At 44.0% G+C, this 57,671-nt stretch carries 43 protein-coding genes and 4 tRNA genes (1 of these 47 running past the window's edge); 19 read left to right on the forward strand and 28 right to left on the reverse strand.

All coding sequences use genetic code 11. The annotated features are described in order from the left end of the window. Window positions 1-333 precede the first annotated feature (333 nt). From D0T51_RS07610 to D0T51_RS07635, 6 genes are all read right to left on the reverse strand, one after another. Window positions 334-407: transfer RNA gene (locus D0T51_RS07610), tRNA-Asn, on the reverse strand. A gap of 133 nt (window positions 408-540) precedes the next feature. After that, window positions 541-1,884, reverse strand: a complete 1,344-nt coding sequence (locus D0T51_RS07615; protein WP_163727460.1) for a TolC family protein — start codon at window positions 1,882-1,884, stop codon at window positions 541-543. Window positions 1,885-1,900: 16 nt separating this feature from the next. Continuing rightward, window positions 1,901-3,007 (reverse strand): efflux RND transporter periplasmic adaptor subunit, encoded by a 1,107-nt coding sequence (locus D0T51_RS07620; protein ID WP_203583347.1) that lies wholly within the window; start codon window positions 3,005-3,007, stop codon window positions 1,901-1,903. 26 nt (window positions 3,008-3,033) lie between these two features. Next, a complete protein-coding gene (locus D0T51_RS07625; RefSeq protein WP_163727463.1) occupies window positions 3,034-4,296 on the reverse strand; it encodes an ABC transporter permease in 1,263 nt (420 codons plus the stop codon). Between the two features lie 21 nt (window positions 4,297-4,317). Beyond that, window positions 4,318-5,583 (reverse strand): ABC transporter permease, encoded by a 1,266-nt coding sequence (locus tag D0T51_RS07630; protein WP_163727466.1) that lies wholly within the window; start codon window positions 5,581-5,583, stop codon window positions 4,318-4,320. Beyond that, a complete protein-coding gene (locus D0T51_RS07635; RefSeq protein ID WP_163727469.1) occupies window positions 5,570-6,262 on the reverse strand; it encodes an ABC transporter ATP-binding protein in 693 nt (230 codons plus the stop codon). The genes D0T51_RS07630 and D0T51_RS07635 overlap by 14 nt, the downstream gene beginning before the upstream one ends. Window positions 6,263-6,701: 439 nt before the next feature. Between D0T51_RS07635 and D0T51_RS12405 the strand changes: the two genes are divergently transcribed. Beyond that, window positions 6,702-6,884 carry a type II toxin-antitoxin system HicA family toxin gene (locus tag D0T51_RS12405; RefSeq protein ID WP_163727472.1) on the forward strand — a complete coding sequence of 61 codons (183 nt, stop codon included), beginning with the start codon at window positions 6,702-6,704 and terminating at the stop codon, window positions 6,882-6,884. Between the two features lie 30 nt (window positions 6,885-6,914). Next, window positions 6,915-7,313: a type II toxin-antitoxin system HicB family antitoxin gene (locus D0T51_RS07645; protein WP_163727475.1), complete on the forward strand. Its 399-nt coding sequence runs from the start codon at window positions 6,915-6,917 to the stop codon at window positions 7,311-7,313. Between the two features lie 116 nt (window positions 7,314-7,429). Here the strand turns inward: D0T51_RS07645 and D0T51_RS07650 are convergent. Both D0T51_RS07650 and recO read right to left on the reverse strand, forming a co-directional pair. Beyond that, window positions 7,430-7,501 (reverse strand) — tRNA-Arg (locus tag D0T51_RS07650). 117 nt (window positions 7,502-7,618) lie between these two features. Further along, complete coding sequence (gene recO / locus D0T51_RS07655; protein WP_163727477.1) at window positions 7,619-8,344, reverse strand: DNA repair protein RecO; 726 nt, start codon at window positions 8,342-8,344, stop codon at window positions 7,619-7,621. Window positions 8,345-8,677: 333 nt separating this feature from the next. Between recO and D0T51_RS07660 the strand changes: the two genes are divergently transcribed. The 7 genes from D0T51_RS07660 to D0T51_RS07690 all read left to right on the forward strand — a co-directional run bounded on the left by D0T51_RS07660 (window position 8,678) and on the right by D0T51_RS07690 (window position 14,589). Then, a tRNA-Glu gene (locus D0T51_RS07660) sits at window positions 8,678-8,749 on the forward strand. Between the two features lie 34 nt (window positions 8,750-8,783). Beyond that, on the forward strand, window positions 8,784-9,041 hold the full coding sequence (gene rpsT / locus D0T51_RS07665) for a 30S ribosomal protein S20 (protein ID WP_163727480.1): 258 nt from the start codon (window positions 8,784-8,786) through the stop codon (window positions 9,039-9,041). A 63-nt stretch (window positions 9,042-9,104) separates the two neighbouring features. Further along, window positions 9,105-9,176, forward strand: a tRNA-Glu gene (locus tag D0T51_RS07670). A gap of 225 nt (window positions 9,177-9,401) precedes the next feature. Next, a complete protein-coding gene (gene gyrB / locus D0T51_RS07675; RefSeq protein ID WP_163727483.1) occupies window positions 9,402-11,360 on the forward strand; it encodes a DNA topoisomerase (ATP-hydrolyzing) subunit B in 1,959 nt (652 codons plus the stop codon). A 15-nt stretch (window positions 11,361-11,375) separates the two neighbouring features. Continuing rightward, entirely contained in the window at window positions 11,376-13,148 is a 1,773-nt protein-coding gene (locus tag D0T51_RS07680; protein WP_163727486.1) for a gamma-glutamyl-gamma-aminobutyrate hydrolase family protein, read from the forward strand. A gap of 17 nt (window positions 13,149-13,165) precedes the next feature. Next, on the forward strand, window positions 13,166-14,155 hold the full coding sequence (locus D0T51_RS07685) for a M28 family peptidase (RefSeq protein ID WP_163727489.1): 990 nt from the start codon (window positions 13,166-13,168) through the stop codon (window positions 14,153-14,155). Between the two features lie 11 nt (window positions 14,156-14,166). Then, the gene (locus D0T51_RS07690; protein ID WP_163727492.1) at window positions 14,167-14,589 is read left to right on the forward strand and encodes a SufE family protein; all 423 of its coding nucleotides are present in this window, start codon (window positions 14,167-14,169) and stop codon (window positions 14,587-14,589) included. On the opposite strand, the gene D0T51_RS07695 is transcribed toward D0T51_RS07690, so the two are convergent. Genes D0T51_RS07695 through D0T51_RS07705 form a run of 3 tightly spaced genes read right to left on the reverse strand, consistent with a single transcriptional unit; the run spans window position 14,590 to window position 16,833 of the window. Beyond that, window positions 14,590-15,189 (reverse strand): ribonuclease HII, encoded by a 600-nt coding sequence (locus D0T51_RS07695; RefSeq protein ID WP_163727494.1) that lies wholly within the window; start codon window positions 15,187-15,189, stop codon window positions 14,590-14,592. Between the two features lie 11 nt (window positions 15,190-15,200). Continuing rightward, the gene (locus D0T51_RS07700; RefSeq protein WP_163727498.1) at window positions 15,201-15,608 is read right to left on the reverse strand and encodes a VanZ family protein; all 408 of its coding nucleotides are present in this window, start codon (window positions 15,606-15,608) and stop codon (window positions 15,201-15,203) included. A 10-nt stretch (window positions 15,609-15,618) separates the two neighbouring features. Further along, window positions 15,619-16,833 carry an aminotransferase class V-fold PLP-dependent enzyme gene (locus tag D0T51_RS07705; RefSeq protein WP_163727503.1) on the reverse strand — a complete coding sequence of 405 codons (1,215 nt, stop codon included), beginning with the start codon at window positions 16,831-16,833 and terminating at the stop codon, window positions 15,619-15,621. Window positions 16,834-16,984: 151 nt separating this feature from the next. Here D0T51_RS07705 and D0T51_RS07710 point away from each other — a divergent pair, with 151 nt between their 5' ends. From D0T51_RS07710 to D0T51_RS07725, 4 genes are read left to right on the forward strand one after another with little or no spacing between them, the layout of a single operon-like run. Beyond that, complete coding sequence (locus D0T51_RS07710; protein ID WP_163727507.1) at window positions 16,985-17,698, forward strand: hypothetical protein; 714 nt, start codon at window positions 16,985-16,987, stop codon at window positions 17,696-17,698. Continuing rightward, complete coding sequence (locus D0T51_RS07715; RefSeq protein ID WP_163727508.1) at window positions 17,695-20,439, forward strand: TonB-dependent receptor domain-containing protein; 2,745 nt, start codon at window positions 17,695-17,697, stop codon at window positions 20,437-20,439. The genes D0T51_RS07710 and D0T51_RS07715 overlap by 4 nt, the downstream gene beginning before the upstream one ends. Before the next feature lie 13 nt (window positions 20,440-20,452). Beyond that, a complete protein-coding gene (locus D0T51_RS07720) occupies window positions 20,453-21,601 on the forward strand; it encodes a DUF4249 domain-containing protein (RefSeq protein WP_163727512.1) in 1,149 nt (382 codons plus the stop codon). Between the two features lie 12 nt (window positions 21,602-21,613). Further along, window positions 21,614-23,275: a hypothetical protein gene (locus D0T51_RS07725; RefSeq protein WP_163727515.1), complete on the forward strand. Its 1,662-nt coding sequence runs from the start codon at window positions 21,614-21,616 to the stop codon at window positions 23,273-23,275. A 45-nt stretch (window positions 23,276-23,320) separates the two neighbouring features. Here D0T51_RS07725 and D0T51_RS07730 read toward each other — a convergent pair whose 3' ends face one another. From D0T51_RS07730 to ilvD, 11 genes are all read right to left on the reverse strand, one after another. Then, window positions 23,321-24,742 (reverse strand): PD40 domain-containing protein, encoded by a 1,422-nt coding sequence (locus D0T51_RS07730; RefSeq protein ID WP_163727518.1) that lies wholly within the window; start codon window positions 24,740-24,742, stop codon window positions 23,321-23,323. A 4-nt stretch (window positions 24,743-24,746) separates the two neighbouring features. Next, the gene (locus tag D0T51_RS07735) at window positions 24,747-26,297 is read right to left on the reverse strand and encodes a DUF6057 family protein (protein ID WP_163727521.1); all 1,551 of its coding nucleotides are present in this window, start codon (window positions 26,295-26,297) and stop codon (window positions 24,747-24,749) included. Window positions 26,298-26,425: 128 nt separating this feature from the next. Then, entirely contained in the window at window positions 26,426-28,066 is a 1,641-nt protein-coding gene (locus D0T51_RS07740; RefSeq protein ID WP_163727525.1) for a RagB/SusD family nutrient uptake outer membrane protein, read from the reverse strand. A gap of 16 nt (window positions 28,067-28,082) precedes the next feature. Next, window positions 28,083-31,361: a TonB-dependent receptor gene (locus tag D0T51_RS07745; protein ID WP_373457010.1), complete on the reverse strand. Its 3,279-nt coding sequence runs from the start codon at window positions 31,359-31,361 to the stop codon at window positions 28,083-28,085. 164 nt (window positions 31,362-31,525) lie between these two features. Continuing rightward, window positions 31,526-32,626: a FecR domain-containing protein gene (locus D0T51_RS07750; protein WP_163727527.1), complete on the reverse strand. Its 1,101-nt coding sequence runs from the start codon at window positions 32,624-32,626 to the stop codon at window positions 31,526-31,528. A gap of 336 nt (window positions 32,627-32,962) precedes the next feature. After that, on the reverse strand, window positions 32,963-33,565 hold the full coding sequence (locus tag D0T51_RS07755) for an RNA polymerase sigma factor (RefSeq protein ID WP_163727530.1): 603 nt from the start codon (window positions 33,563-33,565) through the stop codon (window positions 32,963-32,965). A 202-nt stretch (window positions 33,566-33,767) separates the two neighbouring features. After that, the gene (ilvC, locus tag D0T51_RS07760; protein ID WP_163727533.1) at window positions 33,768-34,814 is read right to left on the reverse strand and encodes a ketol-acid reductoisomerase; all 1,047 of its coding nucleotides are present in this window, start codon (window positions 34,812-34,814) and stop codon (window positions 33,768-33,770) included. A 40-nt stretch (window positions 34,815-34,854) separates the two neighbouring features. Beyond that, window positions 34,855-35,583 carry an acyl-[acyl-carrier-protein] thioesterase gene (locus D0T51_RS07765; protein ID WP_163727536.1) on the reverse strand — a complete coding sequence of 243 codons (729 nt, stop codon included), beginning with the start codon at window positions 35,581-35,583 and terminating at the stop codon, window positions 34,855-34,857. A 12-nt stretch (window positions 35,584-35,595) separates the two neighbouring features. Beyond that, the gene (ilvN, locus tag D0T51_RS07770; RefSeq protein WP_163727802.1) at window positions 35,596-36,147 is read right to left on the reverse strand and encodes an acetolactate synthase small subunit; all 552 of its coding nucleotides are present in this window, start codon (window positions 36,145-36,147) and stop codon (window positions 35,596-35,598) included. A gap of 52 nt (window positions 36,148-36,199) precedes the next feature. Then, window positions 36,200-37,966 carry a biosynthetic-type acetolactate synthase large subunit gene (gene ilvB / locus D0T51_RS07775; protein WP_163727539.1) on the reverse strand — a complete coding sequence of 589 codons (1,767 nt, stop codon included), beginning with the start codon at window positions 37,964-37,966 and terminating at the stop codon, window positions 36,200-36,202. Between the two features lie 53 nt (window positions 37,967-38,019). Beyond that, on the reverse strand, window positions 38,020-39,852 hold the full coding sequence (gene ilvD / locus D0T51_RS07780; RefSeq protein ID WP_163727542.1) for a dihydroxy-acid dehydratase: 1,833 nt from the start codon (window positions 39,850-39,852) through the stop codon (window positions 38,020-38,022). A 360-nt stretch (window positions 39,853-40,212) separates the two neighbouring features. On the opposite strand from ilvD, the gene D0T51_RS07785 reads away from it, so the two are divergent. Continuing rightward, complete coding sequence (locus tag D0T51_RS07785) at window positions 40,213-42,288, forward strand: RNA degradosome polyphosphate kinase (protein WP_163727543.1); 2,076 nt, start codon at window positions 40,213-40,215, stop codon at window positions 42,286-42,288. Window positions 42,289-42,732: 444 nt separating this feature from the next. Here the strand turns inward: D0T51_RS07785 and D0T51_RS07790 are convergent, their stop codons facing one another. Next, window positions 42,733-43,020 carry a hypothetical protein gene (locus D0T51_RS07790; protein ID WP_163727546.1) on the reverse strand — a complete coding sequence of 96 codons (288 nt, stop codon included), beginning with the start codon at window positions 43,018-43,020 and terminating at the stop codon, window positions 42,733-42,735. A gap of 136 nt (window positions 43,021-43,156) precedes the next feature. On the opposite strand from D0T51_RS07790, the gene D0T51_RS07795 reads away from it, so the two are divergent. Then, entirely contained in the window at window positions 43,157-43,540 is a 384-nt protein-coding gene (locus tag D0T51_RS07795) for an endonuclease domain-containing protein (RefSeq protein WP_163727550.1), read from the forward strand. A 1,134-nt stretch (window positions 43,541-44,674) separates the two neighbouring features. Here D0T51_RS07795 and D0T51_RS07800 read toward each other — a convergent pair. Continuing rightward, a complete protein-coding gene (locus tag D0T51_RS07800) occupies window positions 44,675-45,544 on the reverse strand; it encodes a helix-turn-helix domain-containing protein (protein ID WP_163727552.1) in 870 nt (289 codons plus the stop codon). A 450-nt stretch (window positions 45,545-45,994) separates the two neighbouring features. Between D0T51_RS07800 and D0T51_RS07805 the strand changes: the two genes are divergently transcribed. The 4 genes from D0T51_RS07805 to D0T51_RS12410 all read left to right on the forward strand — a co-directional run bounded on the left by D0T51_RS07805 (window position 45,995) and on the right by D0T51_RS12410 (window position 54,980). After that, window positions 45,995-47,407: an SUMF1/EgtB/PvdO family nonheme iron enzyme gene (locus D0T51_RS07805; protein WP_163727569.1), complete on the forward strand. Its 1,413-nt coding sequence runs from the start codon at window positions 45,995-45,997 to the stop codon at window positions 47,405-47,407. Window positions 47,408-47,511: 104 nt separating this feature from the next. Continuing rightward, a complete protein-coding gene (locus D0T51_RS07810) occupies window positions 47,512-47,997 on the forward strand; it encodes an HRDC domain-containing protein (RefSeq protein WP_163727572.1) in 486 nt (161 codons plus the stop codon). Beyond that, on the forward strand, window positions 47,994-48,998 hold the full coding sequence (locus tag D0T51_RS07815; RefSeq protein WP_163727575.1) for an RNA-directed DNA polymerase: 1,005 nt from the start codon (window positions 47,994-47,996) through the stop codon (window positions 48,996-48,998). Before D0T51_RS07810 ends, D0T51_RS07815 begins: the two co-directional genes overlap by 4 nt. A 318-nt stretch (window positions 48,999-49,316) precedes the next feature. Continuing rightward, entirely contained in the window at window positions 49,317-54,980 is a 5,664-nt protein-coding gene (locus tag D0T51_RS12410; RefSeq protein ID WP_163727577.1) for a hypothetical protein, read from the forward strand. A 604-nt stretch (window positions 54,981-55,584) separates the two neighbouring features. Here D0T51_RS12410 and D0T51_RS07825 read toward each other — a convergent pair. The 4 genes from D0T51_RS07825 to mazG form a co-directional block, all read right to left on the reverse strand. Continuing rightward, window positions 55,585-56,088 carry a hypothetical protein gene (locus D0T51_RS07825; protein WP_163727579.1) on the reverse strand — a complete coding sequence of 168 codons (504 nt, stop codon included), beginning with the start codon at window positions 56,086-56,088 and terminating at the stop codon, window positions 55,585-55,587. 48 nt (window positions 56,089-56,136) lie between these two features. Next, entirely contained in the window at window positions 56,137-56,538 is a 402-nt protein-coding gene (locus D0T51_RS07830; RefSeq protein WP_163727582.1) for a hypothetical protein, read from the reverse strand. Between the two features lie 48 nt (window positions 56,539-56,586). Beyond that, on the reverse strand, window positions 56,587-57,138 hold the full coding sequence (locus D0T51_RS07835; RefSeq protein ID WP_163727585.1) for an RNA polymerase sigma factor: 552 nt from the start codon (window positions 57,136-57,138) through the stop codon (window positions 56,587-56,589). An 86-nt stretch (window positions 57,139-57,224) separates the two neighbouring features. Then, window positions 57,225-57,671 carry the 3' portion of a nucleoside triphosphate pyrophosphohydrolase gene (gene mazG / locus D0T51_RS07840; RefSeq protein WP_203583349.1) on the reverse strand. It continues 342 nt past the right edge of the window, so only the last 447 of its 789 coding nucleotides appear in the window; its start codon lies off the right edge, out of view — the gene reads right to left on this strand; it ends in the stop codon at window positions 57,225-57,227.

Below are 57,671 nucleotides of genomic sequence, written 5' to 3' on the forward strand. Positions count from 1 at the left end.
TTATCCAAGAAGAGGAGCCAGGATAGTGCTGGTTGGTGTAAGGGGATGTATTGCGGCCGTGGGATTGCATCCCACGGTTATTCATATAAAACCCTTTTAGGGTTTCCGTGATCTGTTTATAACTATACCAACTGGATTTTCAGCTTGACCCTTTATAACTATACCAAGCCGATTTAGTGAGGAGTGGTTAGTGATTAATGATAAGTGATTTGAAGAGCGTGAAGAGGAGCGTGAAATATTTTCAATTTTGCTTTACGCTTCGCTAAGCGATCTGCGATTCAATTCTCCATTTTTCAATTAAAAAAAGCTATCCCTTTAGGAGATAGCTTTTTGCTCTTCCTCTTGGACTTGAACCAAGGACCCTCTGATTAACAGTCAGATGCTCTAACCAACTGAGCTAAGGAAGAATTTGCTTTCCTGGTATTTCTCAATGCCTTTTGTGGAAAGCGTTGCAAAGGTAAATCTTATTTTTTATTCTGCAAATTTTTAGAGAAAAAAGTTACCTTCTTTTGATATAGGTTTTCAAGACGACTCTCTTACTTATAAAACAAGAGGTATGCCTCGGTAGAAATCCAATATCTTCGCCCGGAATATATAATTATATTTGGACTGGGTTTGTTCTGCCAGGCTTTGTGCGTATTTTGTTTTCGCCTCGCTGTATTCGAAGACGGTGCTTTTGCCTGCATTGTAACGTTCTTCGGCATAGGAGAAGGCTTCTTTACTGGCTATAACCGATTTGTCGGAAGAGCGGTATTTCTCCTGGGCAGCGGTGGCATTGTAATAAGCTTGTTGTATCTCTTTGTACAAAACCTTTTTGGCATTTTCCAACAATAGTTCGCGGTTCTTTATATTGATACGGGCAGAGCGTACACTGTTGCGCACCTGGAAACGATTGAAGATCGGTATACTCAGGCTGAGTCCAACAGTCTTTCTTTCGTTCTGTGTAAGCTGATCGCTGAAAGCGACATTGGATTCATTCATATTGTAATAATGATAGTATCCGTTGCTATAGCTGGCATTGAGATTTAACTTGGGGAAATAACCGGCCTGTGCTACTTTAAGCATTTTCTTCTGACTTTCCAATAGGTATTCCTGCTCTTTGACCTGCGGTTTGTAGGTGACAGCCTGTTCGTATATATTATCGGGCGGTATGATGCTTCCCATATACTGTGTAATGGCATTGTCGACCACTGGGGCTATCACATCAAAATCTTCTTTCTTTCGTTCGATCTCCAGGCTTTGTGCCAGGTCTAAAAGGGAGAGCTGTACATTATTTGTAGCCTCGGTCAATGAGACCTCGTCGCGGGCAAGCTGGGCTTTCATGTCGTAGAGTTGAGACAAGGGTACTTTGCCGGCTTGCACGAGTGCTTCGGTGCGTTCTATTTGCTCGCGGCTTTGGGAAACCTGCAACTGGGCAATGGCAAGGACCTCTTTGTTGTAGAGGACCTGCAGGAAGAAAGAAGCCACGTTGACGGCCAGATCCTCTTTGGCTTTGTTGAGATTTTCGGTGGCAGCAAGCAGATCGAGTTTGCGCGCAGCGATATCATTGGGTATCTTCAGACCATCAAAAACAGGCATACTCAGGTAAAGTCCGAAAGAGGTGTTGGCCGAGTTTCTGTCAACGATCATTCCGTCTTTGCTGGGTGAGCGTCCGAAGTCGAAGTTCTGTCCCAGGTTGGCATTGAGGTCGGGCAACCAGCTGTGTTTGCTGGTATGCAAGTCTATCTCTTTTCCTTCTTCGGCCTGTTGTCTTTGTTTGAGGTCAATGTTATTCTCCAATGCATATTGAATACATTCCTCGAGCGTCCATTTCTTTGAAGAGGTTTGTGCCTGCAGGCTCCAAGAAAAGAGCAGAAACAGGGAGATATATACGATTTGTTTCATGTTGATTCCTCCGTTTTTATTTTTTCTTCGGGTCGATTACGGCTCCACGCACTTTGTCGTTGACCGTTAAGCCTTCTTTGACTTCTATCTTGATACCATCAGAGAGTCCCACCTGTATGTTATGCCGTTCGAAAATCTGTTCCGGCTTTTCTTCTTTTACGAGTTGCACGAAGGCGGAGTCTCCGCTGAATTCCACTGTGCTTTCCGGAATGGTTAACACATTGTTGGCCTGTTTCAATACGATCTCCGCATTGGCGCTATAACCGGCACGGATGAAAGCGTCATCGGGTATTTGGATTGCCGCCTTTATCTCAAACATAACGGCTCCGTTTTCTTCTACACCTTTCGGAGATACATATTCCAATATAGCATCGAATGTGCGGCTTTCCATGGCACCGACAGTCAGTTTGATCGTCATCCCTTCATGGATACGTCCCACTTCTGTTTCATCGACCTTGCCACGGAAGATCATATTACCCATATCGGCCACAGAAGCAATGGTCGTCCCGTCGTTGAATGTATTGGACTGGATCACGGAGTTTCCGACTTTGATAGGCACATCAAGGATCATACCGGTGATGGTTGAGCGTACCTGTGTGGTACTGGCGGTTGTCGACCTGCGTGAGATACCTTCACGTATGATTTCCAATGCGTCTTCGGCATTCTCTACTTCTTCTTTGGCTTTTTTGAAGTTGGAAGAAGAAAGTTCATAATCCTCCTTGGCTACGACCCCTTGTTTGTATAGATCTTCGTCGCGTTTGAAAGAGGCTGTAATCTGTTCCAGGTTGATTTGGGCAACCCGCACACGTGATTCGGCACTGTTCAGCTGTACCATTTCGGGGATTACTTTGATCTTGGCAATGATTTCGCCTTCTTTGACCATCTGGCCGGCTTCTTTGAGTAATTCGGATATAATGCCGGACATTTGTGGCTTGATAAGCACTTCGTCGCGGGGTTCCACCTTTCCTGTGGCTACTGTTTTTGTTTGTACGGTATCTTCTTTCGGAGATACGAATTCGTACGTTGTAATGACAGGGCGTGATTTCTGCCATAAGAAATAGAATGTACCTATAACGGCCAATCCAACGAATGCAAGCAGTATAATTCTACCAATCTTTTTCATGTGATTCTGTATTGTATTTGTTATTATTATTCTTCACGTATCGCGTCTATTGCCTTGATTTGCATAGCTCGCCAAGCAGGTATCAGGCCAGCGAAAAGGCCGCTGAAAAGCAAGACTGTAGTAGCTATGACGGCTGTACCTATGTCTATCTGGGGAGCATCAAAGAATGTGCCGTCTGCCCCGGCGGCATTGTTCAACATAAGCCGGCTTACCATATCCAAGAGGAAAACCCCCAGGGTCAATCCCAGAAGCCCGGCCATGGTGGTCAACAGCAGACTTTCGCTCATCACCTGGGAGATGATATTGAACGGTTTGGCTCCCAGAGCACGGCGGACACCAATTTCATTCGTACGTTCCTTGACGGTCACCATCATGATATTACTCACCCCGATCACTCCGGCCAGTAAGGTGCCCATGCCGACAAGCCATACCAGGATATTTATTCCCAGGAAAAGCATATTGAATGTTTCGAATTGCTTGGCAATGGTAAAGCTGGCGACGGCCTGTTCGTCGTTGGGTGCAATCTCGTTTTGCGAACGCAGGACTTCTTTGATATCGTCTACCATTACATCACATACATGTCCGTCTTCGGCTGTTGCACAAAGGAACCAGAATTTATCACCCATATTGGCTGTCTGTTGCAGGGTCGTGAAAGGCACCATGATACTTTCTGAGGTACGCCCGCCAATCTGTACCCGCGCCTTGGGTTTGATCACCCCTACCACCTGATAGTAAATGCCGTTGGCACGAATGTATTGGCCGATGGGATCTTCGTTTTTGTCGAAGAGTACATCCCGGACAATGTCTCCGATGATACATACTTTCCGTGTTTCGTGTACATCTATTTCATTCAGAAGACGGCCCTCCAGTATATGCTGGGTTTCTATGTGGAAGTATTCGGAATACACCCCTCGTACGTTATAAGTGCCGGCTTTTTGTCCTTTCACTACATTGTTCGTTCCTCCCCACTGCATAACCATGGGAGAAATATATTTAACGCCTTTCACACGGGCGCGTATCGTTTCCAGGTCGCGGTTGCGCATTTGCCAATAACGTCCCTTTTTATATCCTTTGTAAGGTTCACCGGTACGTTCGGAAAAGAAGAAAGCCGAATTGGTAGAGAACCCCTCTACATTCTTCATGATGCCATTCTTGAAACCATTGCCGGATCCCAACAGGACAACCAGCATGAGGATGCCCCAGAATACCCCAAAGCAGGTCAGCATACTTCGCGTCTTGTTACGGGTTATCGTCACCCATATCTCTTGCCACCGATCTAAATCAAACATGCTTATCTCTTTTATTATTTTTTATTCGTGTCTCATGGCCTCAATAGCCGTTATCTTTACTGCTTTACGGGCTGGGAAATATCCGGCAAGTACGCCTGCTATCATTAATAATAGGGTCGAAGAAAGGGCTATACTCATGTTGACGGTCGGATTGCGGAAGATAGTCATATCGTCGCGCGAAACCGTTTGCCCGGCATTCATATTCTCCATCACTGCGTTGATGATTTCTGTGATGCCAATGCCGCACACCATGCCGATATACCCAAAGACAGCCGTTATGATAATAGACTCAACAATGATGAGTTTCAAAATGGAGAAAGGGGTCGCTCCGATTGCTTTACGTATACCGAATTCTTTGGTACGCTCCCGCACGGTGATCAACATGATATTGCTTACGCCCACCACCCCGGCAGTGAGGGTTCCTATACCGATGATCCAGATAAAAAGGGTGATGCCGTTCAGCATACCGTTTAACATCTGAAACTCTTCGATGGCACTCCACATACCAATGGCCCGGGTATCTTCCGGATCAAAGCGGTGGCGCTGGGCGAATTGTGCGCGTATACGTTTTTCAAAGGCTTCGCTTTCTTCTTTTGTATAGATGCCGTTGACTGTAAAATTTATCTCGTCCAAGCCATACCCTCGTTTATACAAGAGTTGTGCCGTACTGAAAGGTACGTAGGCAGGGGCGTCGTTGTTGTTATCCTCCGCTTTGTAAATGCCAATGACCTGGTAGGCCATTTGTCCGACTTTCAAGTGTTTACCCAGTGGATCTTCTCCTTTGAAAAGCACTTGCTTCATGCGGGGGCTGATAACGATAACCTTGCGTTTCTCCAAGATGTCTATATCATTGATAAAGCGTCCGTTGCCTACAGGCATTTCTATCTTATTGATATATTGCATATCGGGATGTATGCCCCGCAGGGAGTATACGTTGTATTCTTCGCCATAGGTGAGGGTGTCGCTTCGGTAGATGATGCCTGTTTTCAAATCGATCTCCGGATTTAAGCGGGCTAACTCTTCGAAGTCCTCCGATTTAAACCGGACACGGCGGTTGGTTTGCATGCCTTTATATGGCTTGGTAGCCGTACGTGGCCAGATAGCTACCTGGTTGGTAGCCATATTGTCGAAGTTGTAAATGATACCGTTTCGCATCCCGTTTCCTGCTCCCAACAGAACGATAAGCATAAATATACCCCATGCCACCGAGAAGCCTGTCAGGAAGGTGCGCAGTTTGTTCTTCTTGACCGTGCTCCATATCTCGCGGAAATTATCAAAATCGAACATGGCCGGCTCCTTTATCTATGGATTCAATTACTCCGTCTTTCAAGCGTATGATTTTGTCGGTCACATCTGCCACCGATTGTTCATGGGTAACAATGATCATGGTCATCCCTTCTTGGTTTACCTTTTTCAGCAATTCCATCACCTCTACCGTGGTCACACTGTCCAATGCACCGGTAGGCTCATCGGCCAGGATCATCTGTGGCTTGGCAATCAGGGCGCGGGCGATAGCGACCCGTTGTTTTTGTCCTCCCGACATTTCGTTCGGCATATGCTCCGCCCAGTCTTTCAACCCGACCATGTCGAGGTATTCCAAGGCTATCTGGTTGCGCTTTCTCCGGTTCATCCCCTGATAGTAGAGGGGAAGGGCCACGTTTTCCATGGCATTCTTGAAAGAGATGAGATTAAATGATTGGAAGATAAATCCGATCATTTGGTTGCGAAGTTCTGCTGCCCGGGTCTCACGCAGGTCTTTGATCAGATGCCCGTTTAAGGTGTACGAACCGGTATCGTACGTATCCAATATGCCCAGGATATTTAATAAGGTTGATTTGCCGGATCCGGAAGCCCCCATGATGGAAACCATTTCTCCTTTTTCTATATCCAGATTAATCCCTTTCAACACATGCAATGGCGCACCATTATAATATGTTTTATTGATATCTTTCAGTTGAATGATCATATAATTGTCGTTTGTTTCTTATTTTTTCGGAACAGGTGTCTTTTTGTAAAAGACGTTATACTTGTATACTTGTTACAAATGGTTTACTCTTTTTTGTTTGGCAAATGTATGTTATTGGAAGATACCTTGTATCGCAAGGTACTGAAAATTACAAAATATTAACAATCTATCTTTCCTTCGATGATTTTTTCGGGGGAATATTCTGTTGCCGATGGGCTTCGTCGATATTGCCGAAGCGCATCGACAATATTGCTGAAGCGCATCGTCAATATTGCTGATGGGCATCGGCAACAGAATATCCGCCCGAATTGCAAATAGAAATGAATGATTTCAGGCGGGTAGGGTAACTAATTGTATACTTTTAACAAATAAATCTCTCCGTTTATTTGCATATAAGTAACTATATGTATACCTTTATGTAGTCGAACTAAAACCAGTAATGAAGTATACAGAGTTTCACCGGAAGATTAAAAAAAATGGATGGTCATACCTCTATGCCGAGGGAAGTCATTACTTCTATGAAAAAGACGGGGTAAAGTCTCCCCCTGTTCCGTTTCACGGATCGAAAGAGATGTACGAACCATTACGTAGATCAATCGAAAGGCAGATGGGGCTTAAATAATCTCGCTTTTCCATTAAATAAATAGAAGACATGAGAAAGATTATTATTTCAATAGGGGCAAGCATGGACCATTTTGGAGCGTATGCCGAGAATTGTGAGGGTGTATATGGTGCTGGCAATACTGCTAAAGAAGCGGTTGATAACGCTAAAGAAGGGTTGCGGTTGTTGAAGGAGTCGCGCCCGGAAGATCAATGGCCGGATATATTAAAGGGTGAATATGAATTTGTGTACAGATACGATATACAGAGTATATTGAATTACTATCTCGGTATATTAAAAGCCCCGGCACTGGAACGACTGACGGGTGTAAACCAAAAACAACTGCATCATTATGCAAGCGGGCTAAAGATGCCTCGTGAGCAGCAAAAACAAAAAATCATCAAGGGTCTTCATGCGTTAGGCAGAGAATTGATGGCCGCGGAACTCTGATGTTTTTTGACGCTAAAATGTTTTGCGTTGTGTGGGCTGTCTGTTTAGGCAACCCTTTTTTTGTTGTATTTGCATAAACAAAAAAAGACCAATCTGGTAAGATTGATCTTCTTATGTACCCCCGAGCAGAATCGAACTGCTATCTAAAATTTAGGAAATTCTTGTTCTATCCGTTGAACTACAGGGGCATATTGGGTTTGATTCCTTGAAAAAACAGAAAGATCGCTATCTCCCTAAGGCCGTTTGGGGAAGGTGCGACAAAAGTATAATCTTTTCCGCAATTGCACAAATGATGAACGGGCAAACTAATCAAAGAGAGATTGCAGGACAGCGACGGAGCGTATCTCCGGGAATTCGGGCAAATGAAGGCGGTAATACTCCAGGATGCGGTGGATAATCCCCACCCGGTCCTGTCGGGAAAAAGAATAGAGAGACATATTTTCGTAACTGATACGGAATAGGCGGGCAAACACGAGGCTTTCGCCTTTTCCTAGATAATGTCCACCCAGCGGTTGTTTTTCTGTGAAGATACCGTTTTGCATGTCGAAGTAATACCCCTCCCGGTATGTTTCCGTATGTGGAAAGATCCCCAGGTAATGCAAGAGTCCCAATAGAAAAACAAGATGAAAGTTGGCAATGCCCTCTTCTGTATTTTCCAATAAATGAATCGATTTGTATAGATAATCAAACAGGCGAGGGTCTGATTCTGTTTCTTTGACGACCCGGTAAAGCACTTCGGATAAAAATAAAGCCAATACGTTTTTTACCGGATTGCAAAAAAGGTGGGTAAGCGGAAAGCAGTTTTTTGTCTCTTTGATCCGGTGCAGGTCGCGCTTGGTTTGGTGGTCTACCTCCATCTCCAAAACAGAAAGTGGCATAAACAAAGCCTTGGATACCGTACTCTTTCTTCCCCTGTTACGGGAGACCAGGTAAGAGACGCGTCCGAAAGCCTCCGTATACATATATATAATGGTGTATTTATCATTATAAGGAATGGTATGTAATACGATTCCCCGTGTTTTACTCAGCATTCTGTCTTTGTTTATGAAATACAAAGGTAGTGAAAGGTGAGCGTAATCCGAAAAGGAAAAAATATTTTCCATCGAGGATTGCCGGGTATTCTCTTATTTTGCGTTAAAGAAGCTCCCAGGAAATGTATGTATGTCGCTGAAAAATAAATAATTCGGGAAGTATTTCTGGGAGTTGTGTAAGGTGTATTGGTTCTAAAGAGAAGTTAAAACGATAACTTTTATTCAATTTTCTTAGGAAATCCTTTGGTAGTTTGCCGGGATGATCTATCTTTGCAGTCGCAATTCGGGAGAGGAAACTCTTTAGAGTGCTAAAAGTGAGAACTTTGACAGTTTGGCCCATTCGTCTATCGGTTAGGACGCAAGATTTTCATTCTTGAAAGAGGGGTTCGATTCCCCTATGGGCTACAAATTAAAAGAAAATAATAAGATATAAAAGAAAATGGCAAATCACAAGTCATCACTGAAAAGAATCAGACAGACAAACGCAAGACGTTTGCATAACAGATATTATGCAAAAACAGCTCGTAATGCTATGCGTGTTTTGCGTGCGACTGAAGATCAGAACGAAGCTCAGGCTTTATACCCAAAAGTTTGCTCTATGCTGGATAAACTTGCCAAAAAGAACATTATCCACAAGAACAAAGCTGGTAACTTAAAGTCTAAGTTGGCTAAGCATATCAATAAATTAGCTAAGTAAGAGGTAAATTACTTCCATAAGTATATAGCCGGACTGATAAGCCCGGCTTTTTTACCACACGATGGCCCATTCGTCTATCGGTTAGGACGCAAGATTTTCATTCTTGAAAGAGGGGTTCGATTCCCCTATGGGCTACCGAAAGAGAGATAAAACAGGTTTTTATCTCTCTTTTTTGCGTACTTCTGTTTTATACTATTTTCCCTATTCTTCCCTGTTCATGTCAATTATTTTCGTTATATTTGCAGGATGTAGGATGCGCCTTGGTATAGCTCAAATAAGTTTGGCTCTGCACTCGGTTTTTCCTATCTTTGAAGATTTTTGAAGAACAGCTAATTAATTGATTAAAACAAGGATAAACACATGAGTGAAGAAATGAAGAATACATCCAATAATGGTTATTCAGCGGATAGTATTCAAGTACTTGAAGGGTTAGAGGCAGTACGTAAAAGACCCGCCATGTATATTGGCGACATCAGTGAAAAAGGTCTCCACCACTTAGTGTACGAAGTTGTTGACAACTCTATTGACGAGGCATTGGCTGGTTATTGTACCCGTGTCGATGTCTTCATTAATGAAGACAACTCCATTACCGTCGTTGATGATGGTCGTGGTATTCCGGTTGATTATCACGAAAAAGAAAAAAAATCTGCATTGGAAGTGGTACTGACCGTACTGCATGCAGGGGGTAAATTCGATAAAGACTCTTACAAAGTTTCCGGAGGTTTACACGGGGTAGGTGTATCTTGTGTGAATGCATTATCTACTTACCTGAAAGCCGAAGTGCGCAGAGACGGTAAGATACATATGCAGGAGTTCTCTTGTGGAAAGCCCCTGGGAGATATAAAAGTAATAGGCGATACCGATACGACCGGTACGACCATCTCTTTCAAACCGGACGGGTCTATATTTACCGTATTGGAATACAAATGGGATATATTGGCCAACCGTCTGCGTGAATTAGCATTCCTGAATGCCGGTGTGACACTTCGTCTGACCGATATGCGGGTGAAAGACGAAAAAGGCGAAGCCAAAGTGGAAGTTTTTCATTCGGAAGAAGGATTGAAAGAATTTGTTGAATATGTAGACCGTCACAAAGAGAAACTAATCCAGGATGTCATTCATATCACAACGGAAAAACAGGGCATTCCTGTTGAAGTGGCGATGACATACAATACGTCATATAACGAAAGCATTTATTCCTATGTAAATGATATCAATACCATCGAAGGAGGTACGCACTTGGCCGGTTTCCGTCGTGGTTTGACCCGTACGTTGAAGAAATATGCGGAAGACTCCAAATTGCTTGAAAAAGCGAAAGTCGAAATACAAGGAGATGACTTCCGGGAAGGATTGACAGCCGTGATCTCTATCAAGGTGCAAGAACCGCAGTTTGAAGGACAGACAAAAACCAAACTGGGTAACAGTGAGGTTACCGGAGCAGTCGATCAGGCGATAGGTGAAGCTTTAGGTTATTACCTGGAGGAACATCCGAAAGAGGCAAAGATCATTGTCGATAAAGTGATCCTGGCAGCCCAGGCACGTCATGCGGCACGTAAAGCCCGTGAGTTGGTACAACGCAAATCCCCCCTAACCGGTGGAGGCCTGCCGGGCAAATTGGCCGACTGCTCTTCCAAAGATGCGGCAGAATGCGAACTCTTCCTGGTCGAAGGGGACTCAGCAGGGGGTACGGCCAAACAAGGACGTGACCGTATGTTCCAGGCTATCCTTCCGCTCCGTGGTAAGATTCTGAACGTAGAAAAGGCCATGGATCATAAGATATTCGAAAGCGAAGAAATACAAAATATTTACCGTGCCATGGGAGTAACCATTGGTACCGAAGAAGATCCCAAGGCATTAAACCTGAGTAAACTTCGTTATCATAAGGTGATTATCATGACCGATGCCGACGTGGACGGAAGCCACATCGCCACCCTTATTCTTACATTCTTCTTCCGCCGGATGCGTTCACTGATCGATAACGGATATGTGTACTTGGCTACTCCGCCTCTTTACCTGTGTAAGAAAGGCAAAGCGGAAGAATACTGCTGGACAGAGCAACAACGTCAGGCATTTATCGACCGGTATGCCGGAGGAAATGAGAACCAGGTGCATACACAACGATACAAAGGTTTGGGAGAAATGAACGACCATCAGTTATGGGATACGACCATGAACCCAGAAAACCGTACATTGAAGCAAATCACGGTTGAGAATGCAATCGATGCGGATAGTATCTTCTCTATGTTAATGGGAGAAGAAGTTGCTCCGCGCCGTGAGTTTATCGAAGTGAATGCCACTTATGCCAATATTGACGCATAAATAGTTCAATCCAAAATGAACACCCAAGTCCGTCGTCCGCATATAGAGGACCTGTTCAGGGAAGTTGATCATTATATACCGGCCCGCGAGGGCCATCAGCCTCCCCGCATAGGAATATCCGCTAACCGGAAAGACGGACTTTCTTGTATTGCGGAAACCTATGTGCAGGCTGTCTTGCAAGCAGGAGGGGCACCGGTTGTTATTCCGGTACTAACAGATATCAAAACATTGACAGCTCTTGTGTCCGACCTGGACGGGCTGGTGATGAGTGGAGGAGGGGATATCAATCCGCTCTATCTGTCTGAAGAACCTATTCCTCAGTTACAAGACGTAGACACCTACCGGGATGAGTATGACCTGATCCTGCTTCGTTTGGCTGCCAACCGGCAGATACCGGTGATGGGCATTTGCCGGGGACATCAGATGCTGAATGTCGCTTGGGGGGGCAGTGTGTATCAAGACATCTATTCACAAACCAATCACCCGCTTCTGAAACACAGTCAGACCCTGGCGCGGGAACTTCCTTCCCATACTGTCCGGTTGGAGAAGATAGAATCTAAATTGTATGCTTTGTTGCAGAAAGAGGAGATACTGGTAAACTCTTTTCATCATCAGGCGATCAAAGAGACGGCTCCCGGTTTTATCGCTACGGCAAGTGCGCCGGATGGTATCAATGAAGCTATGGAGCATCCGGAGAAAAATATCTTCAGCGTGCAATGGCACCCGGAGGCAATGGCATCCCATGGAGACGAGGTCATGAAACTTCTTTTTCAATACCATATACAGGCTGCTTCTTTGTTTGGGAAAGCGAAAAGAATGCACCGGGATATGTTGACCATCGACTCGCATACCGATACGCCGATGATCTTTCCCGGCTCTTTTCATATAGGAGAAAAAGAAGGGGGAAAGGTAAACCTCCCTTTTATGGAAGAAGGAAGGATAGACGCTGCCTTTATGGTGGCTTATATCCCCCAGGGAGAACGGGATGAGTGTTCACTTAAACAAGCTACAGCCTATGCCACAGAGCGGCTCGAAAAGATCCTTTTGCAGGAGACCCTCTATCCGGAACGGATGGGGATTGCCACTTCTTCCAACGATCTGATCCGTCTCAAACAAGCCCGGAAAAAGGCAATCTTTATGGGGATTGAGAATGGTTATGCGATAGGGAAAGACTTGGAGAACCTGCGTCGCTTTAAAGAAATGGGCGTCTCGTATATTACCCTTTGCCATAATGGTGACAATGATATATGTGATTCTGCCAAAGGGAACCAGGAATGGAACGGACTCAGTCCCTTTGGGGAAGAGGTCGTTCGGGAGATGAACCGTCTGGGATTGATCGTGGATGTCTCGCATGCTGCGGAAAGCACTTTCTACGATGTGTTGAAAATTAGTAAATCACCTGTTATAGCTTCGCACTCCTCTGTTCGGGCGCTTTGTGACCATGCCCGTAACCTTACCGACGAACAGATCAAAGCCCTGGCGGCACATCAAGGGGTTATACAGATATGCCTTTATAAAGGATTCATTAACAAAGAAGAAGAGAAAGCCTCTTTGACAGATGTTATCCGGCATATCAATCATGTAGTCGACCTGGTAGGGGTGGATTATGTCGGTATCGGATCCGATTTCGACGGAGACGGAGAGGTGATCGGCTGCCAGGCAACCAACGAACTGATAAACATCACTGTTCGTTTACTTGAAGAAGGTTATAATGAAAACGATATTGCCAAAATATGGGGAGGAAATCTCCTGCGTGTACTTAACGAAGTGCAGGCGGTTCCCCGTTAATTGATAAAACAATGGATATGATTAAAACAATTCTCATTATATTGAGTGTCTCCTTTTTTTCTTCCTGCGGACAGAAGAGTGCAGGGAAATCCGTGTCAAACGAAGTGGAAGTGAAACAATCCGTTACATCCACCCCCGCATTTGATGCAGACAGTGCATATACCTATATTGCCGAACAAGTTGCTTTTGGCCCGCGTGTGCCGAATACGCAAGCGCATAAAAACTGTGGAGATTATCTTCTCTCGGAGTTGAAACGCCATGGAGCCGAACTATTCGTTCAGGATATTCTTCTTACAGCTTATGATAATACGCAATTAGAAGCGCGGAATATCATTGGGGTTTTTAATCCGGAGAGTAAAAAACGTATCCTCTTGTTTGCGCATTGGGATACACGCCCTTATGCCGATGAAGATCCGGATCCGGCCAACCATCATACCCCTATCGATGGGGCAGACGATGGAGCCAGTGGGGTAGGTGTTCTCCTGGAGATAGCCCGTCAGCTGGGAATGAATAAACCGGAGATAGGAGTGGATATTATCTTTTTTGATGCGGAAGACTATGGGGAACCGGCATTTGCAAAAACAAATAAAATGCATACCTGGTGCCTGGGTTCTCAATTCTGGGCAAAGAATCCGCATGTGAAAAATTACCGGGCGGATTTTGGTATTCTTCTGGATATGGTTGGATCCAAAGATGCCGCCTTCTTCAAAGAAGGGCAATCGGTTTATCATGCCGCTCCTCTTGTGGAAAAGATATGGGGCACAGCCCGGGATCTTGGCTATGGCAAATACTTCCTGAATGCCAATGGAGGTTCGATCACTGACGATCATATCTATGTTATCAACGGACGGAAGATCCCTTGCGTAGATATTATCAACCTGGAACCGGAGGGTGACACAGGCTTTGGGGCTTACTGGCATACTCTGAATGATACGATGGATAACATAGACCGGGAAACACTGCATGCTGTGGGACATACGGTTTTAGAAGTTATATACAAAAAATAAAGTCTGACACGATGACAATAAACGAAATACAAGATCAGATCATCGATGAATTTGCTGTTTTCGATGACTGGATGGATAAATATGCCTTATTGATTGATCTGGGAAATACCCTGTCTCCTTTGGCTGATACATATAAAACAGATAGTAACCTGATAGAAGGCTGCCAGAGCCGTGTCTGGTTGCAGGCCGATCACGTAGACGGGAAGATTGTTTTCCAGGGAGAAAGTGATGCGGTTATTGTAAAAGGAATCGTGTCTTTGCTTATTCAGGTATTATCGGGGCATAGCCCACAGGAGATACTGGATGCCGATCTTTATTTTATAGACAAGATCGGATTGAAGGAACATCTTTCTCCCACGCGCTCCAACGGGCTGGTGTCGATGGTCAAACAGATGCGTATGTACGCTCTGGCTTTCAAAGCGAAGGAGCAATAATCAGAAGTCTAAGGTCAATTGCTCGGGTAAGAGAGTGAATGTTTTCCGGTGATAAGGCGTGATGCCGAGTTGACGGATGGCTTCACGGTGGGCTTTTGTCGGATACCCTTTGTTCTCTTTCCAGTGATATCCGGGGTAGAGTCGATCCAACTCTTCCATATAATCATCCCTATATGTTTTAGCCAGGATAGAAGCTGCGGCGATATTCAGATATTTACTGTCTCCTTTAACGACAGGGGTATATGCGATTCCCGGATAAGGGGTAAAACGATTGCCGTCGATCAACAGATGTTCCGGTTTCACCTTTAACTGATCAATTGCACGGTGCATGGCCAGGAACGAGGCTTTCAGTATATTGATCTTGTCGATTTCTTCCGGGCTAACCACTCCGATGGCCCAGGCTAAAGCCTTTTCTTCGATCTCAGGACGCAGGGCATACCTTTTCTTTTCACTTAACTGTTTGCTGTCATTCAATACTTCGTGAGAGAAATCGGGCGGAAGAATCACTGCGGCAGCAAAGACAGCCCCGGCCAAGCAACCCCGTCCGGCTTCATCGCAACCGGCTTCAAGGCGTAAAGGATCTATACAAGGTAATAACATATTTTTTAATTTTATTCGGAGGAAGAGAAGCGTTTCCCTATCCAGGGGCGTATCAGGTACCAGGCGATACAGGTGGCGAAGCAGACGCCGGCAGTGTTTGCCCCCAGATCCAGCCATTCTCCTCCCCGGTAATCGGTCAGATACTCCTGAAAGAGTTCGATGCATCCGCTAAAAAGAATAGGACAGATCGCCGCACCCACCAATCCTCTTTGGAACCGGATCCCTTCTTTCCGGTGATTCCATAAAAACTCGATCCATAAAACCCCCGACAATCCCCCATACATACAAAAGTGTGCCAGTTTATCCAATGACGGAAAACGGGGTACATCCAGAGAAGGCGGTTTGAAAAAAGACAAATAGATTACTGCAAGCAGGATCAACAGGGAAAAAGGATATTTTTTTATATAATAGAATACCATCTACAGCGATTTAGAACATTTTACGTACGCGCTCTATACCTTCTATAAACGTGTCAATTTCTTTTTTCGTATTATAAAATGAAAAAGAAGCCCGCACAGTGCCTTCAATGCCCAAGCGTTGCATCAACGGCTGCGCACAATGGTGTCCGGTCCGGACAGCTATGCCTAAGCGATCCAGTAACATACCCATATCGTAAGGATGAATGGAGCCAACCAGGAACGAGATCACACCGCTTTTATGTATAGCCTGTCCGAATATCCGCATGCCTTCAATGGATTGCATTTTGTCGGTGGCATATTGCAAGAGCTCATTCTCATATGCGGCAATCTCGGTTATCCCCAATCGGGAGACATAATCCAATGCTTCGGCCAATGCCGTACTGCCGATATAATCCGGTGTCCCTGCCTCAAACTTATAGGGGAGTTCATTGAAAACGGTTTTGTCAAAAGTGACGGTGGCAATCATTTCCCCTCCTCCCTGATAGGGGGGGAGCTTGTCCAGCCATTCCTCCTTCCCATACAATACGCCTATTCCGGTTGGACCATATATCTTATGAGCAGAAAAAGTGTAAAAGTCGGCATCCAAAGCCTGTACATCGACCTGGATATGCGGCACAGACTGCGCCCCGTCAATCAATACAGGAACTCCTTGGCTATGAGCAATATCGATCATCTCCCGTACCGGGTTGACTGTTCCCAATACATTCGATACATGGGCAACCGAGACCAGCCGGGTCTTTTCGGAAAACAACGTTTGGTAAGCGATTATATCCAGTTCTCCCTTTTCGTTCATGGGGATTACTTTGAGGGCGATGCCTTTTCTGGCTGCCTGCAATTGCCAGGGTACAATATTCGAATGATGCTCCATCGTAGAGATAATCACCTCATCTCCCGGCTGCATAAAGCCTTCGGTAAAGCTGGAGGCGATCAGGTTTATGGATTCAGTCGTTCCCCGCGTAAAGATAATCTCATTGGACGAACGCGCATGCAGGAAATATTGCACCGTCTTGCGGGCATTTTCATGTGCTTCGGTAGCCGCCTGGCTCAAGAAATGAACGCCCCGGTGCACGTTGGCATTCACATTGTAATAACCGTTTTCAATTTTTTCCACCACCTGGCGTGGTTTCTGCGTGGTAGCGGCATTGTCGAAATAGATAAGCGGTTTATCGTGAACCGTATGACTCAACAGGGGGAAATCTTCCCGTATGGCTTGTATGTCTAACATCTGCTTTCTTTTTATCTAACTAACAGATGACAAAGATACGATGTTTATTCACGCATTCAAATCGTTATTTACCATTCGTGTTTTTTCTTAAAAGAAGGTCGTATGATATAATTTAAAAGAGTTATATTTGTTCGGTCTATTTATAATGCTTATGAAAAACATCCATCATGGCTTGATTGCAATACTGGTTTGCTTATTTACAAACTCATTATATGCGCAAGAGAGTTCGATATTTGAAAAACTTATTCGCCAATATCAACAACAAGTAGGGGAGCATGCACTTCCTTTTAACGGGAAAGAGCAGAGTAGTTATAATCTTTACCTGACCAACGATCCCTATTGGTGTACAAAACAATTTGAATCCGGTGATTTATGGTATAATAACACCTTGTATAAAGGTATACCCATGCGATTGGATCTCTATCGGGATGAGCTCATTGTGAGAATACCTGATAAGCCTTTTTCTATTGTTTTAGAGAGTGAAAAATGTGGAGGGGCATTTCTGCATGGTTATTTTATCCTCCCCTCATTGTCGGGCACCTTAAAGCAGGCACCGGCGGGGAATTACCATATATTGTTGCATGAAGGGGATTTGCCAATCATTAAAAGTTACAACACAGTCTTAGGGGAAAAGATCGCAGACCAAAGGGTGGAATACACATTCCGTTTTTCGGAAAAAATATATGTAAACAAAGACAATGTATGTTATCAGATTACCAATAAAAGCTCCTTATTAAGGTTGTTTGCAGATAAAAAGAAGGAATTGGAAGCATACATCAAGCAAAACAAACTGAAATTTAATAAGAGCCAAAGAGAGAAGACGATAGTGATGGTTGTTGAATATTATGAAACACTAATGAAATGAAAAGATCACGTTGTATTATATTCTTATTTTTTTCCGCCTTCTTTGTCTGCGGATATGCACAACAGAAGGTCACCGTTAAAGAAGCGAACATTAAACCGGAGAAATTATTTGAAACCATAGAGCGTCAGAGTGAGTATAGAGTGTATTGTAACCCGGCAGAGATGGATTCTCTGGTCTTGTCGGTAGACTGTACGGATCTTTTGCCGGTTGATATACTCAAGAAGGCTTTTGAAAACACAGACTTTAAAGTATCCTCTTACGGTGATAGATACCTGTTTGTTTTAAAAGGCAGGGAGCTGATGACAGCATTGTCGGACGATTATTTCGAAAAAAGAGTTGTCAGAACTACCCCATCGGACAATTATATCTTAAGCCCCCTGGAACAAAAAGCTACCTCTGAAAACAAACTTTATACAATTGGTGATGAGCGGAAGGACCATATGCCTGATAAGATACAATTAACCGGCGTCATGACCGACTTCCGAACAGGTGAGCCGGTTATCGGGGCAGTTATTTATACCGAAAAGACAATGGTTGCTGCCACAACGGATGCCTTTGGTTTTTATTCGTTGCAAATACCTCCCGGGCGTCACCGGTTAATGATCCGGGGAGTGGGATTAAAAGATACGCAGCGGCAGCTAGCGATTTATGATAATGGGAAACTGGATATTGAACTGGAAGAAGAGGTCTATTCTTTGAAAGAGGTGGTGATTACCTCTGAGCGTCTGGCGCGTGTGCAAAGCACGAAGCTGGGGGTGGAAAGAATGCAGATAAAAGATATAAAAAATATTCCTACGGCGTTTGGCGAGGTGGATGTAATCAAGGTCGTGATGATGCTTCCCGGCGTAAAGGCGGTGGGAGAGGCCTCCAGCGGCTTTAATGTGCGTGGGGGATCTACGGATCAGAATCTTATCCTGTTCAATGATGGGACAATCTATAACCCGACACATCTTTTTGGCTTTTTCTCAGCGTTTAACCCGGACCTGGTAAAAGAAATCGAATTATATAAAAGTTCTATTCCTGCAAAGTACGGAGGGCGTATCTCTTCGGTGCTTGAGATAAACGGCCGGGAAGGCAACAAAAAGGAACTGACAGGGCAGGTGAGTCTTGGTTTGCTTACAAGCCGTGCGACCTTTGAAGGCCCTATCGGTAAGAAAACCTCTTTTATACTGGGAGGTAGAACGACCTATTCGGATTGGATTCTGAAGAAACTTCCCGAAAAGAGCGGGTATAATAACGGGCGTGCCGGTTTTTATGACCTGAATGCTATTGTGGATCATAAATTCTCGGAAAGAGATAATCTCTATCTGAGTGGGTATTATAGTCATGACCGTTTTAATTTCAATGAAGATGAACGCTATGGGTATTCCAATATGAATGCATCGGCAAAATGGCGTCATATCTATAATGACCGGCTGACAAGCACTGTTACCGGAGGTTACGATCATTATAGTTATAAAACAGAGACGGATGAAGACCCGATAGCTGCTTATCGGTTAAACTTTGGCATCAACCAGGGATTCCTGAAACTCGACTTTACTTCCTACCTGACCGATAAACATACCCTGGATTACGGGATGAATGGTATTCTTTACATACTTAACCCGGGAGAGTATGCACCAAACGCTGACGAGTCGTTGGTCATAGAGGATAAGATGCAGGAGGAGCGTGCGTTGGAGACTGCTTTGTATGTGGCCGACCGCTGGAACCTGACATCGAAGCTCTCCCTTGACCTGGGAATACGCTATTCGATGTTTCAAGCGATGGGACCGCGTACATATAATGTATATGACTCCCATGCCTTGCCGAGCCTTACGAATGTGATCGACACAAAGAATGTAAAGGATTGGAAAGCCTTTAAAACCTATCATGCTCCGGAGTTTCGTTTGTCGGCCCGTTATGCATTCCGCAATGACTTCTCTGTCAAAGTCGGGGCGAATACATTGCAGCAATATATCCATAAACTATCGAACTCGACCATTATGTCACCTACCGACACCTGGAAGTTGAGTGATGCGAATGTCCGCCCGCAAAAAGGATTGCAGCTAGCCGCCGGTGTTTATAAAAACTTCCTGGATAATACGATTGAGACATCCATCGAAGGATATTATAAGACAATGAAAGACTACCTGGATTACCGCAGTGGTGCCCAATTGATAATGAACCATCATATAGAAACCGATGTGATGAATACGCAAGGCAGGGCATACGGCGTGGAGCTGATGGTAAAGAAGACCCAAGGGAAACTCAATGGATGGATTAGTTATGCTTATTCCCGTACACAGTTAAGACAGAATGATTCGAAGGTGGAGAAGCCGATAAATAATGGCAATTGGTATGCGGCAGACTATGATAAACCGCATGAGTTTAAGTTTGCCGGGAATTATAAGTTTACGCAACGGTACAGCATCTCTCTGAACTGTGATTATAGTACCGGGAGACCTATCACCTTGCCCACATCTAAATACCAATATACGGGCGGTGAATATGTCTTTTATTCGGAAAGAAATCAATACCGTATCCCGGACTTTTTCCGTATGGACTTTGCTATCAATATAGAACCCAGCCATCACCTGACGCTGCTGACACATAGCACGATCTCTTTGGGTGTATATAATCTGACGGGAAGAAACAATGCTTACTCGGTCTATTATGTTTCGGAAAACGGAAGGTTGGAAGGAAGGATGATGTCTATATTCGGATCGCCGATACCTTATGTTTCTTATAATATAAAGTTCTAAAAAGAGATTGTCTATGAAAACATTAAAATATAGTATTGTTGTTTTTCTTTTACTTACCTTGTTGAAAGGCTGTATAGAACCTTATGAACCAAAGAATGTCCAATCGACAGCCGGTGTGCTTGTCGTAGAAGGAATGTTATTGGAGGATGCTCCGACGGTGATAAAATTGAGCCGTACTATTTCATTGGATCAGTCCAAATACCTACCGGTTGTTGCGGATGTCTCTGTCTTGAATACTCAAGGCGATCGTTTGCCGATACCTTCTTCGGATGTGGAGGGAACTTATATATTGGATGCCTTTACTTTTGAACCGGAAGAGAAATACGCCTTGGATATCCGGATTGGCTCGGAACATTATCAATCAAGCTTTGAAGCACCTATTTATACGCCGCAGATCGATAGCGTTGGTTTTATCTACAAGAAGGAGGATTTGGAGGTAGATATATATGTGAGTACACACGATGCGGAAAACAAACTGCATTATTACCGGTGGCTATTCGAAGAGGACTGGGAAGTGAAAACCTCCTTCTTTGCAGAAGTAAGATGGGATCCGGAAAAGAGAGATACTATTGCCGGTTTGACATTTTCCGACCCCCGAAATCGTTTTTTCTGCTGGGCAAACGGCCGGTCCAATGCTTTTTTACTGGGTAACTCTGAACGTTTGTCTCAAGCCGTTATCAAAGATAAAGTATTGCATACCATCAAATACGGAGACTATCATCTAAGTAGTTTGTATTCTATTCTGGTCAAACAGTACGCTCTCTCGGATGAAGCGTATAACTATTTCCGTAACCTGCAGAAGAACATCGATGAAGCAGGTAGTATATTTGCTCCTCAGCCAACAGAAATGGAAGGTAATATCCGCAATCTGTCTAACTCCTCAGAACCCGTTATTGGTTATTTCTCTGTCGTAAGGGAAACGCGCAAACGGTTGTATATCAGTGCGACAGATGCTTATGGTATGATTCCTCATGAGAATTGTGATATACCTGCAGATGAAAAATTAACCTCTATGGCTGATGCTTATTATAAAGGGTATGGTATCAAGGAGGTAGAACCGAGGGGACGTATTACATATGCTCCCTTTCGCTGTGTGGATTGTACAACTATAGGGGGAGCTTCTAAAAAACGTCCCGCCTTTTGGCCGAATGATCATTATTAAAAAAGTAATAGGATGAGAAAATATAGTATCCTTTTCGTATTTGTGTTATCTATTGTCTCTTTACAAGCGGAATTGCGTGAACGTATTTACCTGCAGACAGACAAACAATTATATATGGCCGGCGAACTGTTGTGGATGAAGATGTTTACGACAGATACAGAAGGTCGGTTGCAGGATTTCAGTAAAATCGGATATGTGGAACTGATCGCTGACTCATTGGCCGAGAACCAGGTGAAACTCGATATCCGGAAGGGAGTCGCCGCCGGATGGATGGAACTTTCTCCTATGTTGCCTACCGGTTATTACAGGTTGGTCGCCTATACCCGGCATATGCAAAACGAAGGGGAAGAGGTTTTCTTTGAGAAAGAAATAGGCATTATCAACCCCTACCTCAAGGATGAAGATACAATAGCAGAGACAGAGAAGGAAGATATGGAGAGAAAAGACAATCGAATTATCTCCAGCGAGTTCTTGTCGACCAACCGCTCATCGTATGGGAAACGCGAAAGGGGTGAACTGAAGATCACCGGATTGCCCATAGATGATTTGTCTATGGTCGTCTCGATAGCCGGTTTGGATCCTTTGTTTAAATCATCGGCTACCCTGACAAACTGGAAAGCTTCTCTTTCTGATATCCCTCAGAAGATGTTGAGAGATGACTTCCTGCCGGAATATGAAGGGGCGGTGATTGAAGGGCGTTTGATAGGTGTGGAAACAGGAGAACAAGTGAAGGATGTTACAGTACCAACATTGCTCTCTTTTCCCGGTAAAGACATTCAGGTGTATGGCGGACAAATCAATAAGGAAGGTAAAATATCTTTTTATACCCATCAGATAGCTGGAAAGAAAGAGGCTGTAGCCGTAGTTCCTCCCTCTTCGGAAGGAAATTATCAGATTGATCTATTTTCCCCTTTTGCCATTCACACGAAAAAAGAGCAGTCCCCATTGAAGATAAGTAGTCATTGGCATGATTATCTGGAAGAGAGAGCACTTGGTGTACAAATCACAGAAGCTTATACTGCCGACTCGTTGAGCAAAGTGAAAACACTGCCTCCTTATTTCAATTATAAACCTTACAGGGAATATCTGCTCGATGAGTATACCCGTTTCCATTATATGGAAGAAATATTTATAGAATATATCCTGGCTGCACGCATACGCAAAACGGGAGACAAGAAGAGGTTCTCACTCCTCACGGAAAAGATGGATGGCTATGCGACCGGGCAGCCATTGGTTTTGTTTGATAATATACCGGTGATGAACCATCAGTTAATGATAGACTATAATCCTTTGCTTGTGCGTAAGATTGATTTGTATCTGGGACGTTATTTCTTTGGCGGACAGATCTATGACGGGATAATTTCTTTTTGGTCTTACAACAATAATTATCCGAATATAACCTTTGATTCTTCTACTCAGATATTCGATTACGATGGCACCCAGGCCTATCGTTATTTCTATGCGCCTGCATACGATCAACAGGAGATATCCGATCGTATGCCGGACTTCCGCCATACCCTGCTTTGGGAACCTTCCCTGCAAAGCGAAGGAAAGAAAGAACTGACATTGCCTTTTTATACCTCTGATGTTTCGGGCACATTCCTTATTACAGTGGAAGGATTGGGCAAAAATGGAACTGTGTACACAGCTACGCATACAATTGAGGTCGAATAAAAAAGAAGTTTCATCTTTCCGAAGCCCGTCGCAAGAATCCGGGAGTTAATAGCTTATAGGAGCTGTAATCAATTCCGGCAGGTTAAATGTCTTTGTGAAAACCATATAAAAAGAAGGATCTTTCTGTGGCACTAAAAAAGGTTTGCTTGCCACTCCGGTAGAGGTATCAAAAAAGGAGATGTACGGATGGGCCCACAAACCGTCGTAGCGTTTGCTGCTAAAGACAAACCAATCGCCTGTTGATGACCAGGAGTGATAACTGTCCACATCTTCACTATTGACCTCGTCCAATTCCCGTATATCCCCTTTGTCCAAATCAAGGAGGCAAAGTTGGCTTTCCGGGTGCCAGATAGAGAAGGTCCCGTAATTGAAACGACAGAACATAAGGTATCTACCGTTCGGAGATATACGCGGATGCGAAATGCTTTTTCCCTCTAGGGAGGCAGTATACACAGATTCCGGCATACCGAAGCTTCTGTTCTCCGCCTGAAAGGATATACGGTATAAGTCATAATGAATAGAATCCATTGCAGTTGTATGCTCTATCGCATTTGCCCGACAGTAATAAAGCGTTTTTCCATCCGGACTCCAGGTAGGGAAAGTCTCCATCCCTTGCGGCCCATAAAAGGCAGAATCGGTAAAGACCTCATTTGTTTGGGTATCAAAGAATATCAGATCGGAGTCAGCGTCTGATACTTCGATCGCTTTCGGACCGGTGGAATGAAAATATTGGTTGACATTATTGGAAGAAAGGGTTATATATCGACCTCCCGGATGCCAGGAGGAGTAGGTGCCGGTATTTACTCCGTTCAGGTCTTTGATCTCTACCTTACGCGTATTTCCTTCTTGATGAATCAGGGTGCCTCCCATTTTTCCCCGGATATGAAACATCATGGTAGAGGGAGAGTTGGCGGCAAATGTATGACAATTCACACAACCTTTTGCGACCGATTTGTTTTCTATCACCGCTTTCGTTTGATACGAAGTCAGGTCGCGCTGATAGATACCCATCTGATTCCATAACTCATACCCTGGATACAATAGGCGATATACCAGGTAAGGGTCTATGGGGATATTCGATACCTCATTGCGGATATCTTTATACCGTATCCATTCTCCTTTTTTTTGTCCGTAGATCCGAATGAAAAAATCTTTGCCGACTCTTTCGTTTATTAACTTTTTCCAGGAAGATAGGGGAATGACAATGGACGGTCGACTGGTTTTCTTCTGGAAGAAGACAGTCTCTTCAGCTCCTATTTCTACATAATATTGATCTGCTTTCTCTTGTATATGAAAGTTCGGAGCAGCGATGTTGGATGGAAAGATAACATCGGAATAATCCGGAAAGATAAGAGGGGCAAGATCGACCTTCCTACTTCTTTCTATACCGGAAGGTGAACAGCTACTCACTATGCAGAGAATGCATAATATGCATCCGTAAAAGGGACTATATATCCTGTTTTTCATCGTGTTAATTCGTGCTGATTTTATTTCCGTAAGGACTTATAAAATGCAAATAATACCAATAGGTATTTGCAAATTGTCTTTTCAATTCTTCCTGTTGCCCCTTTTGATACAACGAATGATACTGTTGAAAACGTCGTTCCGTCTCTTGGCTGATGGAAAAAGGTAACTGATTGCATATTTCTTCTCCTACCTCCAGTCTGTATGTCAATAAGGCTTCTTCGTATATAGGCGGAAACGGGGTGTATGAAAAGGCCTGTATCCGGTTTAGATTTTCAACAAAACGCGGGATCTTATTGCTGAGCAGTAGGTGACTCATCAAATATTCAAAAGCCATTTGATTGGAAGAGTCCCGGTCGCATATATAGGTTAACTCCGGTCCTATATTCAATACATTGGCAAAACGGATTTTTTCTTTTTCATCATGCGGTAAGGCTTTCAGTTCAATCGAACCTTTCTCCTGTATGATCTTTTCGTATTCCTGCGCCTTTTTCCGGTAAAAGAGAGATTGTTCCAATACCCGGACAAAACGCATGGCAACGGCTGGTCGTCCATTCGCGATATTGTAACGGATCAGATTATCCAGGATCGGAGCCGTTTCTCCGGTCACTACCAGGGCTTCAAACGCCCAACGATGTGCTTCATTGAGATAGCCCAGTTGTTCGTAGATATAATGCCCGTATTCACTTTGGCGGCTGTCGCTTTTCCAGGGCAAATAAAGACCTTGCACGCCCATGCGTTGCGGCGTAAGGAACAGATCGTAGGCCATTCTGCCACTATGTTGAAGCGCCATATTATAGAAATAGGAGACTAATTGATTTTCGCCTCTGTATCTTTTGCAATAGGCCATCACCTTTTCCCAGTGTTGGTTTTTGACCTCTTTATCTGCCTGCAGAAGAAGATGTTCGCGCATATTATAGGTGTGTACGAAAAAATAAAAAGTCCCTGTCAGGTAAACAGTCCCCATGAGAAGAGTACCGATAAACAGGTATTTCTTCCTCTGAATTTCAGGAAAGAGAAAGGCGGATAAAGAAGGTACCAATACCCCTAGAAAAGAAAGGAGTGGATATGTCCAGCCCAGCCCGTATCCAAGTAGTAAAAAGGCCGGGAGGAAGACAATGTATTTTTGTTTGCCCTTCAGGAAAGAGAGGAAGAAATAGATCCAAAGACAAAAGAGCAGTCCGACCACATGGCGGACAGGATAATCAATTGATTCATATTGTATGAGTAAGTAAAGGGATGGTAAAAGGCTTAGTTGTAAATAATCTGTGCGTTTGGTTATGTGGCGACAAATAAAGACATTTAATAGATAAGGCAGGGATAACAAGAGAGCAAAGAAAATACTGCCTGCATAGGGGATATAGAAAAACTGGATACAGAAATTAGTCAGATAAGTTAATAGATCCCCTGTGTCGAGATACTTTGCCAGATACTCTTTACTGAAAAGAAATAAATGGTGTTGCTCGTGGTACAGGGGGATATGGGATAAAACATCCATAAACAGACCTGCAAATATACTGGTCATCAGTATAAAGAATATCCAATGTATATATTTCATCGTCTCCGTATAAACATATCTAAAATGAGGTGGCTTTTCGTTGCATATTTATAAATAGAGTGAAGACTAAATGATAGTCTTCACTCTAACTTGAGTTCTACGTATTTAAGATCTATATTAACCTCCGGTTAATAGCCCGGATTCTGTGTTAACTTAGGATTCAAGTCTCTTTCTGTCTGTGGAATCGGATAGAGATAATTATGTTCTGCGTATCGACTTCCGGCCAATTTGATATTCTCTCCTTCATACAAGATGCATATTTTACCTCCATCTTGCGGTAGGGCGTCCAGTGAGTCAACTAATTTATATTTTAATCCAAGGAAAGGAGCATTCAAGACTTCATTAGCAATACCCCAACGACGAATATCCCATTGACGCATACTGCCTTCCAGGGCAAATTCCACACGCCATTCGTTTCTGATACGTTGACGCAAAGCATCCTGCGTACCACAATAGGTCGGTAAAGAGGCGTTGGTCTTTTGTAACTCAGGCATACTTACTCTTCTACGTACCCGGTTTACCGCTTCCAAAGCAGAATCGTCTAACGGATTAAGCTCATTCTGTGCTTCGGCATAAGTCAATAATACTTCAGCAAAACGAATCACATGCCAGTCTTTACCCATATCCCAACCATCCGATTGAGGATCGATACTCGGATCCAACCATTTTTGTTGGTAATATCCCGTAGCAGTCGCATCACCATGTTGAGCAATACCTGTGGTACCACTGGATTTCAAAGGAGCTACTTTGATTGTTACTCCATACATCTCTTCTCCATCATGCAATACGTTCACTTCCAGACGAGGGTCGCGGTTGGCAAACGGATTGTTTTCTTTATATAAAGGAGAACTATTAATAGGCGCTCCATCCGTACATTCAAAAGCATCCACCAGACTCTGCGTCGGGTTGATTCCTCCCCATCCTTTTGTGGGGAAACATTCCCATCCAATGATGTAATGCGTATGATCCGGTGCTTTGAACTGACGCACAAGGATAGCTTCGCTGCAAGCCTCTTGTACTTCCCAGAACAATTCTTCATAACGTCCGGTACCTTCTGCGTCAAAGAGTTCGTATTTGCCGCCATCAATGACTGCTTTAGAAGCCTGAGCGGCTGCTTGCCAGTCTGAGAAATAAAGTGCTGCTCTTGCTTTCATCGCCTGTGCAGCCCCTTTGGTGATACGACCGTATTTAGCAGAAGGCCATTGTTCCGGCAACTTACTGATTGCATAATCGAAATCCTCCATTACCTTTCCATAAATCACATCTTTGGATGTACGGGTTATATCATCCATCTCACTCAAAGAGAGACTTCCGTCGATATAAGGCACATCGCCGAACTTACGGATCAGCGTGAAATAAATATACGCTCTGAAAAAGCGAGCTTCACCTATTGTCGCTTCTTTGTCTGCCTGCGCATAATTTTCTATCATATCGATCTTTTCCAACAGGATATTACAGGCGCGGATCTTTTTGTACTCATCACTCCAACCCATATCGGCTGCGTCGTAAATACCTTTCGATACATTCCCCGCAGCCCATTTAATACCATGTACTGCATTGTCCGAATTGATATCGCCATCGATATCACCATTCCATCTGCCCGGTAAGACATTATATATGTCGGCGACAAACATTTCGGCATCCGTCGGTGTTTTCCAGAAACTACCATCCGACAATTCCGTCTGCGGATAACGATCCAGGAAATCGCTACATGAGCTGAATCCAAGTAACGCTGTAAGAATAATTGTATATATACTAATCTTTTTCATTTTCTTTCCTCCCAATTTAGAATGTTACTTTTAATCCCAATGATATTTTTTTCAAGTTTCCATAATAGGCACCTCTGTTTGAAGCAGGAGCTTCCGGATCAATACCATCCAGGTCGGTGATCGTAATCAGGTTTTCACCGGCAACATATACTTTCACCTTTTCAATTCCTACATTACTTAATATAGATCGAGGGATATTATATCCTATCGAAATATTTTTCAAACGCAGATACGAAGCATCCTGTAACCAGAAAGAGTTCGTTACATAATTGGTCTGCGAATCTTTGGTTATACGTGGATACGAAGCATTATGATTGGTGGGTGTCCAACGATCCAAGTGGCGTTTCAGGACTTTACCGCTATTGAAGAAGGCATAAGCCGACTCACCTGTATAATAACCATCTACATCAAATGCACCTTGCCAGAACATGGAGAAGTCGAAATCTTTATAGAAGGCAGAAATATTCAAACCGGTAGTCCAGGAAGGGAAGTTCTGTCCGATCACTTTACGATCACTACCGTTGATTTTTCCATTTCCATCCAAGTCGCGGAACTTAAGATCACCCAACTTCTCTGTGCCGGTACGTTTAGCTTCTGAAGCCAGTTCTTCTTCCGTATTGAAATAACCAATGGCTTCATATCCATAGAATGAACCGATCGGATATCCTTCCAGGTACCAATAAATATCATTGTCCGGATTAGGACCGTCTGTTCCTTTCATATCTGTAATCCGGTTCTTCACATAAGCGATATTCAGATTGACAGCATAGCTAAAGTCTTTATTGATAGTGTTGTTATGGAATAAGTTCAAGTCGAAACCTGTATTTTCCACACTCCCTGCATTCTGAGCCGGAGCACTCATCCCTAATACACCTTGTACCGGCAGATACAAAAGCATATCATTCGTTTTCTTTTTATAAACAGATAATTCAAATCCCAGTTTATTATTCAAGAAACCAGCCTCTAATGCAGCTTCGTAATTCGTTACGGTAGCCCATTGCAGTTGGTTATTCACATAACGGGATTCATAGGCTGTAGAATACAGCGAATTGCCCAACATATAACTTCCATAAGCATACGTAGGTATAGCCGGATAGATGTCCGAAGACTTTAACTCCTCATTCCCGGTACGTCCCCAACCCAAACGTAATTTCAGGTTGCTTAACCAGCTCATATCAGACTCTTTGACAAAACTTTCTTCCGTAATACGCCAACCGGCAGAGAAGGCAGGGAATACACCCCAGCGATTGTCTTTCGGGAAACGAGAAGATGCATCCGTACGTAAATTGGCTTCGAATAAATACTTATTGTCAAAAGCATATTGGAATCGTCCGAAATAAGAACGACGACCGATTTCATAACCTCCGTCATTATTGGTCTGGGATGATTTATCCAATGTGTTGAGAGACTCGGTTAATTCATTGTTACCGCCTCCTTTTCGTGTGGCTTCCGTATATTTATAGATATATTCCTGTTGCTCGAAACCAGCCATAAGACCGATGTCATGTTTTTGGAAAGTCTTATTGTAATTAGCTAATACCTGTGTGGTATACCAGTTCCAGTTGTAGTATTTGTCATAACCTTCTCTTAAGCCGGAAGTATAACTATTCTTTCCATTTCCATATTCCAACAACTTTTTGAAACCATCATTGTTTCGTGTGTCGTTACGAACAGAGAAAAGTCCTTTTACACTCAACTCAGGCAATATATGAACGGTAGCATGTACTGTTGCATTTATTTGTTGATCCACCTGACGTTGGAAACCTGTGTTCTCTGTATGTGCCACCGGATTGGCCAAACCATTGTAGTGGAAACTGCCATCTTCGTTATATACTGGACTGGTAGGGCTTATTCTATTTACATATTGACGCAGAGAAGCATAACTATCCCATCCGTCATTTTTCGTTCCTCTGTAACCGGAGAAATTGACTCCGGCAGAAAGCCATTTGTTTATTTCACTTTCTACATTGGCACGTCCGTTGAAACGTTCATAATTGTTTGTGTCGATGAAACCATTCTGACGCGTATAACCGATAGAAGCGTTGTAGTTGGTCTTCTCCGTTCCTCCGTTAATGGATAGGTTATGATAGGTTTCAATCGCAGTCGATTGGAATGTCTCTTTGTACCAATCGGTATCGGGCAGTGTGCCGTTTCTGTATTTCTCGATGTCTTCCGGTGAATAAGGTAAAATCGCATTCGGATTTTCATTCTGTACCGCTTCGTTATATAACATCGCATAGTCGGCAGCTCCTAAGAAGTCCAACAGCGTGGTAGGTTTGGCAAAAGCCACGGATCCGGAATAATTGATACGTGCTCTTTCTCCTTTTTTCCCTTTCTTGGTTGTAATAAGGATAACCCCATTGGCAGCCTGTACCCCATAGATAGCAGAAGACGCAGCATCTTTCAATACGGTTAAGGTCTCAATATCCTGCGGGTCTATCGTATTCATGCTACCCGGTACTCCATCTACGATAATCAACGGACTGGCTGCATTGATAGAGTTCTTACCACGGATCGTAATATCAGCCGACTGACTACCCGGTGCACCGGATGACTGGATTGCTGTTACCCCCGGTATTTGACCGGCCAACGCAGCAGAAATACTTGAAACCGAGCGTGATTCAATCGCTTCCGCTTTCAGGGTAGCTACCGAACCGGTGACATTGGCTTTTTTCTGCACACCGTATCCTACGACTACGACTTCATCCAAAACCGAAGAGTCTTCGACCAGGGTGATATGAAACGTATTTTGGTTTGCGGTATTTATTTCCTGTGTTTGCATACCGATGTAAGAAACTACGAGAATAGCCTTTTCCGGAATATTACTCAGGACAAAGTTGCCATCAATATCTGTAATTGCACCCAAGGTGGTTCCTTTGACAGCGATATTGGCACCGACAACAGGTCCGTAAGCGTCTTTCACAGTACCGGTAATATTTTTTGTCTGTTGCTGAGGAGCAGCGGACTGAGAAGATTTCTCCTTAGAGATAATAATTTGCCGGTCTGAAATATAGTACTGGTTTGAAGTGCCTTCAAACAGTTGGTCTAATATCACATTTACCTGTTCATTCTCTGCTTTCACGGATACTTTCCGATTCAGGTCGAGGGAGTTGTCCAGATAAAAGAAAATGTATTCACTGGCTTCTTCTATCTGACTAATTACATCTTTTACTGTTGCATCTGTTGACTTTACAGTGAAAAAGGTTTCTTGCGAATATGTCTTGGCGGAGAAAGCGACTCCGATACTCAAGAACATACATAGAAAGGTAGCTTTCATGATACGTAATAATCTCATTTGTTTAGTTTTTTTGTGACTAAACATTGTGTTATTTTTCATATGTTTGTAAATGTATTTAAGTTAGTAATGCGATTTATACTAATTTGATTCTGAGGGTTCGGGTAATATGGGTAGTATTATCCGACCCTTTCTTTACTAAGGATCCATATGTGTCTTGTTTTTTAGAGTTTAACTTTTATCTGAATAATCTCATTCTCTGTATTGATTTCTATGGGCGCTGCTTTGGATAAAGCATTTAATACATCTATCGGATTCTCTTTCAAATCCAGTTTTCCGCTACATCTTAACTTACCTACTTCTTCGTTCCAGTCCAATTTCAAACCGTAATACCGGGAAATCCTTTTGAGTACAATATCGATGGTTTGACTGCGAAACTGATAATATCCATCTTTCCAGGCTACATAATCTGCAACATTCACCTCGTCGATCCGGCTCTTTTGTGCACTCTTGTCATAACTGAAAAGTTGATTGGGAGACAAAAGACTCTTTTCGTCCATCTGTGTTTTCACGGCCACTTCACCATGCACCAAGACCACGTCGACGGATGGATCATCCGCGCAGGCGGAGATATTAAACTCTGTGCCTAACACTGTGACATCCAATTGACTTGTTTTTACAATAAAAGGTGTCTCGTTATGTGTTACATCCAGAAAGACTTCCCCTTCTACAAATATCTCGCGTTTGTTCTCTTTAAAGTGAGTCGGATAAATCACCCGGGAACCGGAATTTACCCATATCTTTGTTCCATCGGTTAAGGTCAGAAAAGAACGTTTGCCTATAGGCACAATCAATTGGTTAAAGGTTTGTTCTTTGACCTCTTCCTGTTGTTTGTCGGGCTGTTCCTCTTTTTTTACCGAGAGAATCTCTTCATTTACCTGTATTTCGCCATCCGGCTGATAGTTAATTGTGCTTTCTTTTCCCTGAATGGCTAACTTTTGATTGTCCGAAAGTACCAGTTGAATCTGATCAGAGTCGAGGTGTTCTTGTTCGGTCGATTGGAGGATAGACAAATAATCCACAGCCGGTTCTTCCGGTTGCATCTTATCCCATCCGATTAGCCATAATAAAACGAGACAGGCCGCTACACTTATGCTCAGCGAAAAGAGGTAAAGTTTTCTTTTTTTGTCATACTTCCTGTTTTCCCTTTGTATATGATCCCAAAGAATCCTTTCTTCCGTTGAGGAGAGCCTTTCCTTCGCCTGCCCTTCTTTGATATAAGTGAGAAGAGCGTTTTGTTTTTTATCTAATTCTTTTTTATCCATTTATCCCTGTTTGATTATAAGGAGACATAAATTTTTATTTTATACTCAGTTTTATACATTATTTTATAAAACAGGAAACGATCCGGAAAGTTGTAGAAATTTTCGCCTACTTTTTCATTCCCCTTAAGGCTGTTTGCGCTCCTTTTTGTTGCTTTTGGAGAGGGGATATTCTATTGCCGATGGGCATCGGCAATATTGTTGAACATGTTCGTTAATATTGCTGATGCCCATCGTCAATATTGACGAAGCCCATCGGCAATAGAATTTTCCTGTAAAAATGGAATGCCCGTGCATACAAAATCAGAGCGTATTACAGGAAAAGCCGGAGAATATTATTTAAATAGACTTTATATTTCCTCCCAGAAGAGAGAGTAAAAAGAAGAAGCTGTATGGAATCGTACCATACGCGTCCCGTAACTTTTTCAAGGAACGTTGGATCAGGTTTTGGGCAGATTGATAGTTCAGGTTCATCAGGAGACAAATCTCATCGAAACTCATTTCCTGGATATAGCGGTAATAAATGATTTCCTGTTGACGGGAAGAGAGCAGGGATAACATCTCTTTTACATATTCTTGTCGCAGATTATATTCTTCATATGCGATAAACTGATCTTCTACGGTCGGTTCCAGGGAAAAAGAAACAATATCGGATTCCAATTGATTATACGATATTTCTTTTTGAAGTAGGCGAAGTATACTGTTTTTCATAGAAACAAAGAGATATACTTTCACATTTTCGGGAGTAGAAAGACGCTGCCGGTTTTTGTAGATAGAAGTAAAAACTTCCTGTATACAGTCTTTGACAAGCTCTGTATCCACGGTGAATCGCAAGCCATAACGATAGAGGTCCTGGATAAATGTTTTATATATCCAGGTATAAGCCTTCTCATCCCCGGATAAGAATTTACACCATTGTTTTTTGCTCTCTTGTTTTAGCATTCTCTCTCTCTTATGTATACAAATATAAGATTTCCTCTTTTCCATACAATAGAATGCTGTTCTGAATTTGATTAAAATCAATTTTCTTACTTCCCCGGACTTCTTTTATCGCCATCTCTGACAAGTACTCAAAAAAGAGGTTGTCCCGTATTCGATTTTTCTTTGGGGACAACCTCTTTTATTCTTTCAGCATACTATCTTTTTAATTGTTTTCGGGGCGTAGTTTGCGAACAACAGCTCCGGTACGCCACATTTCGCTTTCGCGCAGGGCTTTCAGTTCTTCTTCCAATCCTTCCCGGTAGTTGGGCTTGCTGTTGGTATCGATAGAACGTTGGGCTTCGTTGCCGTTTGCCACTTCACTATACAATTTTTGGAATACCGGTTTCGTGGCATCATGGAAGGGACCCATCCAGTCCAATGCACCGCGCTGGGCTGTTGTTGAACAGTTGGCATACATCCAGTCCATACCATTTTCTGCGAATAGTGGCATCAATGATTGCGTCAATTCTTCCACTGTCTCGTTGAAGGCTTCAGAAGGTTCGTGTCCATTTTCGCGCAATACCTCGTATTGGGCCAATAACAGTCCCTGAATAGCTCCCATAAGTGTGCCACGTTCTCCTGTTAAGTCGGAGTATACCTCTTTCTTGAATGTCGTTTCAAACAAATAACCGGAGCCAACGCCTATGCCTAATGCGACTACCCGTTCGAAGGCTCTTCCGGTAGCGTCCTGGAAGATGGCATAGCTGGAGTTCAATCCTCTTCCTTCCAGGAACATACGACGTAAGCTGGTGCCCGAACCTTTAGGCGCTACCAGGATCACATCCACATCCGCCGGAGGAATGATATTTGTTCTTTCTTTATACGTGATGCCGAATCCATGAGAGAAATACAACGCTTTACCTGGTGTCAGGTATGCTTTGATACGTGGCCAAACTTCGATCTGAGCCGCATCGGAAAGAAGATACTGAATGATTGTTCCCCGTTGGCAGGCTTCTTCTATCTCGAAGAGTGTCTCACCGGGTACCCAGCCGTCTGCGATGGCTTTTTCCCATGTTTTGCCCCCTTTGCGTTGGCCTACTATCACATTGAAACCATTATCACGCAAGTTAAGGCTTTGTCCGGGACCTTGTACACCGTAACCGATGATTGCGATCACTTCGTTTTTCAATACTTCTCTTGCCTTTTCCAATGGAAATTCATCGCGGGTAACTACATTTTCTTCTACCCCGCCAAAATTCATTACTGCCATTTTCTTTTCTATCTTTTAAATGAATAAAACTAATTCTTATTTATCTCCAGGTTGCTGCCGCGCGGCAAATTGCTTTGCCTTCATGGCAGATCGCCAGATTGTATGTGTTATCTATCGCTTCTCCTTTATGTAAAGTCAATGGCATACCGTATCTGCCTTCTGCCTGGTAGGCTATTTCAAAACGACTGATTTCTTTTTCTTTGAAAAGTGTCAGATCGAACAAATCCAGGAGGTGTTCCATGTATTTGATGCTGTTGAAATGTCCGTTTACATCCAGGTCACTGTATTTTACCTGATAAGCTACCCCTTCGCCCTGGTCTTCCACCGGTGGAATTTTACCCGGTCGTTCGATGGGGCAGGGGCGATCGGTTACATATATATTCAGTCTTTCCGCATCCAAGGGTGTCGGACGTCGTGTCTCCATATCAATGGCAGCCCAGATGGAGCGAGCGAAGCCTACGCTTTTCCCTTCTCCGTTTACTAACTCAAAGCAACGGCTGGTAAACAGGCGGCCTACTTCATCGATCCAGGTATACAAGGTAATGGGTTCCGACATGCTGGGGTATGCATACATCTCAATGGCCAGACGGGAAAGTACCCAGGCCGTATGCTTTTGATTCATATCATTGAATCCGAAACCACGTATGGATGCGTGATTGGATGCTGCGTGCAATAGGTAGTTGCCTATCATAGGAATGGTCACCCGTCCGCGGAAGTCCAATAGATATTCTTCTGTTGTAAAATGAAATTCTCCGATCTTATCGCGCATGATAACTTCTTGTTAATTGTTTTCCATTAATTTCTTTTCCATGGTAGAAAGCATGTCGCTTAAACGTTCCACCTTACTTTTGGTGATAGCGATACGTCCGGAGCGGATAAACTGCAAGACCCCGATTGTCTCACTCAACTCTTTGAAGAGTGCCTGGGTTTCTGCATAATGCCCGCTTTTCTCCAGAACGACGATGTCTTCGTTTATGTCCAGTACACGTACATTGTATTTACGGATCAGGTCTTCCACGCCTTTCATCTTCAGAAACAGATCCGTACTCAGTTTATAAAGAGCAATCTCCTGATGTATCAGATCTTCGTCCGTATTGTAATAGGCTTTGAGAATATCCACCCGTTTGTCAATTTGCTTGACCACCTTATCCATCATATCTTCATCGGCAAAGGTCGTAATGGTAAACTTATGAACCCCTTTTATCGCGGAGGGAGAAACAGATAGTGTCTCAATATTCAACTGCCTGCGCGTAAAAATAATGGTGATTTGATTCAACAAACCCACCGTATTCTCTGAAAAGATAATAACTGTATATAATTTCTTATCCATAATTCCTTGCTTTTGCATGCTTAAGCCTTCTCCGATTTAATTCCTCCTTTGTGCCTCATTCTCCCATAATAATGTGCGTGATGCATGCCCCGGCAGGTATCATCGGATATACCATTCCGTGAGACTCGACATTGGCTACCAAAAGATAGGTTCCGTCATATTCCAGCATCTCTTTGATAGCATCGCCCAACTCTTCCCTTTTTTCTACCGTACGACTGCCCATACCATAGGCTTTGGCTAGGGTGCCGAAATCGGGATTCATCAGGATGGTGCCCGAGTAACGTTCTTTGAAAAAGAGCTCCTGCCATTGGCGTACCATACCCAGGAAGTTGTTATTCAGTACAATCATTTTGATAGGCAGCTTTTCCTGCATGATCGTACCGAACTCCTGCAAGGTCATCTGTAAACCTCCGTCCCCCATAAACAGGCAGACCGTTCGCTCCGGTGCGCCCAGTTGAGCACCTATGGCTGCCGGTATACCAAATCCCATGGTGCCCAGTCCACCGGAGGTCACCACACTGCGCGTACGTTTGTATTTGAAATAACGGATTCCCATCATTTGATTCTGTCCCACATCGGTGACCAGTACGGCATCGTTTTGAGTGGCTTCGGATACTTTACGAACCACTTCACCCATTTTCAAAGGACCGCTCAGGGGGGTAAGTTCCTTTTGAATGACTTTCGTGTATTCCTCTTGCTCATCTGTTTCAAACGATGCGATCCATTGCTTATGTTTGGCAGGCTGGATGTATGCAGTGACAGCCGCTAAGGTCTCTTTGGCATCTCCCCAGACGGGAACGGCTACTTTTACGTTTTTGCCGATTTCGCTATTGTCAATGTCGAAATGTATGATTTGCGCTTGTTTGGCATAGGTGTCCAGATTACCGGTCACGCGATCATCAAAACGCATGCCGATAGCGATCAATACATCACATTCATTGGTTTTCCGGTTGGGTCCCACATTGCCATGCATACCCAACATGCCTTTGTTCAGCGGATAATCACTGGGCAGGGCGGATAACCCTAAGGCGGTCATGCCGGCAGGTATATCTGCTTTCTCAAGGAATATTTTCAATTCTTCCTCGGCATGGCTTAAGATAACTCCCTGGCCGATGAGTGCCAAAGGTTTTTTCGCTTTATTGATTAACTCAGCGGCTATGCGTATCTGTTCCTTGTCGATGTCGGGAACCGGCTGGTAGCTGCGGATATAATCCACTTTTTCGTATATGTAGTCTACCAACCCCACCTGTGCATCTTTGGCCAGGTCGATCACCACCGGTCCCGGTCGCCCGGTCGATGCGATATAAAAGGCACGGGATATGGCCCAGGCTATCTCTTCCGGTTTGCGGACCTGATAAGCCCATTTGGTGATAGGCTGGGTGATGCCGATGACATCTATCTCCTGGAATGCATCTGTCCCCAACAGAGAAGAAGGAACTTGTCCGGTGATTATCACCACAGGCGTACTGTCCATCATCGCATCGGCAATGCCGGTGATCGTATTGGTGGCACCCGGACCCGAAGTCACAATATTGACCCCTACCTTGCCCGACACACGGGCATAACCTTGTGCCGCATGGGTAGCCCCCTGTTCGTGGCGAACCAGTACGAGCTTTAGTTGATCGCGATAGTCATACAAACTGTCAAAGATAGGTATGGCCTGTCCGCCCGGATACCCAAAGATGGTATCTACCCCTTCTGCTATCAATGCTTTCAGTAAAGCCTCCGACCCGGAAATACGCGTATTTCCGGGAATTGACAATTGACAATTGACAATTGACAATTCTTCGTTATTCTCTTTGTCTGTTTTATTTTTTTGCATGTGATAATTCCTTTTTTAATAGTCTGATACATTTAATTGTCAATTGTCAACTGTCAATTGTCAATTATCCTCACCGCCCCCTTATCAGCCGACGCGACCATCTGTGCGTAAGCCTTTAAGGCCTTCGACACCATGCGTTGCCGCACAGGAGGGGTAAAGGCATTTATGCCGCGAGCCAACTCTGCTTTTCTGCGTTCCGCCAAGACGGCATCGCTGACTTTCACCTGTATACTACGTTCGGGTATGTTGATTTCTATTATATCCCCTTCCTTGACTAAACCGATAGCTCCTCCGGCGGCGGCTTCGGGAGAGATGTGGCCGATAGACAGGCCGGATGTGCCTCCGCTAAAACGTCCGTCGGTGATGAGGGCGCATTCTTTTCCCAGATGTTTACTCTTGATATACGAAGTGGGGTATAACATCTCTTGCATACCCGGCCCTCCTTTCGGCCCTTCGTAGGTGATGACCACCACGTCGCCGGAAACGACTTTGCCACCGAGGATGCCTTCGCAGGCAGCGTCTTGGGAGTCAAACACTTTGGCGGGACCGGAGAAACGGAAGATCGCTTCGTCCACCCCGGCCGTTTTGACTACACATCCTGCTTCGGCAATGTTTCCATAGAGCACGGCCAGTCCTCCGTCTTTTACATAAGCATGTTTTATGTCCCGGATACAACCGTTTGTACGGTCGGTATCCAATTCTTTATAATATGTCTCCTGCGATCCGAGCACGAGGTTGAAACGATGTGCCGGTGCACTTTTATATAAATCAATAGCCTCTTGACTCACCTGAACAGAGGTGATGCCATAGGAGTTGACAGCTTCGGCTAATGTCTTTCCATCTATCCGATGTACGCTTCCGTCAACTAATCCCTCTTTCAATAATTCATGCATAATGCCCAGGATACCTCCGGCACGGTTCACGTCCTGCACATGGTAGGTCCCGTTGGGAGCTACTTTGCATAATACCGGGGTTTGGCGGGAGAGCTTGTCGATGTCATGCATGGAAAAGTCAACTTCCGCCTCGTGGGCGATGGCTAACAAGTGAAGCACGGTATTGGTCGATCCTCCCATGGCAATGTCCAATGTCATGGCATTCAGGAAAGCCTGACGCGTGGCTATACAACGCGGTAAGACAGATTCGTCTCCATCCCGGTAGTATTTATATGCGTTTTCCACCAGAAGGCGGGCGGCTTGTTCGAATAAACGCGTACGGTTGGCATGTGTCGCTACCACAGTGCCGTTGCCCGGAAGAGCCAGGCCGATCGCTTCGTTCAGGCAGTTCATAGAGTTGGCTGTAAACATGCCGGAGCAACAGCCACAGGTGGGGCAGGCGGCCCGTTCGAGCTTGGCAATCCGATCGTCATGGATACTGTCGTCGGCAGCCTCTACCATTACATGTATAAGATCCAGGTGACGGTCGTCCAGTTCGCCCGCTTCCATCGGTCCCCCCGATACAAAAACGGTGGGTATATTTAAACGCATGGCTGCCATCAACATGCCCGGCGTGATCTTGTCGCAGTTGCTGATGCATATCATGGCATCCGCCTTGTGGGCATTGACCATATACTCTACGCTGTCGGCAATAATATCGCGCGAAGGGAGGGAATAAAGCATGCCGTCGTGTCCCATCGCAATCCCATCGTCAATGGCAATCGTATTGAATTCGGCGGCAAAGCAACCGAGCTTTTCAATCTCCGCTTTTACCTGTTGGCCGATCTCATGCAGATGCACATGACCCGGAACAAACTGGGTAAAGGAATTGACAATGGCGATAACGGGTTTTCCAAACTGCTCCTCTTTCATGCCGTTGGCACGCCAGAGGGAACGGGCTCCGGCCATACGCCGGCCGTTGGTATTACAGGAACTTCTTAACTGATTCTTCATGCTCTTTCTAAATAAAAAAGCCTTTCTCTGTGGAGAAAGGCCTTAAGAATATCTTTATGGATACTATCACATCTTACACACCTTTCTCTTTACCTGCTAATGACTAGAAGGACGACCACAAGGATAATATGTAATATGTTATTTATCATTTTTCTTGTCTTTGTATCTATTATACGGTGCAAATGTAGGACAATAATTGAAATAAGCAAAGAAACTATAAGATTTTTATCGTTTTTTCTGTCAAATATCAAGCAAAGAGTAAATATAGCTTGCACTTTTGCATAGAAACTAAATAAGCCGGGCTTTCATCCGGCATATAGATAAAAGTCTCTATATTTACCCTGCGAACAGAACACTATCATGGAGAACATCTATACATACTTTAAGCGGGACATTAGTTGGCTTTCTTTCAACTATCGTGTGTTATTGGAGGCGGAAGACGATACACTCCCTATTTATGAACGTATTCGTTTCTTGTCTATCTATTCTTCTAACCTGGAGGAGTTTTATGAGATCCGGGTGGCCGAACATCGCGGGGTAATCATGCAAATGAATTATGCGGAAGAAAGTATTGTAGAAGCCGAAGAAACGTTGATGGCCATTACGCGGGAGGTAAACCGCCAGCAACGGGAGTACTACCGCATCTTTTCTGAAAAGATATTGCCCGAATTGAACCGCCAGCATATTTGTTTGTATCAGGACAGTGAACCACACCCTTTTCATAAAGAGTTTGTACAGAATTATTTTCACGAAGAGGTTTTCCCTTTCCTTTCTCCGGTGATGATACAAGCGGGAGATATCCGCACCTTTATCCGTGACCGTCGCCTCTATCTGGTGGTGCGGATGATTAAAAAGAAAAAGAAACAAAGCGAACCGGCATCTGCACCTGAGTATCATTATGCCCTGATGAAGATCCCGCATGAGAAGGTGCCCCGTTTCATTGAGTTGCCTGTATATGAAGGAATGTTCTATATCATGTTTAGTGATGATATGATCCGTGCCAACCTGTCCACCGTCTTTCCCGGTTATGAGATAGAGAGTTGTTACAGCATAAAGATATCCCGTGATGCGGATATCTATCTGGAAGATGTGCAAGGCAAGAATATCGTAGAAGATATACGCAAGAAAGTGAAGAAACGCAAGGTCGGCGCTTTGAGCCGGTTCATGTACGACCAGGCTATGCCGGACGACTTCCTCTCTTTCATATGTGATGCCTTTGCCATTCATGCAGACGACCTGGTCGTCGGGGGGAGGTACCTGAATTTGCAGGATTTGGCCAAGCTGCCTAACCCGCGTGGGAAAGAATTGGAACAACAGGTGCCACCTCCTATGCGTCTGCCTTATCTGGATGAGGCAGGGTCGGTCTTTAAGGTCGTCAAGAAGCGGGATGTCTTGTTGCATTTTCCCTATCAGTCTTTTGATTATCTCATTCGTTTCTTGATGGAAGCGGCTTTCGATCCCAAGGTGGAGGCGATAAAGATAACGCAATACCGGGTGGCGGAAAACTCGGCCGTGATCAATACCCTGATCAGTGCGGCGCAAAATGGAAAGAAAGTGACGGTCTTTGTCGAACTAAAAGCCCGCTTTGATGAAGAACATAACCTGGTGACGGCAGAGCGTATGACGCAGGCAGGTATCAAAATCATCTATAGTATTCCCGGATTGAAGGTGCATGCCAAGGTGGCAGTGATTCATCGCAAACCTACCGGTGCGGGAAACAAACGACGTGACTTTGCCTATTTAAGCACCGGCAATTTCAATGAGAAAACAGCGAAGGTCTATTCGGACATGGCTTTGTTGACCACCCATAAAGATATTATAGAGGATATAAACCAAGTCTTTGCCGTCTTGGAAGGGGAGTTGCAGAGCCCCCGGTTTCGTTATCTATTAGTGGCACGTTTCAATATGGTCCCGGAACTGGAACGAATGATTCAGCAGGAGATCGACCATGTAAAACAAGGACGAAGAGGGCGAATCGTCTTAAAGATGAATGGCTTGCACGATCAACATATGATCCAAGCACTCTATCGTGCCAGTGAAAATGGGGTAGAGATCGATCTGATCGTCAGAGGCATCTGCTGCCTGGTGCCGAACCAACCGTATAGCCGCAATATCCGCATCACACGTATCGTGGATGTCTTTTTGGAACATGCACGTATCTGGTACTTTTATAACGATGGAAAGGAAAACCTATACCTTACCTCTGCCGATTGGATGCGGCGAAACTTGAACCGCCGGATCGAAACCGCCTTCCCTATACTGGATCCGCATCTCAAAGAAGAAATTATCAATGTCCTGGAAATCCAATTGAAAGACAATGTAAAAGCTTGTTTCATCGATGAAAACTTACAAAACAACTTCAAACAGGATAATCACCCGGTAAAAATACGGGCACAACGCCATATATACGATTACCTGAAAGAAAAGAACAATTGATTCAATCTTTTTTCCACGCCCCCGCTTTTCAGCCTGCTCTCCAATCAGTGCCTGTTCCCCCTTGGGGGCTACCTAAATAAATTGCCGATATATGTCAGCACAAGTGCCGACATATATCAGCACAAGTGCCGACATATATCAGCACAAGTGCCGACAATTGTCAGCAATTTTATTCCACCACGTGAATGACTTATGACTTATCCTGAAATGAGTTGTCATTTTTTGTCAGAAACCCTGAAAAGGTAATCCCTATTACCTCTATCTGTATATGCAAGTTACCTGTATATACATAATCACCTGTATACACATAGTTATTGAGAATAATCTAAATACCGACTGTATCAACCGGCACTAATAATTAATTGTTAATTATAAATTGTAAATTATAATCTTTCACGCCTCCCTCACTATCAGCCCTGAAAGGGGTGAACTTATTGACCCCTTTCAGGGCTCACGGTATCTATCGACTGTATACCACGGGTTTGACAACCCGCGGTTATTCACATGTAACCCCTCCGGGGTAATCCCTACTACCTCTTTCCCTGTAAGTGTATAGTTATCTGTAAGTGCATAGTTTCCTGTAAGTGTATAGTTTTCTGTATATGTATAGCTATCTAACTGAAAACAAGCTAAATACCAACTGTGCCAACCGGCACTATCTTGGCTCCTCTTCTTGGCGAAGAAGAGGGGGACCGCTGCTTGCAGTGGTGGAGCAGTTTGATGTATTACCATATTGTATATCAAATATATATGCAATAAAAAAGTAAATTCCCCTCCCTTCCTTCTTCTCCAAAAAATGGGAACCAAAATAGTGCTGTTTGATCTATTAAAAAATCATATCTTTGTGAGACATCAACAAAACCAAACTATGAAAGAGGAAAACAATAAGTTAATGAATCGCAAAGAGCAAAAAGGGAATCGTCGCTATTTGCGTCATCATGCCACACCTGCAGAGAAAGGATTGTGGAAGATATTAAAAGAACTGAGAAAGGAGGGTTTGATCTTTCACCGGCAACAGAGTATTGGTAAATACATCGTAGATTTTTATTGCCCGCAAATTAAGTTAGTGATAGAACTTGACGGCCAAGTACACGTAGGTAATGAAGCGTATGACGAACAACGGGAAGAGTTTATTAAAACCTCTACCGGACTGATCGTTTTACGTTATGAAAATCGGTTTGTATTCGAGCATCCGCAGTGTATATTAGAAGATGTGAAAGAGATCCGAAACAAGCAATCGCCTATAAAATAAGTATATACATTTATAAAGAAATCAAACTGCTCCACCCCCGGCTACGCCGGCGGTCCCCCTCTTCTTATCCAAGAAGAGGAGCCAAGATAGTGCCGGTCATTAATCACTTATCACTAATCACTAAACACTAACCATTCATCACTAAATGCTCCTCGTTTCAACAAACGAAAATCGTTAAAAAACCTATTCAAATTAAGAAATTCAAGAGATGTATTAGGAAATCCTTACAAAATTAGTACTTTTGTGTGCAACCGCTTGGGGAAGAATGCCGATTCTGTCACTTACCAAGAGACGGAACGAATGCTTTGAGCATCATTATGATGTCGCAAATATAGACGTTTATCTACCCTGTCCGGGTTCTGCATTTCCTTTTTTTTATTCATATCTCCGTCCTTGTTTTATAAGCTTCCCACTGCAAAGTGATGGGCTTTTTTATTGAATATTATTTTCAACACGGAGGACACGGGGACACGGAGTGTAGAGCACACAGAGTAAAGAATGTACAATAAGATAGAATACAGTGAGACAGAATACTGCGAGATAGAAAGAAACCCTGAAAGGGTTTTATGTGAATAACCGTGGGATGCAATCCCACGGTCGCACGCCTCCCTCACTATCAGCCCTGAAAGGGGTGAACCTATTGACCCCTTTCAGGGCTCACGGTATCTATCGACCGTACACCACGGGTTTGACAACCCGCGGTTATTCACATGTAACCCCTTCGGGGTAATCCCTACTACCTCTTTACCTGTATATGCAGGCGACCTGTATATACATAGTTATCTTATTGAGAATAATCCAAATAGCAACTGTCTCAACCGCTACTATCTCTGCTCCTCTTCTTGGATAAGAAGAGGGGGACCGCTGCTTGCAGTGGTGGAGCAGTTTGATTTCTTTATAAATGTATATACTTATTTTGTAATAATTTTTACTCTTTTTTACTTTATCTGGATGTATATATTTAATATTCAATACAGTAATACATCAAACTGCTCCACCCCCGGCAAGCCGGCGGTCCCCCTCTTCTTATCCAAGAAGAGGAGCCAAGATAGTGCTAATCACTAATTGTTAATTATAAATTGTAAATTATAATCTTTCACTCACCACTAATAATTAATCGTTAATCACTAACCGTTAATCATTAACCGTTCTCCCTCCCTCTTGTACTACTCTGTTTCGTATCTTGCTCGGAGCGGCTCCCAGATGCTTTTTGCAGTAGTCTGTAAACTGGGGTAGGGATTGAAAGCCACGCTCTTCTGCAATCTGCCGGCAGGTTTTGTTGGTTGTCCGTATATCATGAGAGATAAGTTCTACCTTCTTTTTGGTCATCCATTGGTAGGCAGAAACACCAAATGACTTCTTGAACTTTTTGTCGAAATTCGACAAGCTGCAGGTGTAGAGTGTTGCAAATTCATTGACTGTCTTTACCCGGGAATAATTTTTTAGTACAAAATCGGCAAACTCTCCACCTATACCTATTACCGGATAAAACAAATGTGCCAATTCCTTCTTTAGATAATACGCCCGAAACAAGAAAAAGATTTCTTTTATTTTTAGCTCCATATATTGCTGACAATGAATACCATCTTCCATATGAAGGATCAATCCGGAAAGAAACTTTTGCACGACAGGACGCATCGGTATCGATGGTAATTTATCCGTTTTTACCTCCTCTTTGAGTAGATTCTCAATCGAAAAGGTATCACAAAAACGAATGCTCTCCTGAAGGCGCATCACCAAAAAAGAAACTCCTTCTTTTGTTTTGGCCTGGAAGTGGCAACCGGAGGGCAATAACACTATCTTTCCATTACCAACTTTCTCATTCTTGTGGAAATCGAAGGATACATAAAGGCTTCCTTCAAATACAAAAATCAATTCCGTATGAGAAATAACCTCTTCCCAACAATCGTTTATTTTATGATTTACAACCTCTATCAAAGGCCGTTCTTCCGATTCATTCATATGACAGCCTATATGCTGCCCGCTGCAAAGCTCATTTTTCATAACACGCACTTATTTAGTTGTTTACATTTTGTTTACACACAGACCTTTTTTTGTGTAGAAACACACACTTTTATATCTATCTCTGAATGAATTCTTTCTGTCTTCATTTTTAACAAAAAGACATTCTTCTTTTTCAAACACTGTTTTCGAATTATTTGCAAAGTCTTAAAAAACGGAAAAAGCAAACATCTAAACATTTGAAAATAAAAGCATTCGATCACGGAATGAGCCGTTCCGTCTCTTGGTAAGTGACAGAACGGATCGTTTGTGTATAAATAATTGAATAAGAAATAGATAACCGTTTATTAATTAAAAAAGAGAAAAAAATGAAGGAAAAACGAAAACAAATGAAAAAGACCGAAAATCGAAAAAACAGATAGAATCGAAGAAAACTTTTTTCAATAAAAATATCAAACAGTACTAAATTTTATTAACTAATTTTTTAAAAACATGAGAAAAAGAATTTTTACAGTGATGGCTGCATTATGTGGCCTGGTTGCAGTAAATGCGGCAGACGTGAATGTGTTAGCCGGTGAAAATCTGGCAACAAAGATTAGTGATGCTGCAGGAAGTGGTATCGTACGTGTTCAGGTGGGTACTTATGTGTTACCTGCTGAACTAATTATTCCTACGGGTGTAACGGTTAAAGGTGGTTATGACGTTACTTTTGATGAAAAGACACGCGTCTATCCGGGAGCAGCTTCTTCGGCAGCCGAGATGACTATATTGGATGGTGACGCGGCACATCGTGTAGCTTCTGTTGCCGGTACGTTGGAAGGTGTTGTGGTTCGTAACGGCCATGTGCGCACTGGAAACGGTGGTGGTGTATCTGTTACCGGTACGGTACAGAACTGTATTATCAAAGGAAACGTAGCGATGACCGTAGGAACCGGAGCAGAGTCTTTGGGTGGCGGTGTGTACTTGGACGGTGCGGATGCGAAACTGATCAACTCGGTGGTTGCCTTTAATATGGCGAACAATGGTTACGGTGTTGCCGGTGAAGGTCAGGTGATCAATAATACGATTACGGCCAATACGTATGCGCCGGTGGCTGTCGCTATTGCCGGCAATGTGGGTGGTAGCCCTTTTACACATTATAAACATTGGGTTGACGCGAATAATGCCTGGTCTACGGCTAATGGTTTCGACGCTCAGGAGCTTTATTTTGACGGCTTTTCTATAGCCCAGACCCAGACTACGACTTCTCAATATGCTGTGTTTGCTGCCGCAATGGATCTGAAGGTGGATGGTACAGGCGTTCTTTTCGTGGATGCAGCTAAAGGCACGGATAAATTGTTCCAGGTGGATGGTACGTATGGTTTACATCTTTCAGGCATGGATTATATCTATAAGGTAGGCAATGCGAACTGGCCGATGTCTTATGTCAGTTGGTATGGTGCCAAGGCTTATTGTGAGTGGATCGGTGGCGCTTTGCCTACGGAAGGCCAGTGGGAGTATGCGGCACGTATGAATGAAGATAAAACGATCAACACGATGGTTTATGCCGGTAGTGAAGATGCGAAAGAGGTTGCTTGTTATGCAGGTTATCCCGGTGGAATGCAGGAGGTAGCAACCAAGATGAATAATGGCATTGGTTTGTATGATATGAGTGGGAATGTATGGGAATGGTGTTTTGATTTATATGATGCTACGGGTGGAAATTATCCGGATTATACGCTTGCTGCGGTTTCTGACAGTCAGTCATTAACCAACCCAGTCAATGATAAGAAAGGCTCTCACCGGGTGTCTCGGGGTGGTAGTTATTCCATTGCTGGGGGCGGCTTGTCACTGGCGTGTCGCAACTACAACGCGCCGACGAGCGTGGGCAGCTACATAGGGTTCCGTCCGGTCCTTATTCCCTAAGTTCAATTGGCATTTTGTTTTGAGCTAAAAAAAAGAGGATGAGCCGAGGGACGAGGCTCTGACGATAATACAACTATCGCGAAGCGATCGAAATTTTTTTTCAAATGCAAATAAAATTGTTTAATATCCCTGTTTCAGACACGGGTGTGTTAATGGATGAGATGAATACCTTTTTACGTGGTCATAAAGTATTGGATATGGAACAAAAACTCATTCAATCGGATCATGGCGGAAGCTGGTGTTTTTGTATCCGTTATATCGAAGGACCTCACCCGAGCCCTGTTCCGCCGCATGGTGTCCATAAAAAAGTGGATTACAAAGAGGTGTTGTCGGCAGAGATATTTGCGATTTTCAGTCATCTTCGCGAATGTCGGAAGCAATTATCCAAAGAACATGGGGTGGCTGCCTATATTATTTTTACGGATGAAGAACTGGCCGGTATAGCCGGGTTGGAAGAGTTGAACGAAGAATCACTCGAAACGGTCAAAGGCATCAGTACGAAGAAGGTAGAGAAATATGGGAAGGCCTTATTGGAGTTGTATCATCTCCCGGAGATTGTGGCACCTGAACTATTTAACGCAAGCAAATGAAACGCAAAGGATCGTTAATGGAATCCATTGCTGATATGGATAACCTGCGGCTGGCTTTCTGGAAGTCGGCACGGGGGCGCCATGGAAAGCGGGAGGTGATCCGTTACCGGGCTCATCTGGATTCTTGTTTGCTGGACTTGCGATGGGCATTTTTATCGGGCACTTACCAATTGGGTAATTATAATTACTTTACGGTATACGAACCGAAAGAGCGTATCATCTGTGCTTCGATTTTTCCGGAGCGGGTGCTTCAGCATGCGGTGATGAACCAGTGTGGTCGTTGGTTAGACAACTACCAAATAGCCGACAGTTATGCTTGTCGCAAAGGCAAGGGGCAATATGCCGCCCTGACTAAGGCACAACAGAATCATCGGCATAATGCCTATTATCTGAAATTAGACGTGCGTAAATACTTTGACAATATAGATCACGCGGTGATGATGCGTTTGTTGGAGAGGCGGTTTAAAGATCGCCGTCTACTGCATTTATTTCGTCAAATCATTGCTTCGTATGAAGTACGTCCGGGTAAAGGTATTCCGATCGGCAACCTGACCAGTCAGTATTTTGCCAATCATTACCTGGCCTGTTCCGATCATTACGTGAAGGAAGAGTTAGGGGTAAAGGATTATGTGCGTTATATGGATGATATGGTGTTGTGGGGAGATAACCGGCCGGCACTATTGCGGTGTGGTCAGTCTCTTCGGGAATTTCTTGCCGATAAGTTATTGTTGGAATTGAAGCCGGATTGTTTGAACACAACGGCTACCGGTTTGCCTTTTCTGGGCTACCGGGTGTACAGGAATACTATGCGGTTGACAGCTCAAAGCAAAAAACGATATATAAAGAAATCGAAAATTTATTATGGCCTGCTGCGTGCCGGACTATGGACGGAAGCGGACTATAAAACACATGTCTTACCCTTGAATGCGTTTGTGGATAAGGCAAAGACACTGGGATTGAAACAACATGTAATGAAAAGGGTACAGGTCATCGGGCTCTAACCGGGTGAATCGGGGTGGTAGTTATAACAATGCTGGGGGCAACTTGTCACTGGCGTATCGCAACAACAACACGCCGACGAACGTGAACAACAACATAGGGTTCCGTCCGGTCCTTATTCCATAGCTCAATATACAAAGGGAGAATGGAGTTTCTCCGTCGCCATTGAACCGACCGTATCCTGTCCGTATAAACGGCAAAAAGTAGGTTGTGAGATTCCTCCGTCAGGTTAGTAATGACAGGAGTTATGAACGTCTTGCGGGAAAAGTGTCTTCCTAAGAGATAAAAAGAAATACAAATAAAAAAATGAATAGAAATTCATGAAACAAAAAAAACTACCAAGCTGTCTTATATACTGCTTGTTGTTGGTCAGCGCGTGGCTACTGCCCTCGATGGCTTCTGCCCAGAGTGGTACGACCCAGGTCGACCGGGGCGATGCCGTTACGGCGGGGCTGACGGTTGTCAACAGCATCGTATGGGACAATGTGTTCGAGAACGAGGAACTGTTCGCGAACAATTATAATTTAGTAAATGAAGATCCATTCTTTGTTTCGGAGACCAACTATTTCCCCGGCGCGGGTTCGCCTGCCCAAGGAAAGGGAAACCGCACAAAGAATACCTTGGAATATGACATTGCCGGTCTTAATTACGCGGCGATGGCAAAGATCAATATCGGTGCTTACCAAAGTGGGGCGTCTTATACGATCACTATCGTGACGCCCGCGGAAGGCGGCACGCTTACGGTCTATAACGGAGCGGAAGCGTTGATCAGCCCGACCGACCTGCCTGCCGGTACGGAACTGAAAGTAGTCGCTCTTATTGAGAGCGGTTATCGCCTGAAAACGCTTACGGCTAACGGTGTAGCGATTACTAACGGAGCTACTTTCTTTCTGACGGCAAATACTACTTTTGAAGCAGAGATTGAAAAAGGAAGTATCCGGGGAGAGAGGTACGCGACTTACGCGACCGGTTCGTTGCAATCGTTTAATAATATTATCTATGATAATCTCGATGAGTACGGAAACTATGCATTGAATAAAACCCTGGTTGTTAGTAAGCCTTTATTCAACGCGGATGCCGACTTTAAGTTGCAGACTACATCCCCTGCCTTAGATAAGGGTGATGTTCAGAAATTGATTGCTGCCGGGCTTACCGCTCCTATTCAGGATGTGGCAGGTGTAGAGATTGCCGCCAGTGGTGTGATTGCTTCCGGTGCCTATCAGCAACTAAATTATACGCTTACCTGGAACAGTCCGGCAGGCGGAACGCTTAAGGTGTATTACCTGGTTAAGAACGAAGCCGGCCAGATGGTGAAGACACCGGCTGAAAGCGGCAATTCTTATGCAGGTGGTGAGATACACTTTGAAGTAACGCCCGACGCGGGATATGTTTTGGATAAAGTATTGGTGGGTGAAACAGTTGCGACGATAGACGCGGAAGGTAAAGGCAAATTTACCCTGACAGGTAATACCGAAGTGACCGCCAGCTTCCGTTCTGTGACCGACGCCGGTGTGAAAGCCGCTGTATTGCAGACCGGAGAACTTAGTCTGTTAAATAATATCGTGTATCGCAACGCGGCGGATATAACAAAGAGTCAGCTCTTTGGTACGAACCTGCCGGTAGCGATAAATCAAGCCGATGCAGCGGAAAAGAACCTGGTGGATACGGATCCGAAGTTTATCACGGAAACTTATTTCGCATTAGCAAATAACTCTCCGGCAGTCAATGTGGGAGCAGAATATGCAGGGTTCGACACGGAGTCGAAAGACGTTGCCGGTGAGGCTCGCCTGACAGGTATTGTGGATATGGGTGCTTATGAAACTACGTCTACTACTGTGGGTTCGGCTGTTACCTTTAACTGGACTACGTTTAAAGACGCGAAAGGTAAAGAATATGCACGGGTGGTGGTTATGGCCAAAGTAGGTGATGCTGATCCTGTAGAAGTGGCTTCGGGGGATATTCTTCCGCTCGGAACGGTGATTACGATTACTCCCGAAGTGTTCGACACCCATACCGACCAATATATCAGCCTGGGTCAGATCAAGGTGAACGACGATTACCTGGCCGAAGGTGAGATGAGTTTTGTGCTTGCCAAAGACAGTAAGATCTCCCATAATATCCAGAAACGCAAATATGCGGTGCATTACAGTGCAACAGGAGGAACTGTTCGTTTGTATAACGGAAGTATCTTGGTAGCCGATGGTGAAGAGGTGACTTACGATACTCGCCTGTCGGTTCAGTTTGTGGCGGATGAAAATTATACCTTACGTTTTGTATCCGTAGACGGAACACAGATCCAAGGAGCTGAAGTAGCCGGTGGATATATGGTGACCGTGAAAGGGGAAACAACGATTGTGGCTTCGGGTATGGAGCAGGCAGCAGTTGTTACCCATGGCTTGATTGTATGGGATGATATCGTGAACGCTACGGTAACGGCTGTAACGGAAGCAGGTGATCCGGTCAATACCGGGGATGCCTTATTACCGGAAACAAAGGTGCATGTGACCATCACTCCGACCGATGCGGCTTACGGATATCTGTTCTTCCAGGTCAATGGCGTGGATCAGGATATTAATAAAACAAGCTTTACAGTAACGATTCCGCAGGTGGAAGGCGGCAAGGTAGCGACTACCTTTATCGCTGTACGTTGTGGTGCAGACGGTGAAATGCCGGATGAACCGAAAGATACGGAAACGAATCCGGACGATGTGGTATTTCCTGGCGATGTGGTGTTCCCGAACGATGAAGTGTTCGATGGAAATGCGGAATTCGGTGGTGATGCTACGTTTGAAGGCGATGCAGAATTCAATAAAGATGCAGACTTCACCAATCCGGATAGCGAGGTGAAATTTGAAGAAGACGCTACGTTCAACGGGGAAGATAATCACTTTGCCGGTGATACGGAATTTGATGGCGAAGCGAACTTTACGAACCCTGATGGCAAAACGGTCTTCGAAGAGGATGTGATTTTCCACGACGAAGTGACTTTCGAGGGGGATGTAACCTTCGAGGGGGATGTAACGTTCGAAGAGGGTGCTAACTTTGCAAAAGATCCGGAGTTTAACGGAGATGTAACCATTAACGGTGAAATCAACCTGCCCTCGCCGGATGGCCAATTGACGATCGGTGACGACCAGACGCTGACCGTAGGTGAAGGCGGTAGCCAGGTGAATGGCGATATCAGTATCAACGGCGGTATCCTTGAATTGGGTGAGCTTGTGGTAGATGGTACGCTGACATTGAACGATGCTACGATCAAGGCTTCGGAAGGTGCTTCATTGAAAGCCGACGCCATTGTCAAAGACGGTGAGAAGAGTACGATCGATATCGTTCAATCGTTGCAACAAGGATCAAACGCACCTGTCATTATGATTGAGTTCCCTGCGGGCGAAGCACCGTCGGAAGCTGAGATGAATGATCTGTTTGATATTACCGTGGCCGGTAGCGACAGAAGCGATGTGACATACGACTGGAATCAATATGGCGATACCTGGGTGTTGGAAGCAACAGCGACTGAACCTATCGAGATCATTAATGGGGATCCGGTGTACAACGAAGATGTCACGTTCGATGACGAAGTTATCTTTACAGGTAACCCGACATTCAACGAAGATGCAACGTTTAACGACGAAGTGGAAATCCAGGGGGATGTGATCTTTGGAGGTGATGAAACGACTTTTGCGGAAGATCCTAAGTTGGGTGGCGACGTAACGATCGGTGGTGAAATCAATCTGCCCTCGCCGGATGGTCAATTGACGATCGGTGACGACCAGACGTTGACTGTCGATGGCGATGCTACGCTGAATGGTGATCTGATAATCGACGGAGGTGTCCTTGAATTGGGCGAACTGACGGTGGATGGCGACCTGACATTGAACGATGCCACGATCAAAACTTCGGAAGATGCATCTTTAACAGTCGATCAAATTATCAATGGCGGTGAAAAGAGTACGGTCGATGTCAACAGCTCGTTGGATAAGGGGGAAAACTTCCCTGTCTTTACGATTGATTTTGGTCCGGGTAATGCCCCTGCAACAGCGGAAGATATGAATAATTTATTCGATCTTACCGTAGCCGGCAAACCCGCCGAAGAGAGAGGTACTGAACTGGAATGGGTGAAAGACGGAGACAGTTGGTCGTTGAAAGCCAAGAGCGAAAACGGTTTGTTGATTATCGATGGCAATCCGGTTTATGATGAAGATAAAGAATTCGACGAAGAGGTGATCTTTACAGGTGACCCGACATTCAACGGAGATGCCACATTCAACGAAGATGCTGAGTTCCGCGGTGATTCCGAATTCAATAAAGATACCGAATTTAATGGCGAAGCTAATTTCACGGATCCGGATGGAGAAACAGTCTTTAACGATGATGTGATCTTCCACGACGAAGTGACCTTCGAAGGTGATTCGGAATTCAACGGGGATGCTACCTTCGAAGAGGGTGCAAACTTCGGGAAAGATCCGGAATTCAACGGAGATGTGACTATCAATGGAGAGATCAATCTGCCCTCGCCGGATGGTCAATTGACGATCGGTGACGACCAGACACTGACCGTAGGTGAGAAAGGCAGCACGGTGATCGGTGATGTGATCATCGACGGTGGCAGACTGGTATTGGGTGACCTGAAAGTAGACGGTGACTTGACATTGAACGATGCTACAGTAGTGGTAAGTCCGGGTGCAACAATCGATGCGGACAATATTACCGGATCACCGAAGAGCGTAATCGACCTGAGTGAAATGCCGGTGGGGGATAATGATGGCCTGACGGTTGGTAAATTCCCGAACGGTAAGACTCCAGACGATGTCTTTACGGTATCTACCGGTGGTTCATCGTATATCGATTATGAATGGACGGATAATGGAGATGGTAGTTATACATTGACCGTAAGCCGTAAGGATGTGGAATATGTGACTTTGACGATCGTTAACAGCCTGCCGAAAGGCATCACGATCACTCCGGGAGTGGGCGACCACCAGGTTGAACTGGGCAAATCACAAGTATTGACCCTGTCGGTTGATAAGATGTATGACGAAGCTTATGTCTTCCTAAAAATCGATGAAAGCTATGTGATGGTAAAAGAGCCGGGTGACAACCTGAACTTCTCGTATCTGTTAGTGAATATGCGTGAGGATGTGACGCTCGAAGTCATTGTAAGCGAAGAGGCTAATCCGAATCCTGTACTTTGCCAGATCACGTATGCCGCCAGCGCGGAAGGTGAATTGGTACTTACAGACGCAGATGGCAAGGTGATTCCTTCCGGTACCTATGTTGTTTTAGGCACGAAAGTAACAGCTATGGCTACCACCCGCACGGCCGGTTATGACCTGTGGAAACTGACTGCCAACGGCACAACAATCGCGAACAACGGTGCAATCAGAATCGAAGGCCATACACACTTCTTCGCTCACTTCACCGAAGGTGGCAAGAACCCGAACCCAGGCGTAGGCAACGTTGAAGTAACCGACGGTTCACAGATCTGGACGAACAAAGGTTATGTACATATCCTGACCGAAAAACCATGTAAAGCCCGCATCATCACCTTCACCGGCCGTGTCCTTATCGACCGNTATGTTGTACCGGGTACGAAAGTAAAAGCAATGGCTACCGCCCGTACCGCCGGTTATGACCTTTGGCAGTTAGTTGCCAACGGCACCGTAATCGACAACAACAGCATGATCGAGATCGCCGGTCATACACACTTCTTCGCCCACTTCACTGAAGGAGGTAAGAATCCGAACCCGGATAAACCAGGCGTAGGCAACGTTGAAGTAACCGACGGTTCACAGATCTGGACGAACAAAGGGTATGTACATATCCTGACCGAAAAACCATGTAAAGCCCGCATCATCACCTTCACCGGCCGTGTCCTTATCGACCGTGCCATCCCGGAAGGCGAAACGCAGATTTACATGCCGGAAGGACTGTATATCGTGACACTGAGCGATGGAACGAGAGAGAAAGTTTCAGTAAAATACTGAAACTAACGATTAGTGATTAACGATTAACGATTAATGGTAGTGATTAGTGGTTAGTGGTTAGTGATGAGTGATGAGTGAAAGATTATAATTAACAATTTATAATTTACAATTAAAAATAGGTGTTGCCGTATGGGCAACACCTATTTTTTTTAGTGTTGATAGCTATCGTCAGTACTGTCCATAGCTATCAACAGTACTGTCGNCGGCAACACCTCTTTTTTTTAGTGTTGATAGCTATCGTTACTACTGACGATAGCTATCATCAGTAGTGACGATAGTTGTCGTCAGTAGTAACGATAGCTATCAACAGTAGAATTGTCCTGCATTTTAGTGTACATAGAACTGCGTTTTTTTCTTCCAATTGCTTGAGAATGGATTGGTGATAGGAAGGTGTTTGGGGTAACAGGAAGGTATCTCGGCTGGTGCTGACTCCAAAGTAATTCAATACGCAGATGAAAAAAAGAGGTGTCACGGACCCCGAATACGGAGTGGATAGGTAAGTGTCTTAAATAACAAAAGGGGAACCGACATCACGTCGCCACCCCTCCCTTAACTTAAACGCCAAAACTAAATCTAAACAAAAAACACAAATAATGATAATATCTTATTTTTTATTTTTTTCTTCTTTCTTGTTGTTAAGATCTTTTCTGCTTCCCGGATGATCTTTCATAAATTGGTGGATGAATTTAAATTCAGCTTCTCTGTATTTATATAACTTCTCGGGCGAAAGTATCTTTTTAAATTGTTCGTAATACTCTTTTTCCAACTGGGCTTCTTTGATACCTGCTTGTAAGCATTCATCGATTGCTTGTTGGTATTCTTCCTTCGTTGGCTCTTTTTGTTTTTGTATTTCTCTGGATAGTTTCCGGCAAACATGTCCTATTTCAAACTTCTTTCGCCGTAATTCGTCACACAGAGGAATAAATAGAGAGGCTTCTTCAGGTGTTAGTCCTACTTCTGCTGTAATAAAAGCATTTCTTTTTGCTTCGAAAGCTTCTCTGTCAAATTGCCTATTCTTTCTATTCTCCTGTTGACCTTGTTGTGCACTTGCTCCAGTGGAGAATAGTAATGAAATCGTCGCAAATGTAATAAAAAATATTTTATTCATATACTTATATTTACAAAAATATCTAAAATCAGTCAATTTGTTTTCATTTTATTCAGAAAAAGCCATTTCTTCTGCTAAAAGATAGTTAGCGTATTGGTTCTCGATATATTCGAGATACTCATCGTCTTCATAATACTCCTCCTCTGCATAGATGGCGTTTTTCGTCTCGGAAGGGATTTGTGTATGAACAAGCAGTGCCTCTTTTTTTCCTTCTTCCTCTCCGGGTATACCGATAAGGGTTTTGAAGAAAAATAAAAGACCAATAAATGCCGCAGCCATATATAACCACGGGCGTACTTTGTCCATCATAGTAACAGTTCTTTCTCTCTGATGGGGCTTTTCGGGAAGCTGACTCATTATTTGTGATGTGAGTTCTTCCAGATAGCCTTCAGGCACAGTGAAAGGGTTTTTTCCTTTCAATTGCTCCAGGTTATTTTCTTTCTTTTTCATATTGATACTCACTTTTGTGATGTTTTGACTACTGGCTTATGAAAAGGTTTAAATATCTTTTGTTAAAAATTCTTCGACTTTTTTAACAGCATGATGATAGGAAGCCTTTAAAGCTCCCACGGAAGTTCCCAGGATTTCTGACATATCATCGTATTTCATTTCTTCAAAGTATTTCATATTGAATACGATTCTTTGTTTTTCTGGCAATAGAAGAATTGCTTCTTGCAATTTGGTCTGTGCCAGATCTCCATCGAAATAGTCATCGCCTTTTAATTTTTCCAAAAGGTAAACGTCCGTATCATCAATAGAAATATTGTTTACGGTACGTTGCCGATTCAGAAAAGTGATACATTCATTGATAGCTATCCGGTATAACCAGGTTGATAATTTGGCTTCCCCGCGGAAATAATCAATGTTTGTCCAGGCTTTTATGAATGTGTTTTGAAGCAAGTCATTCGCATCTTCGTGGTTTAACACCATCTTCCGAATTTGCCAATATAACTTTTCCCCATACGCACCTACGATTTTGGCAAAGGCATTCCTTTGTTGATCGGGGTCACGCAATTGTATCACAATGTCATCCTCTGTATATGGCTGCATCTTCTCTAATTTGCTGTAAATATAAGAAAACTATTTGATTAGACTTTTATCGGTCTGATAGGTTTAATTATATAGGAAAAAGTGTGTCAGCCTTCCTGTCTTTTGGCTTCGTTCCAGATACGATCCATTTCTTCCAGGGGCATCTCCTTGAGGGAGAGTCCCGCCTGTGTAACATAAGCCTCCAGATAGTTAAAACGACGGATGAATTTTTGATTGGTACGTTCCAGGGCGTTGTCCGGATTGATTTTGTATAAACGGGCGGCATTGATGAGACTAAAGAAGAGATCCCCGAATTCATTTTCCATCTGGTTGGCATCCATCGCCTGGATTTCGGTTTTCAGTTCGTTAAACTCTTCCTCTACTTTATCCCATACCTGGTCACGTTCTTCCCAGTCGAAGCCGACATTACGTGCTTTGTCTTGGATACGGTGTGCTTTTACGATGGAAGGCAAGGAGGCCGGTACACCTTCTAAAACGGTTTTATTCCCCCCTTTTTCTTTCAACTTCAACTGCTCCCAACTTTGTTCTACTTT

Source organism: Parabacteroides sp. 52, from assembly GCF_010500925.1.
GTDB lineage: Bacteria > Bacteroidota > Bacteroidia > Bacteroidales > Tannerellaceae > QVMG01.

Bases quoted from the DNA above. Each gene is read 5' to 3' on its own strand.
- D0T51_RS07755 (WP_163727530.1), bottom strand. From the start codon at position 33,565: ATGCTAAAACAAGAGAGCAAAAAACAATGGTGTAAATTCTTATCCGGG.
- D0T51_RS07825 (WP_163727579.1), bottom strand. From the start codon at position 56,088: ATGAATAAAATATTTTTTATTACATTTGCGACGATTTCATTACTATTC.
- rpsT (WP_163727480.1), top strand. From the start codon at position 8,784: ATGGCAAATCACAAGTCATCACTGAAAAGAATCAGACAGACAAACGCA.
- D0T51_RS07700 (WP_163727498.1), bottom strand. From the start codon at position 15,608: ATGGTATTCTATTATATAAAAAAATATCCTTTTTCCCTGTTGATCCTG.
- D0T51_RS07625 (WP_163727463.1), bottom strand. From the start codon at position 4,296: ATGTTTGATTTAGATCGGTGGCAAGAGATATGGGTGACGATAACCCGT.
- D0T51_RS07620 (WP_203583347.1), bottom strand. From the start codon at position 3,007: ATGAAAAAGATTGGTAGAATTATACTGCTTGCATTCGTTGGATTGGCC.
- ilvC (WP_163727533.1), bottom strand. From the start codon at position 34,814: ATGGCAGTAATGAATTTTGGCGGGGTAGAAGAAAATGTAGTTACCCGC.
- D0T51_RS07635 (WP_163727469.1), bottom strand. From the start codon at position 6,262: ATGATCATTCAACTGAAAGATATCAATAAAACATATTATAATGGTGCG.
- D0T51_RS07810 (WP_163727572.1), top strand. From the start codon at position 47,512: ATGCAAATAAAATTGTTTAATATCCCTGTTTCAGACACGGGTGTGTTA.
- D0T51_RS07800 (WP_163727552.1), bottom strand. From the start codon at position 45,544: ATGAAAAATGAGCTTTGCAGCGGGCAGCATATAGGCTGTCATATGAAT.
- D0T51_RS07765 (WP_163727536.1), bottom strand. From the start codon at position 35,583: ATGCGCGATAAGATCGGAGAATTTCATTTTACAACAGAAGAATATCTA.
- D0T51_RS07685 (WP_163727489.1), top strand. From the start codon at position 13,166: ATGATTAAAACAATTCTCATTATATTGAGTGTCTCCTTTTTTTCTTCC.
- gyrB (WP_163727483.1), top strand. From the start codon at position 9,402: ATGAGTGAAGAAATGAAGAATACATCCAATAATGGTTATTCAGCGGAT.
- D0T51_RS07710 (WP_163727507.1), top strand. From the start codon at position 16,985: ATGAAAAACATCCATCATGGCTTGATTGCAATACTGGTTTGCTTATTT.
- D0T51_RS07705 (WP_163727503.1), bottom strand. From the start codon at position 16,833: ATGTTAGACATACAAGCCATACGGGAAGATTTCCCCCTGTTGAGTCAT.
- D0T51_RS07790 (WP_163727546.1), bottom strand. From the start codon at position 43,020: ATGGTAATACATCAAACTGCTCCACCACTGCAAGCAGCGGTCCCCCTC.
- D0T51_RS07830 (WP_163727582.1), bottom strand. From the start codon at position 56,538: ATGAAAAAGAAAGAAAATAACCTGGAGCAATTGAAAGGAAAAAACCCT.
- ilvB (WP_163727539.1), bottom strand. From the start codon at position 37,966: ATGCAAAAAAATAAAACAGACAAAGAGAATAACGAAGAATTGTCAATT.
- D0T51_RS07720 (WP_163727512.1), top strand. From the start codon at position 20,453: ATGAAAACATTAAAATATAGTATTGTTGTTTTTCTTTTACTTACCTTG.
- D0T51_RS07805 (WP_163727569.1), top strand. From the start codon at position 45,995: ATGAGAAAAAGAATTTTTACAGTGATGGCTGCATTATGTGGCCTGGTT.
- D0T51_RS07745 (WP_373457010.1), bottom strand. From the start codon at position 31,361: ATGAGATTATTACGTATCATGAAAGCTACCTTTCTATGTATGTTCTTG.
- D0T51_RS07690 (WP_163727492.1), top strand. From the start codon at position 14,167: ATGACAATAAACGAAATACAAGATCAGATCATCGATGAATTTGCTGTT.
- D0T51_RS07785 (WP_163727543.1), top strand. From the start codon at position 40,213: ATGGAGAACATCTATACATACTTTAAGCGGGACATTAGTTGGCTTTCT.
- ilvD (WP_163727542.1), bottom strand. From the start codon at position 39,852: ATGAAGAATCAGTTAAGAAGTTCCTGTAATACCAACGGCCGGCGTATG.
- D0T51_RS07645 (WP_163727475.1), top strand. From the start codon at position 6,915: ATGAGAAAGATTATTATTTCAATAGGGGCAAGCATGGACCATTTTGGA.
- D0T51_RS07740 (WP_163727525.1), bottom strand. From the start codon at position 28,066: ATGAAAAAGATTAGTATATATACAATTATTCTTACAGCGTTACTTGGA.
- D0T51_RS07615 (WP_163727460.1), bottom strand. From the start codon at position 1,884: ATGAAACAAATCGTATATATCTCCCTGTTTCTGCTCTTTTCTTGGAGC.
- D0T51_RS07695 (WP_163727494.1), bottom strand. From the start codon at position 15,189: ATGTTATTACCTTGTATAGATCCTTTACGCCTTGAAGCCGGTTGCGAT.
- D0T51_RS07815 (WP_163727575.1), top strand. From the start codon at position 47,994: ATGAAACGCAAAGGATCGTTAATGGAATCCATTGCTGATATGGATAAC.
- D0T51_RS07630 (WP_163727466.1), bottom strand. From the start codon at position 5,583: ATGTTCGATTTTGATAATTTCCGCGAGATATGGAGCACGGTCAAGAAG.
- D0T51_RS07835 (WP_163727585.1), bottom strand. From the start codon at position 57,138: ATGCAGCCATATACAGAGGATGACATTGTGATACAATTGCGTGACCCC.
- D0T51_RS12405 (WP_163727472.1), top strand. From the start codon at position 6,702: ATGAAGTATACAGAGTTTCACCGGAAGATTAAAAAAAATGGATGGTCA.
- D0T51_RS07725 (WP_163727515.1), top strand. From the start codon at position 21,614: ATGAGAAAATATAGTATCCTTTTCGTATTTGTGTTATCTATTGTCTCT.
- D0T51_RS07750 (WP_163727527.1), bottom strand. From the start codon at position 32,626: ATGGATAAAAAAGAATTAGATAAAAAACAAAACGCTCTTCTCACTTAT.
- D0T51_RS07735 (WP_163727521.1), bottom strand. From the start codon at position 26,297: ATGAAATATATACATTGGATATTCTTTATACTGATGACCAGTATATTT.
- recO (WP_163727477.1), bottom strand. From the start codon at position 8,344: ATGCTGAGTAAAACACGGGGAATCGTATTACATACCATTCCTTATAAT.
- D0T51_RS07795 (WP_163727550.1), top strand. From the start codon at position 43,157: ATGAAAGAGGAAAACAATAAGTTAATGAATCGCAAAGAGCAAAAAGGG.
- D0T51_RS07715 (WP_163727508.1), top strand. From the start codon at position 17,695: ATGAAAAGATCACGTTGTATTATATTCTTATTTTTTTCCGCCTTCTTT.
- D0T51_RS07730 (WP_163727518.1), bottom strand. From the start codon at position 24,742: ATGAAAAACAGGATATATAGTCCCTTTTACGGATGCATATTATGCATT.
- D0T51_RS07680 (WP_163727486.1), top strand. From the start codon at position 11,376: ATGAACACCCAAGTCCGTCGTCCGCATATAGAGGACCTGTTCAGGGAA.